This is a genomic window from Paraburkholderia sp. FT54 (assembly GCF_031585635.1).
Lineage (GTDB): Bacteria > Pseudomonadota > Gammaproteobacteria > Burkholderiales > Burkholderiaceae > Paraburkholderia.
In genome coordinates, this window is sequence record NZ_CP134196.1 from 1,137,891 (window position 1) to 1,195,561 (window position 57,671).

Consider the following 57,671-nt stretch of genomic DNA (forward strand, 5'->3'; position numbering starts at 1 on the left):
CAACGACGGCGTCAACACGACCATCAGCCTGCGCTGAGTCCACGCGGCTTCTGGAGACTGGAGACGACATCATGAAAATAGCCTTTATCGGGCTCGGCAACATGGGCGCGCCGATGGCGCACAACCTGCTCAAGGCGGGCCACGCGGTCAACGTGTTCGACCTCAATGCGCAAGCCGTGCAGGCGCTCGTCGATGCGGGCGCGAAGGCGGCAGGTTCGCCGAAAGCGGCGGTGACCGACGCGGAATGCGTGATCACCATGCTGCCCGCCGCGGCCCATGTGCGCAGCGTGCTGAGCGCGGACGACGGTATCTTCGCCGGCATCGCGAAGGGCGTGACGATCATCGATTCAAGCACGATCGATCCCGCGAGCGTCAAATCGTTCGCCGAACTCGCGCAGCGGCACGGCAACACCTTCGTCGATGCGCCCGTGTCCGGCGGCACCGGCGGCGCGGCGGCCGGCACGCTGACGTTCATGGTCGGCGGCAGCGCGAGCGCGTATGAGCAGGTCAAGCCAGTGCTCTCGGCGATGGGCAAGAACATCGTGCATTGCGGCGACACCGGCACCGGCCAGGTCGCGAAGATCTGCAACAACTTGGTACTCGGCATCACGATGGCGGGCGTGGCCGAGGCGATGTCGCTCGGCGAGGCGCTCGGTATCGACGCGAAAGTGCTGGGCGGCATCATCAATACATCGACGGGACGCTGCTGGAGTTCGGACACCTACAATCCGATGCCCGGCGTGATCGAAACAGCGCCGTCTACGCGCGGTTACACGGGCGGCTTCGGCACGGATCTGATGCTCAAGGATCTGGGCCTCGCCACCGACGCCGCTAAATTCGCGCGTCAACCGGTCTATCTCGGGGCATTGGCTCAACAGCTTTATCAAACGATGAGCACGAAGGGCGCGGGACGCCTGGACTTCTCGGCGGTGATCAAGCTCTATCGCAAAGAGGATAAGGACGGAGGCGCGGCATGATCGAACTCGACTACGCGCACGACGGCGCTGTCGCGCAACTCACGCTCAAGCGGCCGCCCGCCAACGCGTTTACGCCCGAAGGCTTGTTGCAATTGCAGCAGACCGTCGAGCGTTTGAACGGCGAGGCGCGCGTGCGCGCAATCGTGATTACCGGCGACGGACCCAGGTTCTTCAGCGCGGGCGCCGACCTGAACACCTTCGCCGACGGCAACCGCGAAGTCGCGCGCACGGCGGCGGCGCGCTTCGGCGCGGCCTTCGAGACCTTGCAGAACGCGCGGCCTGTGGTGATCGCGGCGATCAACGGTTATGCGATGGGTGGCGGGCTCGAATGCGCGCTCGCTTGCGATATTCGCATCGCGGAACAGCATGCGTTGCTGGCGTTGCCCGAGACCGCGGTCGGCTTGCTGCCCTGCGGTTGCGGCACGCAGACGCTGCCGTGGCTGGTCGGCGAAGGCTGGGCCAAGCGGATGATTCTGACGGGCGAGCGCGTAGACGCGGCGACGGCGCTGCGCATCGGCCTGGTCGAAGAAGTGGTGGAGAAGGGCGCGGCGCGCGAGGCCGCGCTGACCATGGCGGCGCGCGTCGCTACGTTGAGTCCGCAGGCAGTCGGCTTCAGCAAGACGCTGATTCATCAGGGGCGCAACGGCGTGCCGCGCGCGGCGGCGCTGGCGCTGGAACGCGAGCGCTTTGTCGATCTGTTCCACGGCGCCGATCAGCGCGAAGGCGTCAACGCGTTCCTTGAAAAGCGCACGCCGCGCTGGCAGGTGACGCAGGCCGCGCAGGCGGACGCCTCGCAGCAGGAGACGCATTGATGAGCGCCTTGCAAAGCGTCATACCCGGTACGAGCCTTGAAGCGGAACGCGAGATTCTGTTTCGCGTCGTCAACCGTGTGGCGATTATCACGCTGAACCGGCCGGCGGCGCTCAATGCGCTTTCGCACGCCATGGTGCGTGAACTCGCCGTGCTGGTCGAGCATTGCCGCACCGACGATGGCATCGTCGCGCTCGTGCTGAAAGGCGCGGGCGCCAAAGGCTTCTGCGCTGGCGGCGACGTGCGCGAAGTGCAACGCCTCGCGAAGAACGGCGACAGCCGTTGGCTCGCGTTCTTCGTCGACGAATACCGGCTCGACTATGCGCTGCACACGTTTCCGAAGCCGGTGGTCGCGTTGCTCGACGGCATTACGATGGGCGGCGGCATGGGGCTCGGCCAGGCAGCGCGGCTGCGCATCGTGACCGAGCGCAGCAAGATCGCCATGCCGGAGACGCGCATCGGCTTTCTGCCGGACGTCGGCGCGACGCGCTTTCTGAGCGTGATGCCGGCGGAACTCGAGCTATATGTCGGGCTGACCGGCGCGACCTTGTCCGGTGCCGACGCGTTGCGCCTGCAACTGGCGGATCTGTGCGTGCCGGCCGAATGGCTCGCCAGTTTCGAAGAGCGTTTGCAACGCATGCCCCGCGATGGCGATTTGATGGCCGCCTTGCGCGGCGTGTTCGAGCCGCCGTGCAACATCATTCCGCACGCGCCGCTGGCGGCGTTCACGCAACTGATCTTGCGGCATTTCGACCGGCGTTCGAGCGTCGAGCGAATGGTCGCGACGGTGCGGCACGACCTGGAGCGCGAGCCGCCGCGCGAGGTGAAGCAGTGGTTGCAGGCCACCTACGACGCGCTGACCAGTCATTCGCCCACCATGCTTTTCGTCACACGTGAGGCGCTTTTGCGTGGCCGGCAGATGACCTTGGCCGAGTGCTTCCGCATGGAACTTGGCATTGTGAAGCGCGTGATCGAGGAGGGGGACTTCTGCGAAGGCGTGCGAGCCCAGTTGATCGAGAAGGACCGCAAAGCCCGCTGGGCGCCTGCCACGCTCGCCGAGGTGCGGCCGGAGCGTGTCACGCATTTCCTCGCTTCGCCGTGGAAGAGCGAGGTTCATCCGCTGGCCGCGTTGGGCGCGCAGTTGGGGTGAAGTGGACCGGGCGCGGCACGCAGCGCCGTGCGAGAGAGGCGATCAACTTTCGCCGGCCGTTTCACCGTGCGCAGGCGCACGAGCGTGAATGGGACTGGACGTCGCCCATCCGAGCATGCAGATTTGCTGTCCACATTACGTCAGGCGTCTAACCGGAGGCAAACGATGACACGAGTTCGCGTTGAGGGCTTCACCATCTCGCTCGACGGATACGGCGCAGGTCCGAATCAGGACATCAACAATCCGCTCGGCGTTGGCGGGACGGATCTGCACCAGTGGCTTGTCCCCACACGCACGTTCCAGCGGACCTTGTTCGGTAAGGACAGCGGTACGAGCGGGGTTGACGATGATTTCGCCGCCCGTGGCTTTCAGAGTGTCGGGGCCTGGATTCTTGGGAGGAACATGTTCGGACCCATTCGTGGGGACTGGCCGGACACAAACTGGAAAGGATGGTGGGGAGACAATCCACCGTATCACGTTCCAGTCTTCATCTTGACCCATCATGCTCGTTCCCCCATCGAGATGGAAGGCGGCACGACGTTCCACTTCATAACAGGAGGCATTCGCGAGGCGCTCGACCGCGCACGCGAGGCCGCTGCCGGATTGGACGTGCGGATCGGCGGTGGGCCGGACACAATCCGGCAGTATCTTCGTGAGGGCCTTATCGATGAACTGCACATTGCTATCGCGCCGGTTCTGCTCGGGCGGGGAGAATCGCTGTTCGAAGGGCTTGACTTGCGGGCTCTGGGATACGAATGCGTCGAATCCGTAGCGTCGGAGAAGGCCACGCATGTCGTCCTACGGCGCCAGGGGCACGCGGACGCCTAGCCGCTCGCTGGAGGCCGACGTCCCTGGCGGGACGTCGGCCCTTTCACTATATAGCCCGTTTCAGTGAAGACGACTCGTGCGGACTATGTCCACGACGGAAAGCACCGCTCTCCCGAGCGCGCGAGACAACTCGGTCAGCCAGACGCGAGTGTTGCTCTGCTAAAGCCCCAAGTAGCGTACAGCGGGCATTTTCCTTTCCTCACTTCTCGCCCGTCTCTTCTCCGCCCACCTGTTCCCTGACGACTCTCGCCATCACGCGCGAGCGTTCGGTTTCCAGCACGGTGTTGGCATCGACACGTCCGAACAGGTCGAGGAGTGGCGCGACGAGACCCGTCCAGCCCGTCTGGTGACTGGCCCCGAGGCCCGCGCCATTGTCACCGTGGAAGTACTCGTAGAACAGGATCAGGTCGCGCCAGTGCGGATCGTTCTGAAACTTTTCCGTTCCTCCATAGACCGGCCGTTTGCCATCGGCGTCGCGCAGGAACGTACCGGTCAGGCGACGGACAATCTCCTGCGCCACTTCGAAGAGCGTCATGTGCCGCCCGGAGCCGGTCGGGCATTCGACCTTGAAATCATCGCCGAAAAAACTGTAAAGGTTCACCAGCGCGCGGATGATCAACAAGTTGACCGGCATCCACACCGGACCGCGCCAGTTGGAGTTACCGCCGAACATGCCGGTATTCGACTCGGCCGGCAGGTACTGCACCTTGTACTCCTGTCCGCCGATGTGGAGCACGAACGGATGTTCGAGGTGATAGCGGGAAAGCGAACGAATGCCGTGCGGCCCGAGGAACTCGTTCTCGTCGAGCATGTAACCGAGCACGCGCTCGAGCTTGCGCTTGTTGAGGATCGACAACAGTCTGCGCTCCTTGTGCCCGATGAAGCCGCCGTCAGTCGGCGCCACATGGGCAACCAGTTCGGGGTAGCGCTTGCGAAACTGTGTGATCAGCTCCAGCAGCCTTGGATAGTGAGTGACAGCACTCGCTTCGAACACCGACGACGCGCACAGCGGCAACAGCCCGACCATCGACCTTACCTTCAGACGCATCGTCTGGCCGTCGGGGAGTCGCAGCAGATCATAGAAAAAGCCGTCCTCCTCATCCCACATCTCGTCCTGATTCACGCCGATACGATCCATCGCATACGCAATCCACATGAAATGCTGGACGAACTTGAAAGCGACCTCCTCGTAGATCGGATCGTACTCGGTCAGAATCAGCGCCATCTCCAGCATGCACTGGCAATAGAATGCCATCCACGCCGTCCCGTCGGCCTGCTCCAGCGATCCGCCGGTCGGAAGCTGCGCGCTGCGGTCGAATACACCAATGTTGTCCAGACCCAGAAAGCCGCCGGCGAAGACGTTGTGCCCCGCGGGGTCCTTGCGATTGACCCACCAGTTGAAATTGAGCATCAACCCCTGAAACGAGCGTTCGAGGAAGCGCGGGTCAGCCCGGCCCAGTTCTTTCTCAAACTTGTAGAGCCAGAGCGTGGCTGCGGCATGCACGGGCGGATTCACGTCGCTGAAGTTCCACTCGTAGGCGGGGATCTGCCCGCTTGGATGGAAGTACAGGGTGCGCAGCATCAACAGCAGTTGCTCCTTGGCGAAATCGAAATCGACCAATGCCAGCGAGATCGTATGGAAGGCCAAATCCCACGCTGCGTACCACGGGTACTCCCACTTGTCCGGCATGGAAATCACGTCGGCATTCAACATGTGGAACCACTCCGTGTTGCGCACGTCGTGACGGGCAGCCTCGAGCAACGGATGGCTGCGATGCTCGCGCAGCCAGCGTTCGAGATCGAAGTAGTAGTACTGTTTGCCCCACAGCATTCCCGCCAACGCCTGACGGTGCACCCGCCGTTGATCCTCGGTCAGCGACCCGGGAGCAATCCGTTTGTAGAAGTCGTCAGCGTCGGCAATACGGTTGTCAAATATCTCCTCAAAGTCGCCGAAGACATTGTCCAGCCGGGTTGCTGTCAGGCGCAGCCGAATGGTCGTACTGCCGCCGCCAGCTACATCGCAGAGGTAATGGACGGCAGCCTTGGTTCCTGTTCTCGCGGGATTCACCGCGTCGCCCTGGCCCGCAACGACGTAGGCATGGAACGCATCCTTGACGTAGGGCGACGCGTTAGGTTGATTCCACAGATGCTGCGCATTGCTCTCATTTTCGGTGAAGAGCGTCTCTGGTGCGCCATCGTAATGCAGCCAGTACTCGCCTAGCTCATGGTGCGCAGCCAGAATGGCGCCAGGACCCGCATCGCGCAGCGAGGGCTTGCGATCGTCGTCACCCCACGACCATGTATTGCGGAACCATAGTGTCGGCAGGAGCCGTAGCCGTGCCGCTTCCGGTCCACGGTTGTGCACGCAAATCCGCACAAGAATGTCTTCCGGGCCTGCCTTGGCGTATTCCACGAACACGTCGAAATACCGGTCATCAGCAAACACGCCCGTGTCGAGCAGTTCGTACTCGAACTCCTCCCGTGATCGCGTCCGGTTGGTCTCCACCAGGTCGCGATACGGATATTCTCGCTGCGGATACTTGTAGAGGTACTTCATGTAGGAGTGAGTGGGTGTGCTGTCGAGGTAAAAGTAATACTCCTTGACATCCTCACCATGGTTGCCCTCGCTGTTGGTGAGGCCGAACAGGCGCTCCTTCAAAATTGGATCGCGCTCGTTCCACAGCGCTAGCGCAAAGCACAGCCGTTGCCTGTCGTCGCATAGTCCGCCGAGCCCGTCTTCGCCCCACTTGTAGGCGCGTGAGCGTGCCTGGTCATGGGTGAAGTAGTTCCATGCGTCGCCATTTTCGCTGTAGTCCTCCCGGACCGTCCCCCACTGACGCTCACTGAGATAGGGCCCCCACTTCTTCCAATGGACCTGAGCCTCGCGTGCGTCGTTCAGGCGCTTTTGTTCCGCTACTTCCACGATGACGGGGCTCATGCTTTTCCTCCGTTACGGCTGATGAACTCGACTCCGCGTAACGCGGACGGTCGCGTTACGCGCGGGAAGACGTACTTCAACTTCGACGTCCAAGGCAGATAAGGACACGCGGTTTGACTGCGTTCGCTTCGAGAAGGTACGCGCCGCGTGCGCTTTGCGTGAAAAGACTCCTGCGCGCGCCTTTGGCGAGTCGCCTGCAACTCAATGGCTCATGCCCTGGTCACCGTTACACAGTAGACTATCCGACGGAAGGCGAGGCGGTTCCGGGTTCCGCCTCTGCTTGCTGCGAAGGGTCTCCTGTTCGCGCACGTTACTCCTCGCACACTTGTGTGCGCTGCACAAAACGGATTTTTTCCGCGAGCAGTTGTTGTCCTGTATGTCGCGCTGGGTCGACGGGCCGCAATGGATCGCCCAGCGACGGTCGTGACAGACCGCTAGAGAATGTGAAGCCAGGCGAGCAGCGTGATGACTGAGAACAGTGTGGTCATCGAGATGACGCCGCTCACGACCGCTTTTTCGACATCGTATTCAACTGCGAGCACGTAAGCGCTCTTCGCGGTCGGCACGGCGGCGCACACCACAGCGGCGACGGTTGCCGTGCGATCGAGCTCCGCCGCGCGGCATAGCACGAACACGACGAGCGGCACGATCGCCAGCTTGAGCACGGTCAGTAGCGCATAGAGCCTCAGACGTTGGCGCAGTTCGCTCAGCGTCAGATCAAGCCCGATCGAGAAAAGCGCACAAGGAGTCAACGCTTCGCCCAGAATCTTGAGAAACGACGTGACCGGTCCCGGCAACGTCACGCCGACGATCGACCAGGTCACTCCGCAGATTGTCGCAAGGATAACCGGGTTGGTCGCGATCTGCCGGATCAGTGCCGCCCCGCGTAAGCTGCGCGAGGCGTCGGGTCGATCGATTTCGAGGAGCACGACCAACACCGGAAAGATGACTGCGCCGACGAATACCGTCGCGATGGCCGCCGCGAGCACCCCGGGCTGGCCGAGTAGAGTCTTCAGTATCGGCAGCGCGACGAAACCGGTGTTGGTCATCGAAACAGCGGCGGCAAGCATCGCGCTCTTTCGCACGCTGGCTCCGCGCGCGATGCGCTCGAATATCATCACGGCCGCAAAGCAGAACATCGAACCGCCGCCGAATGCGGCAACGAAGCGCCAGTCGAGCAGCGAGTGAAGCGTCTCGTCCGCGATCGTCAGAAACACTAGCGCTGGCATCGCGACGTAATAGGCGAAGCGCATCAGCGGCGCGGCCAATTCCCGCGGTATGTATCCGGAGACGCCGGCAAGCCACCCCGCCAGGATGATCGCGAAGATCGGAAGTATGGTGCCGGCGAGATGCATAAGGACCTCCCGTGACGATCGGACGGTCAGGCGCGCGGACGCCTGCCCGTGAATGAACGCCATTATCCGTGAAAGCCCCGCGCGACGCCGGTTGAGGTCGGTGGCGGTGGGCTCACGCAGTGGCCGGCCAGCTATGGACGTTCGACCGCCGTTGCGGCCGGCTGTGACCTGGTTCGTGCCTGGTTCAAATCACTTGCCTTCGAAACATGGACCAATTGGCGCTCTCGGCCACAACGCAGCGCATGTGGTCGCTTGCAAGAAAATTTATTTGTCGCGCAATGGAATAGTTGCGCGCTGGTTATGTTTACGTATGGCGACGCAGCCTGGTCGCGGCCGGCCAGCAGTCCGACCATGTGCTAGCTCATCAATCACGAGATCGCTTTGATTCACACAACGATTCAACCCGCCTGGGTCCGCATCACCCACTGGATTAACGCGCTCGCTGTCGTATTGATGGTGATGAGCGGCTGGCAGATCTATGACGCCTCGCCGCTCTTTCCAGCTTTACAGTTTCCTTCCGCCATCACATTGGGCGGCTGGCTCGGCGGGGCCTTGCAATGGCATTTCGCGATCATGTGGATGCTAGTCGCGAATTTCCTCATCTACGTCGGGCTGAATATCGCGTCGGGACGTCTGCGCCGGAAACTGCTGCCCATCAGCTTCAAGTCGCTTGCAACCGATCTCGTCGCCGCACTGCGTGGCAGGCTCGGGCACGAGGACCTCACACGCTACAACGCGGTACAGAAATTCGCCTATCTCGTGGTCATCGTCGATATCGCGCTCGTGATCATGTCGGGACTGGCGATATGGAAGTCGGTGCAGTTCCCGCTGCTGCGCACGCTGATGGGTGGATACGACAACGCGCGCGTCGTGCATTTCGTTGCAATGAGCGTGCTGGTGACGTTCTTCGTCGTGCACGTCGTCATGGTCGCGCTGGTGCCGCGCTCGCTGCTTCTGATGATTCGTGGACGGTAACCATGACTTTTCGAAAGCGGGCTGCGAAGCCTGACACGTTTCTTCGGTCTCACGCTGAATCCATCATCAAGGATGCGCGCAGCGAACTGAAAAATCCGGCCCGCCGGCTGCTTGGCAAGCGGGTTCTCACGCTCGGCGGCATTGCGATGCTGTCCGGCTGCGATTTGTCCAATGACAAGTCGGTGAACACCATGCTGCGCAGAATGTCGTTCTTCAACGACGAGGTGCAAGCCCTGCTGTTCAATCCGCACGAGATGGCCCCGACCTATCCGGAGTCGATGATCACACGGCCGTTTCCGTTCAACGCGTTCTACGATATCGACGATGTGCCCGAAGTCGACACCGCTGCCTACCGGCTCCAGGTGAGCGGCCTCGCGAATGGCAAACGTGTCTGGACGCTCGACGAGCTGCGCGCGTTGCCGCAGGAAAGCCAGATCACGCGCCATATCTGCATTGAAGGATGGAGTGCGATCGGCCGATGGGGTGGCGTACGCTTCTCCGATTTCCTGAAGCGCACGGGCGCGGACCTCACGGCGAAGTACGTGTCGCTGCACTGCGCGGACAACTACTGGACCAGTATCGACATGCCCACTGCACTGCACGCGCAGACGCTGCTTACGCTCACCTACGACGGTCAGGCGCTGCCACCTAAATACGGCTTCCCGATGAAGCTGCGTATGCCGACCAAGCTCGGCTACAAGAATCCGAAGCATATCGTCGCAATCAGTGTGACGAACGAATTTCCCGGTGGTTACTGGGAGAACCAGGGCTATAACTGGTTCGGCGGTTCCTGATGTGCACTAGTCCACTCGAAACTCAACAGTACTTATGGAGCATCCATGTCAATCCGCTTGAAACTTGGCGTCACCCTCGCAACGCTGACTTTTGCCAGTGTCGTGCTCGCTCAGACGCCTGCCGCCAAACCGTCGCGCATCCGCGGCGATATTGTCTCGCTCGACGGCGACGTCCTGAAGGTGCATCGTCGTAGCGGCGACACTGTGTCGATCGAGCTCAAACCGGCCGTTGCCGTGTCGGCGGTCAAGGCCATGCAGCTTTCGGACATCAAGCCCGGCTCCTTCGTCGGCACGGCCGCAACGACAGGCACTGACGGAAAGTTGACGGCCACCGAAGTGGTTGTCTTCCCCGAATCCGCACGCGGCTCGGGTGAAGGTCACTACGCATGGGACCTCGGGCCGAACAGCACCATGACGAATGCGAATGTCGACACGGTTGTTCAGGGCACCAGCGGCCGGAATCTGAAGTTGTCGTACAAAGGCGGGAACAATGAGGTAACCGTACCGCCTAACGTACCCATCGTGACTTTCACGCCGGCCGCACGCACCGACCTGACCCCGGGCAAGAAGGTGTTTGTGGTCGCGACGGCCGCGGCGCAGGGTGCATTTGTCGCGCAGCGCGTGGTGGTCGAAAAGGATGGAGTCGCTCCGCCGATGTAGTCGACGGCGATCGTAAGTTGACCTGCCCGCTGCGGTAGCACGAGATCCGCGGCCAGGTGGTGCCGCCGAAAAGCAACTGACGCGACCACTGAAGCGGCATCCTGAGATCAGGTTCCCGGCGAGCTCAGAGATGAGCCGCGAGCAGCATCACCACGGCAGCGCCGACGCCGGGCGGCAGCAGCGCCAGCAGCGCTGGCGTCTGCCGCGGCGCGTCGATGGACGAGGGCAACAGCTTGTAGCGCAAGAGCGCGTGCTGGACATAGACCCCGGGCGAAAGCGGCCATTCATTGGGGGTAGCGTTCAGTCCGAGGTGGATCTCTCTATCTGGCGCCTCACACCTTGCGTGCACGAAGATATCTGAAGAACTCCGCGCCTTCCTGCAGCCGCCGCTTCATCATCTCCCAACTCATCAGCATTTCGCGGACGATTTCCCAGATTTTCGACGGCCGGAAATAGAAGCGCTTATAGAACTCCTCGACGCCAAGGTAGATATCCTCGCGCGACAGGTGCGGATAGCCGATCGTGGAAGCCTGGGTGCCCGCGGAATTGACGAGGGTGATGACCTTGGTGTCATTGAGCCATCCATTTTCGACGGCCTGCTTGTGAAGGACCGTACCCGGATAAGGCGCGGCGAGCGACACCTGGATCGTATGGGGATTGATCTCTTTCGCGTACTCGATCGTCTTCTGTATCGTCTCGTGCGTCTCGCCGGGCAGGCCGAGGATGAATGTGCCGTGAATCTTGATACCGAGCTTGCGGCAATCCTCACTGAACTGGCGCGCCATATCGGTGCGTAGGCCCTTTTTGACGTTCACGAGAATCTGGTCGTCGCCGGATTCATAGCCGACGAGCAAAAGCCGCAACCCGTTCTCTTTCATCACCTTGAGGGTGGAGTAGGGCACGTTCGCCTTCGCATTGCACGACCACGTCACGCCTAACTTGCCAAGTCCGCGAGCGATCTCTTCGGCTCTCGGTCTCAGATCCGTGAAGGTGTCGTCGTCGAACATGATCTCTTTGATCTCGGGCATGTTGTCCCTGATCCATTTCACTTCTTCGAGGACGTTTTCGACCGAGCGCGTGCGATAGCGATGGCCGCCGACCGTATGCGGCCAGAGGCAGAAGGTGCACCTGGATTTGCAGCCGCGCCCCGTATAGAGCGACAGATAGGGATGCTTGAGGTAACCGCTGAAGTAATGCTCCGGCGTCAGGTCGCGCTTATAGATGGGCGAGACGAACGGCAACTGGTCCATGTCTTCGAGAATGGGCCGGGCGTCGTTGTGCACGATTCCGCCATCGGGCAGGCGGTAGCTCAGGCCGAGAATCGATTCGAACGGGAGTCCCTGCGCAATTTCGCGACATGTGAAATCGAATTCTTCACGGCATACAAAATCGAGTGTATCGCTTGCCGTAAGCGAGCCGTGAGGGTCGACGGCCACTTTCGCTCCGATCATCCCGACGAGGATCGAGGGTTTGTGCTGCTTCAAGTGCTCCGCGAATTGAATGTCGGTCTGGAACGACGGTGAACTCGTATGAATGATGACAAGTTCGTATTCCTGTGCAATGTCAAGCGTCGCTTCGAGCGACAGATCATCGGCGGGGGCATCCACGACTCGGCTTCCCTCGACCAGCGCAGCGGGTTGGACGAGCCAAGTTGGATACCAGAACGATTTGATCTCGCGCTTCGTCTGGAAGCGGGAACCTGCGCCGCCATCGAAGCCTTCATAGGAAGGCGCTTGCAGAAACAACGTTTTCATGAATTCCCTCGAAGAAAATCGTCCACGCGGGCCAGATGAGTTGTCCGCAGGGACTCGCCATGCATCGGCGATGTTCACGAATTATTTCGAAGCCTTCAAAAACATGACAATGCCGCGGGGGAGCGGTTTTCGATGCAGTCATCTCCCTGGATCTATCGGGACGCGTGGCGGGGGCCACATCATCATCCTCTTTGAGCCGCACGACAGACGACGCGAGGTGCCGAGGCGGTGGTTCTCACCGCGGAGCAGCGGCGGATTAAGAATACTACGACTTGCGGTCTCGGCACCGCGAAAAATATGGACTATTGGGCCGCCGCTCGTGACAGGGAAATGACTTCGAACGGTGGGGTTAGTATTAACCCGATGTCGAACGTGTCGCATTCTCTGGCAGGCGCGATTCTTTCTGTACTATATTTTCCTGAATGGCTTTCCACCGCAGCGCGGGTTTGGCCGAGCCATCTTCTTTACGCGGCGTGCAGCGTCGCGCGCGGCAACCCGGATTACGGGGAATCCCTTGCGGTAATGCCACGGCGCGTGGGTTCACGGCGCCCGGTGTCCCAAGGTGGGAGGCGAGATATGGCGCTGGATCACGGCAATGGGGATGGCGTGCCGGTTGGCAACGGCCGGTATATCAGCCCGACCGAGTTTCTGCTGATGGCGGGCTTTTTAACGTACCGGGCATCGCTCGCACCGATCGACGCCCGCGTGGCCGCCCGGCGTGTTGTGGACGCCGTGCTCGGCGCGGCCACGGCCCACGGATTCGCGTATGCGGACGCACTCGAATCGATGATGGCGAGCGCCGAAAAGTCAGCACGCGTGCGCAGGCTCGCAGAGCAGGCAACTGCTGCGGTCGGCGATACCGTCGCTTATCTGCAAGTGATTCGCGGTGCCGGCGTTACGCTGGAGGCGGACCCCTGAACGCGGGCGTCGGCGAATGTACGCGCATGAAGGCGGCGCGAGCCGATCATCCGGTTGGGAAGCGCGCCTTGAATCACCGAGGGCGTGAACGGCGGGAGTGGGTCCGACTGCGGACCACTACTCGTCCGCGCGTGACCCTTCGGGACATCGCGCGGTGGCGCTCACGCAGGTGTTTCACGAAAGCGTGAGCGTCAGGGTTCCACCTGCTCGGGCGCGGCTGTCAGGGTGTCGTCGCGCTCCGCGCATGGATTGGCGGCAGATGGATCCACCGCAATGACGTGCGTACGGGCGCAAACGTCGTCGGTGATCTCGCTATCAACCGCCAGCGTCAGACAGCCCAACACAAAGTTATGACCGGCCTCGAGTCAACGAGGGAGCAAAACCCTGGCTCGTTTTCAACGAGCATTGTTCTTCTCGCACGTATGTAGGAGCTGCGCGTCGACCTGCATGCGCTAACCGCGCCCGAAGTACTCGCCGGTTGAAATAACGTTCAGCACGCTCTTCTGTTTACAGTCCGCATGGGCTGCCGAATAGAAAATACGATAGTCACTCGCAGCAGAATAGGAATATACGTTGGGGTTATAACCTTCTCCACGATTCATCGTCACAAGGAGCGTCACGAATTTCCCCGGTTCGTCCGACTCGTAAGTCAGACATACATTGATCGACTCAGGCGGTGGTGCATCGATTGGTAGCTCGTTCCTGGCAAGCAGTGTTTCCCGCTGTCCGACAGATTTCTCGTCCGAAACAGCGTACGGCTTTTCGGAATTCAAAGCATCGTAGACGAGCACTTGCGCACGTCCAATCCTTCGCGTCGACACATTCAATATAGCCATGCCCATAACATGCGATGAGGGCTGGTTCGGCAGATAGATGGCGGAAATCTGCGGGCTAAATAGTAGACCGTTTTTCCCTTTGAACGGATTTGAAAATTTATTATAGGTCTGATAGACGGGAGCGTTGTAGACCGGTGCGTTGATGTCTCTGCCTGCAGCCACGCCGCCCGAGGAAGCAGACACGATGGCAGTCGTTTGCACGGTCTGTGCGGACGGATTCGATTCGCTACCTTTCAAAACGCCGACCAGCGCGGCGCCTATCGCGCCCGCTGCGGTAATACCGGCTGCCCAGAGCGCGATCCTGCTCGATTTGCTTTCCTGCTTCTCGGAGGCGGTCATGTTTTTCCCCGCTAAGGACACTGCCGTTCGTCGCCATTCAGAGTAGGCGAGTGAGCGCTGTTTACAAAGGGCGGCACTCAACAAAACAACGGATGGGTGGAAGCAGGCGGCTGTGGGTCGCAAAACTGCGGCACGTTTTAGCTGATGACAGTTACTTCCAACGCGACTTATGGGGAGTAGTAAGCGACCGGTGCCCGGCGAGCGACCGTCGCATTCCAAATGGCCACCGCGAGTATCGCTGATCCGGGGACGGCCTGCCGTCGCCGATTTCCCGAGGCAACGGCTTTAGGCACTCGCGCGCTCGGTCACAGAAGAGGCGGCGTGGAGTCTTTGGATCAGCCGGTAGGTCGGTGCCGTGTCGATGGTCCATCGGTTGTATTCAGCGTATCGACTTGTCGGCATGGCGCGCCTCCGCGTTCCGTTATAAACAGCATTGAAAGCGGAGTCGGCTGCCACTCTGAATGACTCTTGCCGAGAACCCACGTCATGGACGTGCCTTAGGAGCGCATGTGCATCAGCACCACGTCTGGCGTGCACTCGCGAGTGCCGTACTCCAGTTGAGCCGACGGCACGTAGAGTTGGTTCGCCTTCAGCTCGAGTCGGAACTTCCGGGTATGAGTATTCGGACGATAGCCTGAGGAGCACGTGACCGTCAGAAAATGTACGCCGGGTTCGAGCAGGACTTTCTGATTATCGTATTTGCCGCCAGGCACCGGCCTGCCGTCAACCTCTACGACATTAGACTTCCATGCGGTTTCAAGTTGGTTCTCACGCTTCTTCAGGAAGTCGAAGGTCAGCACTGAAGCGACCTGATTGGCGGCCTTCTCTGGGCCTTCGTACATCTTGACTGGCGTTGCCGATTGAGGACCGTAGAAAGTGCAGCCCGCAAGAAGCAACGTGGGAATGGCGAAGATACGTGGGAGTTTCAACTAAATGCTCCAGGTGGATGGTCAGCGGAATCGCCAACACTTAGAAATGATGTCCGGGCGGGGGGTATCGGTCGACCATTCGATGGTGCACCGGTGGGCTATCAAACTGCTGGCGCTCCTGATCTGCCAAGCGCATCCAGAACGCTACATTTGTATATATAACTTTGGATGGCGCCCTGCTATTCTGTTTGAATTGCACGCCGCCCTATCCGCGGACGGCGAATTTCCTGATCGAGCGTCGTCATGAGATCGTCAGGCCTCAGGGTGCGCAGATTCAGATCGGCGGCTCAGGAACGCGCGTTCCGGATGGACTACGCGCGGCGCTTCTTCGGGCAGCGGAGGCTCGCCATCGCAATCTTCACCGGATTGTGGGTCGTGTTTTCCATCCACGACGTCGGGCGGTTAGCCGTACTCGATCCATCCCATCTGCATCACAAAGAACTCCTTCTCCTGAGAATCGCCGGGACGATCGGCATGGCCGTGCCCGTGCTGTTGTGGAGCCCACGCGCGCTTGACGAGCGCTGGGCCGTCGGGTTGCTCAGCGTCTGGACGATCTGTTGCTGGTTCGCGGTCCTGAGAATGGTACAGATCTATCCGGGCGACCTGGCTTGGCGGGAAGCTTATCCGATCCTGACGTTTGCCCTTTTCATGATATTCATGGCCTTCCGGCTTCGGGTGATCACGGCCGCGTGGCTGATCGGACTATGCGTCGTCAGTTACCTGATCATGCTCTATCTCAAGCCCAGTGGCCAGAGCGTCGACATGCGCGTGGAGTCGGTGATTGCGCACGCCACGATGGTGCCGATGATGTATATCGTCGGCGTGTTGCTTAGCATCCCGCTGGAACGTGCCGCGAGGCGCGAATTCATTTACCGGCGCACCTTGCGCGCGGCCAAGGCTCGCGTCGAAGCGGCCTCGCGCGCGGTCAACGAGCAGAACAGACGCATGCAGGAACTCGTCAGGGAGAAAGAGCGATTCTTTTCATCGGCGTATCACGACATTCAGCAGCCTCTCGCCGCAATCAACCTTTTCATTCGAAGCGCCCGGACGAGGATCAGGGACGGATACGCGGTGGATCGCGAGCTCGACGTCATCGAGGAGACCGCTTCCGACATCCTCGACATGTTCAAGGATATTCAGGACTACAGCGAGCTGGGCTCATATGTTCCCCGTGTCGTACCGGTCGATACCCACGCGCTATTGACCGAGGTCTTCGAGCAATACCGTGAGACGGCCCGGTTGCGTGGCATCGATCTAAGAATCGCGGGGCGGCGAAGGTACCCGCCGTCCATCGAGACCGACCGATCACTCTTCAAGCGGTCCGTAACCAATCTCGTATCGAACGCGATCAAGAACACGTCGTCGGGCGGCGTTGTGCTTGGCTGGGTGCAACTGAACGAGCGGCTGCGCGTCGATGTATGGGATACCGGCATCGGTATTGCGCCCGCCCATCGGGACGCGATCTTCTCCGAGTACTATCAGATCAACAATCCGGGCCGCGACCGTTCCAAAGGGCTGGGACTGGGGCTGTCGATCGTGCATCGTGCGATCCATATTCTGCCGGGACACGGCATGAGTTTCGCCTCCGTGGAAGGGCGCGGATCGCGCTTTTCCCTTTACGCGACGGTTTCGGCATCAACCCCGACCGTCGGGGCAAATGCTCAGGATGGCGATGTGTACATGCCCGATCTCACTGGCACGTTCATGCTCCTGTGCGACGATGAACCTACCGTCCTCGAAGGCATGAGGCGTCTTCTCTCAAGCGCGGGCGCGCTCGTGCACGCCGCCGAGTCGATGGCTGGATTCGAAGCCATCCTTGCCGATGACAGCCGTATTCCCGATCTCATCGTCGCCGATATCCGTCTGCGCGATGGAGCCACTGGCAAGGAGGTTGCCAGTCGGATCAGGCGTCATTTCGCGTGGGCGGGCGTTATTCCCGTCGCGTTTATCACCGGCGAACTGCTGTCCGGTCACATCCTTCGCGACTTCCCCGAACCGTTCGTGCTATTGCGCAAGTCTTCCGCTCCCAAAGACCTGCTGGCGGAAATCAGCCGCTACGTGACCGCTCAGCGGAAGATGAATCTCCATCTCGCGAACGATCAGTGACTGAAAGCGTCCCGAGCGCAATGAGTATCCGGCAGGTCATCAGAATCGGGCGATCACAGTGCATACATCTTTCGCCGACGATTGCTGCCCGCCGCCTACGTATGTGCGTTGCGACGGCGTTTCGCCTGACCAAGAATGAATATGACAGCAACGCTGAGGGGGCATTCGTCGAATGTACCCCGGAGCGGTTGGTCGTCGTGATGAGCTGAACCGGCCTTGGCTCGTGCGAAGACTGCTGTACGTCGGCATGAAGTGAACAGACTGAGTGCTTTAACTCCAAACGAGCTCTCTCAAGAAACCTTATCAATGGATTACCACCTGGATTGCGGCTCGTGCGCGACACGCTCGATGCGCATGGCTTTCGAGCGCAGGACACGCGAATAACGAATCGCATGAATGGAAAACTCAACGTAGATAAAGGAACCAACATGAAATCACCACTGATAGTCGCATCCGCTGTCGTGTTGTTTGTCATGACCGGTGTTGCGCATTCGCAAGGCACACCGCAAGACTCTCAACCCGCCCCGCAAGAAAACGCCGCAACACAGGCCTCTGACCCGGGTGCGGGGATGGAAGCATACGGCGGTACGCCCGACACACGGGTACAAGGCGGTGCAAAACATGCCAGACCGTGCCGGATGGATCCGCAATGCAACGTTTTTTTCGGCGGCAGCTAACAAAGCTCGCGCGCTGTCAGATCTCGCGCCAATTAAGCCTTCGCGGGACCGCTCACTTAAACCGGCGTCTCGGCCGCGCGCTTGTGGGCATTTTTTTCCCCGGCCGCAAGTTCGGCGTCGCTAACGCAACCCGTTGATGACGAAAAGGTGAAGAAATGAAAGTGCAACCCTCAGCCGTAACCGTCGTGCTATTCCTGCTCACCGCGGCCGGCGCTGCCGACTCTCAGGAAATGCAACCGTCGGACGTCGCTAGCCACTCATCCAGTCAGCAGCCAATAAATTCATCGCAGCGGGCGATGCCGATGGACGGCGGCAGTACTTGGGACTATGGAGCCCAACCGGGCGGACGCAATGGTTTCGGCAAAACCCGAGACGGTCAACCGTGCGTAACGGGCCTGTCGTGCGACATCTATCAGGGTAGTTAACCTTGGTGTTGTGTCGCGATATGCCAACTCGCAAACCGAAACGACCGATACGATCGACAAAACAGATGCTCAATGGGGTCGAGAGTGCGAGGGCACTGTTCGTGGAAGCTGCCATCCGACTGCTCGACACCACCATAAGCAGCAATGCGCGACCCGGCTCACGTAGAACGGAGCCCGCTCCAACATCAACTATCGCCGATGAACGGGCGCCGGCTCCCGGATCAAGAGGATCACTTGCGGAATGGACCTTCGCTCTGAATGGCTACGCGACGCGTTGGACAACGGCGCCTTCAAGGTCGGGTCCCGAACTACGTGAGCGACAACGGCCTCATGTGGGTGAAACAGTCCGGGTGGACGTACCAACGACCCGCTCAATCGTCGAGCGTTTCGTGCACCGCTTCGGCACCCTGTTTCCAGTAGCTGGCCGCGCGAATGCGTGATTTGTCGACGCCGCGTTCCGTGCACAGGTGATAGCGCATCGCGCGCATCGTCGCGGATTCGCCGGCTGCCCATACGTAGCCTTCGCCATCTTTGGGGAGGTAAGTATCGCGAACCGCCTGCAGCAAAGCCTCGCCGCGCACGCCTACTTCGCTGCGATAGCACCAGACGAGATGCAATTCGGCCTGCGTCGTGAATTCGATCCGCGCCGACGGATCGGCCACTTCGACCACTGCCGCGACGCGCGTGCCGGCCGGCAGTTCTTCGAGACGCCGGGCGATGGCGGGCAACGCGGTATCGTCGCCGATCAGCAGATGCCAGTCGAAGCCTTTGGGTATCACGAGCGAACCGCGCGGGCCGCCAATACCGAGATACTGGCCCACCTTGGCTTGCGCCGCCCACGCCGCCGCGGGGCCTGCTTCGTGCATTGCAAACTCGATGTCGAGTTCGCGCGCCTCGGGATCGAAGCGGCGCGGCGTGAAATCGCGTGCGACCGGACGCGGCCGGCCGGCGGGAAACACCGGACCGTCGGGGCCCGCTTCAGGCAGCACTGGCTTGTCCGCGCCGGGTTCGGGGAAGAACACCTTGATGTGGTCGTCGAACGAAGCGGAGACGAAGTCGTGCAGATCTTCGCCCGTGAACGTGACGCGGATCAGATGCGGGGTCAGCGCGCGCACCTGCTTGACTTGCAGCAGGCGGAACTTGAGCGGATGTCGCACGCGGTGGACTGCCAGGTCGGCACGATCGGCGGCCTGGTTCGTGGCTTGATTGGCGGCGTTTTGGTCTTTCGTCAGCATAAGAGTGCTCCTATCGACCCGAGTCGGCGCTTTAGCTGTCGACCGGAGTTTGCGTGTCGACCCGAGTTGGCGCCTTGGCGCTTACTCGGTCCCATGACGCATTACTCGGGTCCCATGCAAAGTACTTACTCTGGTCGCGTGCAACATGGTTGCGGTTGTTCGATGGACGGGCATTTGCGCGCAAGAGGCGCTCCCGGTTTGCGTTGGCGCGCGGGGCGCGGGCGGCGTGACTCAAGGAGTCGTTTCGCCGCCGTTGCCGTTTTCGCTGCTGTCCGGTTTGACCTGGCTTTCGATTTCTTTGGCCGCGCGCATCAGAATCTCAGCGATGCGGCGCTGTTCCGCCGCCGGCGCGTTGTCACGGCGCAGCAGCGCGTGCTTTAGCGCGCGGCGCGCTTCGTTCAGTTCGGGCAGCCAGCCGCCTTCGCTGATGTCGGCCGGCTCTTCGCCGGCAAACGCGCGGCGCACCGAATCCATCTTGCGGGCGATATGGCTCAGCTTGGCCAGCATCAGTTCGACCCGCTCGCGGTTGGAGGCCAAATAGTCGCGGCCCGTTTCCGACAGTTCGTAGCGCTTGCGGTTGCCCTCGATCTGCACGCTCACGTAGCCGAGTTCTTCCAGATATGTCAGTGCGGGATAGACCATGCCCGGGCTCGGGCTGTAGAAGCCGTTCGAACGCGTTTCGAGCGCCTTGATCAGCTCGTAGCCGTGGCTCGGCTGCGTGCCGATCATCGACAGGAGCAGCAGTTGCAGATCGTCGGAGCTGAATTTGCGGCCGCGCGGAAAACCGTCGCCGTCGCCGCCGAAGCCGCCCGGGCCGCCGCCGAAGCGGCCGCCACGTCCACCGCCGCGATGCTCGTGATGACGGCCGATGGCGTGCCACAGCGCGTGCAGCGAGAAGCGGTCGAAGCCGTGATGGCCCTGGTCGCGCGCGTCGCTGCGGAATGCGTTGCGGTCGCTGTGGCCGGGTTCACCGCCATGGCGTTCGAAGCCGTCACCGCGCGCTGCGCCGTTGCGCTCGCCACGATAGTCGGGATAGACGTGATGGCGGGCGAAGGCATGCCAGAACGCATGCAACGCCCCGCGTTCGTGGCCGGTGTAGAAACTGTCGTCCGCCATGCGCGGACGGGAAAAACGGTGATGATGACGCATCTCGGGTACTCCCGTTTGTGTCTTAAGATGTGTCTTAAGATATATATCTTAAGATGGTTTGTCAAATTTGTTTTCTTTGATGGTTGTCCCGAGCGACGCTATTTCGTGCCAAATAGTCATTAATAAAATGACATTCATGCCTTAGTGGACCCGCGTTCACGCGCAGAGGGTGAGGTAGGTGCCAGTAGGGGTGTGATAAGAGCCCAGTTATGAACGAAGGAGCATCAGGCTCTCACGAATTTATGCCGGTCCGACTTTGTAATATTGGCGAAACTGAAAACGAAAGGTATGGGACGCATTTAGCCGAGTCCAATTGCCGATAAAAAAGTTTGCACTGTGATCCCGGTATTGGCGGCGAACTGTTACCCCGCTCAAATCAGCACATCTGCTACATTCGGCCAGGCTTATTAGCTGAGGGCGCATGAGCGGCACGCGCCTTTTTTTGTTGTTATCGCTATATAAAACAATATATAGCGACAACCGGTTATGCATCGAACTCCGAATGTTGAAAGAAAAAGTAATTAAACTGTCTTTTTCGGCGACTGTCTTATTTCTTTGGGCGGGAGCCAGTTATGCACAAAGCAGCGTGACGCTTTACGGCATCATCGATACTGCGGTCATTTATGGGAATAATGAGGGCACCGGGAAACCAGGCGTGGGCCACAGCGGTATTGAGATGAATAGCGGTGGTATCAGCGGGTCGCGATTTGGCTTTCGCGGAACGGAGGATCTTGGCGGTGGACTCGCCGCTATTTTCGATCTCGAGGACGGCTTTTCCAGTGCCAATGGCAAGCTCAGCAATACGGGCGACATCTTCGGGCGGCAGGCCTATGTCGGCTTGCGTTCGACACAGTATGGGACCGTCACCGTCGGGCGGCGCTACGCTTTCATGTCCGAATGGGTGTCGCCGTTGAGCGCCGAGGGGATCGGATGGGGCGGTAACCTTGCCGATCATCCGTTCGACAACGACGATATGATTCGGCATCAGAGCGTCAACAACTCGATAAGATTCGACAGCGTCAATTACAGTGGTTTGCAGGCGGGAGGCATGTACGGTTTCTCGAACGAAGCAGGCCAATTCTCCAACAATCGGGTCTATAGCTTTGGTACCAGGTACGCGAATGGCCCGGTGTCGTTGGCGGCTGCATACGAGCAGGTCGACCGGTCCGCCAGCCCTGCCGACCTGAACACGAACGGTGCCGAGAGCATCGACGATTCTGTTATTAACGGCGGTCGGGAACAAATCTGGGGCGTCGGGGGAGAATACAGTTTTGGGGCCTCGTCTTTGGGCTTCGTATGGACGCATTCGGCCTTTAATAACGTGACCAGCGCGTACGGCGAGGGTGCAGCTTTTCCCAGCGGCGACGGCAACAATCTTCGGTTCGACAACTTCGAAATCAATGGCCGCTACTTTGTGACCCATGCCTTGAGTCTTGCGGCGGCATACACGCTGACCGATGGACATTTCGATTCAGGCGCCGCGCATGTCAGTCCAAAATGGCACGAGGCTATCGCCCAGGCCGACTATTCCTTGGGCCAACACACCGATGTCTATCTGGAAGGCCTCTATCAGGTAGTCACAGGGGGTGATGGCATGGCGCTATTTAACGCGTCGATGTTCAACGTCCCGCCGTCTGCAAACAACCGGCAGTTGTTGTTCGTCATGGGGATGCGGCATCGATTCTGACGGCAAGACGGCGCTGCGGTCTCTGCTTGCGCCGGCTTCACTGCCCGGCTGAACTCGATCGTGGCAGCCGCGATTCTATCGGCAAGCCGGAGCGAATTGTTGCCGCCGTACATCGCGGTGCGTCGCGACCGGGTGCGCGCGGCGTTCGGCTAGCACCTCTGCCCGGCTATGCTAATCTTGCTGCCTTTCAGGCAACAACCGGGCAAAACGGACTCCATGATGGAGACTTTTGATCCAGACGGCGTCGAGCAACCGGTCTTCGTGATCGGTGAGCGATACGAGGCGCTTGACGAACCGTTGCGCGCCTACCGTCGCGCGCGGCTGATTCACGTGAGCGTCGGCGTGTTAATCGTGCGCACCGAGACCGAGCGCTGGGTCGTGCCGCCTGGTCACGCGGTCTGGATGCCCGCGGGTGCGCTGCACCGCCTGTCCGCCGCCAGTCCCGTCGAGTTTCTTTCGCTCTATGCCACCATGGACGCCGCGCCGCTCCCGCCGCACAGCGGCGCCGTCGTGCCCGACCCCCTGGTGGCAGCGTTGCTGATCACCGCGGCCGATCTGCCGCGCGACCAACCGTTCGACGAACCAGCCGCGCGTCTCGTGCAGGTGCTGCTGGACCGCCTGCCAGGTCTGCGCACTGCGCCGTTGGGGTTGAACTGGCCGCGCGACCCGCGTGCCGAACGGATTGCCGATGCGCTGAGCACCAACCCGGCGGACGCCGCGGTACTCGAAGACCTGGCCGCGGCCGCCGGCGTGACGGCGCGCACGGCGGCGCGCCTGTTCGTCAAGGAAACGGGGCAAACCTTCGGACAGTGGCGGCAGCAACTTCGCCTGCTGGTTGCGCTGGAACACCTCGGCGCCGGCGCGAGCGTCTCGCAGGTGGCGCTCGAGGTCGGCTATAGCGACGTGTCGTCGTTTATCGCGGTGTTTCGGGAAGCGTTCGGCGACACGCCCGCGCGTTATTTCCGCTGACGCGGCGTCGTCGCCATCGCTATTGTCATGCTGCTGGCGTTCGCGCAAACCCTCGCGCTCAATGCGCTCCCGCCGCATCCGGGCCACCGCCGCCCTTGGCCGGCCGCGTAATCCAGATCAGCGGAATGATCAGGATAAAAATGACCGCTGAGACAAAGAAAATATCGTTCAGGCCCATCATGGCCGCCTGCGTGTTGACGGTGAAATCGAACAGCGCATGGGCCGATTGCGGATTCAGATGCAGCAGCGACTGGGTCGAATCGATCTGCTGATTGAACAGCGGGTTGTTGACGGAGGCCTGCTCGGTGAGCCGCTCGTGATGCAGCACCGTGCGGTTGTTCCACTCGTTGCCGGCGATCGAGGTGCCCACCGCGCCGCAAAACACGCGGGCGAAATTCGACAGACCCGCCGCCGCCGGGATCTTGCTCGGCGGCTGGCCTGACAGGATGATCGAAGTCAGCGGCACGAAGAACAGCGCCATCGGAATGCCTTGCAGCAACGTCGGTATCACCAGATGCCACGTGTCGATCTCGATCACGTATTTCGAGCGCATATAGAACACGATTGCAAAGCCGATGAACGCCAGCGTGGCGATCACGCGCGCATCCGAGCGCGGCAGCACGCGGGCCATCACCGGCGCGAGCAGCACCGCGAACACGCCGAGCGGCGCGGTCACGAGGCCGGCATCGACGGAACGGTAGTTCAGATACTCCTGCATCCATTGCGGCAGCAGCACGAGATTGCCGAAGAACACGCCGTACGCGACCGAAATCGCAATCGTGCCGCCGAGAAAGTTGCGCTGCTGGAAGAGCCGCAAATCGACGATTGGATTTGCCTCGGTCAATTCCCACACGAGGAAGAACGCGAAGCTGATGAGCGCGGTAATGCCGAGAATCACGATCACCGGCGACGAAAACCAGTCGAGGTCCTTCCCCTTGTCGAGCATGATCTGCAGCGAGGCGACCCACGTGATCAGCAGACCGAGCCCGACCACGTCGATGGGCGGCTGGCGCGTGGGCGACTCGCGGGTGCGGTAGATCATCCACGTGACGCCGGCCGCGAAAATGCCAACCGGAATGTTGATGTAGAAGATCCAGGACCAGCTGTAACTATCCGTGATCCAGCCGCCGAGCGCCGGGCCCGCAATCGGGCCGACGGTCGCGGTCATCGCCCATAAGGCGAGCGCGGTCGACGATTTCTCCTTCGGATACGAGCCGAGCAGAATGGCTTGCGACAACGGAATCAGCGGGCCCGCCACGGCGCCCTGGAAGATCCGCGCGAGCAGCAGAATGGGCAGCGTCGGCGCAATGCCGCATAACCACGACGCCAGCACGAACATCAGGATCGCGCCGACGAACAGCTTCACCTGGCCGATGCGTTGCGTGAGCCAGCCAGTGAGCGGAATCGACACGGCATTGGCCGCGGCGAACACGGTGATGACCCACGTGCCTTCATCCACCGAGACGCCGAGGTTGCCCGATATGGTTGGAATCGCAACGTTCGCGATCGACGTGTCGAGCACGTTCATGAACGTGGCAAGCGCGACGGCAATCGTGGCCAGCACCAGTTGGCCGCCCTTCAGCGGCGGCGGTGGTGCGGGCGGCGCCGAGGCAGGCGCGGAAGTGGGCTGGCTCAAACGGTTCTCCGGATCGGTGTGCTGCGGACATGCTGCGTGGGGTTTGTATTTCGTGCCCGCGCGATGCGTCGGGCGGCAGGTCCGCTGAATGCTCGCAAAAGCATACCTGTATTCACGTCTGGACGTCATCGGCGCATGCAAAGGCGGCGGCGAAAACAAATCCGCCAGCGTATGCTCGCGGCTGAGGCTGCACGCAGCGGCACGGCGCCATGTGTCGCCATGCCGGGCATCGCGCGTGCGTCACGACTATTCACGAATCAACCGACAGAAGGAAAAGATATGGCCTGGGAGCAATTCGAACACGGCTGGCGGCGCGCGCCGGTCACCGCGCCGGCCAAAGGGCTGGTCGTGCTGATGCACGGCGTCGGCAGCAATGCGCGCGACCTGATGCCGCTTGCGGACATCTGGAGCGAGAGCCTGCCCGATGTGGCGTTCACCTCGCTAGACGGCACCGACGCCTTCGACGGCGGATTTGGCGGACGCCAGTGGTTCAGCCTGCGCGACGTCAACGAAGGCAATCGCGAGGCTCGTGTCGCCGCGGCCTATCCGGCGTTGCGGCGCATCCTCGACACCGAGCTTGCGCACTGGCAGCTGTCTTTCGGGCGTCTGGCGCTGGTCGGTTTCTCGCAAGGCTCGATCATGGCGATGCACCACGTGGCGAGCAGCGCGGAAGGCGCGGCCGGTGTGGTCGCGTATTCGGGGCGGCTGGCCTCGGTGATCGTCGCGCAGAACGGCACGCCGCTCACGCTGATTCACGGCGAGGACGACGAAGTGATTCCGGTGCAGGAACTCGAATACGCCGCCGACGCCTTCAATAACGCCGGCTACACCGTCGACGCCTATGCGCTGCCCGGCATTGGTCACACGATTAACGCCGACGGCGTCGCGCTCGGCCAGGAGGCGCTGGAACACGCGCTGGGCGCCTTGTCGCGCGACTGACACGGTCGTGCTGGAAAAGCGTCCCTAAAGATTCTGATCGGCTTGCCGTTATTAGCTCATAGCATGCAAATCACCCCCGCCGCGCGGACCGCGGAATGCCCAGCAGGGCGGCCCAAGCGGCTCGGGTGACCCGGGGGCGCATTTTCCAGACTGCCCGGTACGGGCGGATAACGACATAACAGAGCCTTTCTATGGCCAGACCGACGCCGCATTACCCGCTTTTCGATCGCCTGTTCCGTCATTCCGTGACGGTGGACCTCGGCACGGCCAACACCCTGATCTATACCGACGACGGCGGTATCGTGCTGAATCAGCCGTCCGTGGTGTGCTTCCAGAAAGAGGCCGCTGACAGGCCGAAACGTGTTGCCGCCGTCGGCACTCAGGCGCGTCAGCTTCTGGGCCGCGCGCCAGCAAACCTCGAAACCGTGCGGCCGATGCGCCACGGCGTGATCGCCAACTTCTCCGCCGCTGAGCACATGATCCGGCAATTCGTCGACATGGCGCACCTGCGGCCGCTGTTCAGCCGCCGTGCCGCGTTCACCGTGTGCGTGCCGGCCGGCGCGACCCAGGTCGAGCGTCGCGCGATCAAGGAAGCGGCCGTGGCGGCCGGCGCGTGGAAGGTGAGCCTGATCGGCGAATCGCTGGCATCCGCGGTCGGCGCGGGTTTGCCGGTGTCGGAAGCGAACGGGTCGATGGTGGTCGATATCGGCGGAGGCACCACGGAAGTCGGTGTGATCGCGCTCGGCGGTATGGCCTACAGCGGCTCCATTCGCGTCGGCGGCGACAGTTTCGACATGGCGATCGTGAACTACGTACGCAATCTGTACGGCGTGCTGCTCGGCGAACAGACCGCTGAGCACCTCAAGAAGAGCATTGGCACAGCCGTGCGCGACGTGCCGCACGAACATATGAACGCGACCGGCCGCAGCGCCGACGACGGCTTGCCGCGCACGGTTCAACTGAGCAACCACGATATCGCCGATGCGATCGAGGGGCCGCTGCGTCAGGTGATCAGCGCGGTGAAGCGCGGGCTCGAAGCGGCACCGGCCGAACTGGTGACCGACATCGCCGACAACGGCATCGTGCTGACGGGCGGCGGTGCGCTGCTCAGCAACCTGAGCCGCCGCCTGACGAGCGAAATCGGCCTCGACGTGCGCGTCGCCGACGAACCGCTGACGTGCGCGGTGCGCGGCGCAGGCACGGCGGCCGCCGCCGGTCTGCTGGACGAATTCGCTTACGAATGATTTCGCGCGCGGCTTGCCGCGCTGCCGGCGCGGTCGGAACGGTCGCGTCCATTCGCTGAAGCAGGCCGCCACGCTGACCGGCTGGCTATGTGACAATACGCTTCGCTTCCCAAATTCAGGGATGCACAGTCGCTCTCCATTCCATTTCTAGCCGGCTGCGCCGCACTCGGGCATTGCCGCGCTGCCCGTGAACCACTCGTGAATCAATCTGTTGCCGCTTCGTCTTCTGCGTCGTCTTTCATCGAACTGCGAAGCGGTTCGCGCATGCCTTACGTGCAAGCCGGCGAGGGCGAAGTGCTGCTGTTCGTGCATGGCTCGCTGTGCGACTACCGCTACTGGCAACCGCAACTCGCGGGCCTGGCGAAACACTATCGCTGTGTCGCAGTGAGTCTCACGCACTACTGGCCGGCGGTCGATACCGAACCCGGCCTGCCGTTCAGCTGGAGCGAGCATGCCAACGAAGTGGCTGAATTCATCGAGCGTTTCGGCGCGGGGCCGGCGCACGTGGTCGGACATTCGCGCGGTGGCTGCGTGGCGTTTCATTTCGGGCGACGCCATCCTGAGCTGGTGCGGACGTTGACGCTCGCCGATCCGGGCGGTCCGTTGCAGATTGCCGGACGTCCGCCCGCGCGTTTGCCGGAAACGGCCAATGCGTTGCGCGCGAAAGCGGCACAACTGATTGAAAGCGGGGCAGTGGAGGCCGGCTTGCAACTGTTCGTCGACTCGGTCAGCCGGCCCGGTTTCTGGGCGATGAGCACGCCGGGCTTTCGCCGTATGGCGACCGACAATGCGCACACCCTCGCGCGTCAATTCCGCGACCCGTTGCCTGCGTATGTTCCCGAGGAGGCCGCCGAGGTGCGTTGCCCGGTGCTGCTGATCGACGGTGAAAAAAGTCCCGACATGTTTCGCCGTACCGTGGCCGCGCTGCAAACGTGGATGCCGGATGCACGACGCGAAACGGTGCGTGGCGCGTCGCACGGAATGAACCTCGCGCATCCGTCGGCGTTCAATCGCTACGTCGACGAATTCATTCGTTCAATGAGCACGCAGTGAGCGCAATGCACACGTAATAAACGTGCAATGAATGCACGATGACGCCGTGCGGGGCGCTCGCGCTCGCGGCGATGATCCGCGGGCTGGCTCGACCCCCGTAACGCTTCAAACGCTCAACCTCAAGCCTTGCGGTGCGCGTCTTTATCGAGCGCGCGTTCCGCCGTTTCGCCGACGAGGCCGTGATAGTACAGATGCACGCCGATCGCGAGCGAGTCGTTGCGAATTTCGTGGAAGGCTTTCCACGCTTTCACGGGGTCTTTGAACAGCAGATAGTGCGCTTCCTGCGCGAGCAGATCGGCGACTTCATGCAGGCCGTGACCGTGCAACACGTTCACGAGCGTATCGAGGCTGCGGTGAGTGCGCGCGTCGGTGCGCGGGTAGAGCATATGCAATACCGCCACGTTCTGCGTCTTCAGCGCCGCCGACAACGCGACGACGATGTCCTGGTGATTCAACGCGCTGACGATGTTCTCGTCAGTGTGGACGTGATCCGGAAACAGCGTTTCGAGAGAGGCGTTCATGTGGTCCTTCCGGTTCTTCTGGCTGATCAAAAAAGGCCCGCCGTAGTACGGCGGGCCAAACACAGCGATGTGTTCGCAGGGGAAGCAAAACACGAATGCAGTATCGCAGATGCACCCTCGGCTTCGCAGCGTGGCTGCCGCAAAACATTGTTGCAGTAAGCGCTCAACTTTCAATTGGCTGGCAGTTCGCGCAGACGCGGCGCAGCCGGTTTGCCCGCGTCGAGCCGGTGCCTGTCTGGCGCCGACTTCGAGCCTTGTAAGAGGAAATGCCGGCAACGAATGTTGCTCCAACCGAGATGCATTGTTGCGGTCAATCGTCGCAATTCGAGGCCTGCTGGACCTTAGAATGCCAAGCGGAGCCTGAGCATGCCAAAGCGCCCTGTGACGATCGAGCATGCCGGCATGTGTGCGATGTGAAAGTAAAAGGAACGTGTAGATGAACTCGAAGACACACGCAACGCTGCGTTTTTCCGACAGCGACCAGACCATTGATCTGCCCATTTATCAGGGCACGCTCGGACCGGACGTGATCGACATCCGCAAGCTGTACGGCCAGACCGGCAAGTTCACGTACGACCCGGGCTTCATGTCCACGGCGGCATGTAACTCCGAAATCACTTATATCGACGGCGACAAAGGCGAGCTGCTGTACCGCGGTTATCCGATCGACAATCTGGCGCAGAACGCCGACTTCCTCGAAACCTGCTACCTGCTGCTGAAGGGCGAATTGCCGGATGCGAAGCAGAAGGAAGAGTTCGTCAGGAACGTCACGCAGCATACGATGGTGCACGACCAGATGCACTTCTTCTTCCGCGGTTTCCGTCGCGACGCGCACCCGATGGCGATTCTGGTCGCCGCGGTCGGCGCGTTGTCCGCGTTCTATCACGACTCGCTCGACATCAACGATCCGCAGCATCGTGAAATTTCCGCGATCCGCATGATCGCGAAGCTGCCCACGCTGGTGGCGATGGCGTACAAGTACACGGTCGGTCAGCCGTTCGTTTATCCGAAGAACGACCTGTCGTATAGCGCGAATTTCATGCGGATGATGTTCGCCAACCCGGCGGAAGAGTACAAGGTCAACGACGTGCTGGTGCGCGCGCTGGACCGTATCCTGATCCTGCACGCGGACCACGAGCAGAATGCATCGACGTCGACCGTGCGTCTCGCCGGTTCGTCGGGCGCGAATCCGTTCGCGTGTATCGCAGCGGGTATCGCGTGTCTGTGGGGCCCGGCGCACGGCGGCGCGAATGAAGCGGCGCTGAACATGCTGGAAGAAATCGGCTCGGTCGACAACATCCCCGAATTCATCGCGCAGGTGAAGGACAAGAATTCCGGCGTGAAGCTGATGGGCTTCGGTCACCGCGTCTACAAGAATTACGATCCGCGTGCGAAGCTGATGCGCGAAACCTGCCACGAAGTGCTGGAAGAATTGGGCCTGCACGACGACCCGTTGTTCAAGCTCGCCATGGCACTCGAAAAGATCGCGCTGGAAGATGAATACTTCGTGTCGCGCAAGCTGTATCCGAACGTCGACTTCTACTCGGGTATCGTGCAGCGCGCGCTGGGCATTCCGACCGCCATGTTCACCTGTATCTTCGCGATGGCGCGCACGGTCGGCTGGATTGCACAGTGGAACGAAATGATCGCCGATCCGGAACAGAAGATCGGCCGTCCGCGTCAGCTCTTCGTGGGTGCGACGCAACGCAAGGCCGAGCCGCTGGCGACGCGCTAAGCGCCAGGCGTCGAGGCGGCCACCCGCCCGACGTCCGCGCGGCGCTCTCGCGAGGCGCGCCGCGCAATTCCCTCTGCACGTCCTGTGCCACTGGAAAAAACGAAACTCCCATGTGATAAGTTCGTCTGATGCGGGCAGACCCTCTACAATCGGAAGCGACCGGGCAACACCCGCGCCAACCGAATGTGACACTGAACGCAGAAGCGAACCCATAGGAGTGACCCTGATGCAGCAGCCAGAAGCCCTCGGCGGCCTTTCGGGCGGAATCGACCACCGCGAACCCGAGCCGGACGGCGTATTCATCCCGACGGAAAACCTCAATGTCGCGAGCGCCACCCAGCACGTGCTGAAGTCGGGCGACACCTTCATCGTCAACGATCCGCTCGGCGATATCACCGGCCATGACGACGGCCTGTTCGTCAACGACACACGTGTTCTCTCGCAATTGCGCCTCACTTTCGGCGGACGTGCGCCGTCGCTGCTTTCGGGCAGCGTGAGCAGCGACAACACCTCGTTCACCGCGCATCTGACCAATCGTCCGCTGCCGCCGCTCGGCGGCGACAGCACGCCCGAAGGCGTGATCCACGTCGAGCGCGTGCGGGTGCTGTCAGGCACCGTGCTCAACGAAGCCATCGAACTCACCAACTACGGCACGAGCGATGCCGTGGTGCCGCTGTCCATCTCGTTTGCCAGCGACTTCCGCGACATGTTCGAAGTGCGCGGCCTGAAGCGCGACAAGCAGGGCCGTGTCGAACCGGCGCGCGTCGAGAATCGGGAAGTGCTGCTCGGTTATGTGGGCCTCGATGACGTGGCGCGCAATGTGCAGATTGCCTTCTCGCCGGAACCGGACAAACTTTTCGCCGACCGCGCCGACTACACCGTCAAGCTGCCGGCGCAGGCGTGCGTGTCGATTTATCTGTCGGTGTCGGTGCGGGTCGTGGCGGAGTCAGACAAGCCCAGCGCCGGCGTCTCGCAGCCCACGCATGCGTTGAGTGAAGCCCACCTGTCGCAGATCGACGCGGAGCGCCCGCGTGTCGGCCGCGCGGCCGTGCGCGCCGCGCTCGTCGACGCCCACCTCGTAATGCGTGAGCGCCGCCGCGCCACCGCGCGCGTGCGTTCGAGCAACCCGCTTTTCAACGCATGGATCGACCGCTCGCTCGCCGACCTCGGACTGCTGACCACGGACCTCGTGACCGGTCCCTATCCGTACGCCGGCATTCCGTGGTTCTCCACGCCGTTCGGCCGCGACGCCGTCATCACGTCGCTGCAGACGCTGTGGCTGCAACCGCAGCTGGCCGCGGGCGTGTTGCGCTTTCTCGCCGAGCATCAGGCGCGTGAGAACGCGCCGTTTCGTGATGCCGCGCCCGGCAAGATCATGCACGAGATGCGCAAGGGCGAGATGGCCGCAACCGGCGAAGTGCCGTTCGCGCTGTACTACGGCGGCGTCGATACCACGCCGTTGTTCATCGTGCTGGCCGGCGCCTATGCGGCACGCACGGGCGACCTCGCGTTGATCGACGAATTGTGGCCGGCGCTCGAGCGCGCGGCGCAGTGGGTCGCGGGTGTATGCGACAAGAACCGCTACGGCCTGTTGGACTATCAGCGCGAATCGGACGGCGGTCTGGCGAATCAGGGCTGGAAGGACAGTCACGATTCCGTTTTCCACGCCGACGGCCGCTTCCCCGATGGCCCGATCGCGCTCGTCGAAGTGCAGGCGTATGCGAGCGCCGCCTTCGACACCATGGCCCACTTCGCGAAGCTGCGCGGCCTGCAAGATTCGGCGGCGCAATACAGCGAGCGCGCGAAAAAAATCCGCCAGTGCGTCGAAGAAAAGTACTGGATGAAAGAGTCCGGCTTCTACGGCATCGCGCTCGACGGCCATGGCGAACTGTGCCGTGTGATGGCCTCGAACGCCGGTCACTTGCTGGCCTTTGGTCTGCCTTCGCGCGAGCGCGGCGAATCGGTGGTGCGCGCGCTCGACTCCACGTTGTTCCACACCGGCTGGGGCGTGCGCACGCTGGCCGCGAGCCAGTCGCGTTTCAACCCCATGGCGTATCACAACGGCTCGGTCTGGCCGCACGACAATGCGCTGTGCGCGCGCGGCCTGGCGCGCTACGGCGGCAAGGCGGCGGCCGTGCGTTTGCTGCAGGCGCTGTTCCAGGCAGCGGTCAATTTCGACATGCGCTTGCCGGAACTCTTCTGCGGCTTCCCACGGCGGCGCGGCGAGCCGCCCACTGCCTATCCGGTCGCCTGTTTGCCGCAGGCATGGGCAGCGGGTTCGCCGTTCATGATGCTCGAAGCGTGTCTGGGCATCACGATCGACGCCGAGCGGCGCGAGGTGCTGATCGAACAGCCGATGCTGCCCGAAGGCATCGACTGGCTCGAGATCGGCGATCTGCGCGTCGGCGACGCGTCGGTGTCGATCACGTTCCGCCGCATCGGCGACAAGGTCGTGGCGTCGGCGGAGCAGGGCGACGTGCGGGTGATCGCGCTGCTCTGAGGCGACGGCTCAACTTTCAACCTTCGACGGAGCCAGGCGATGGCGCAAAACGTCTACGTCCTTTTCAAGGGTGCGCTGAAGCTCGGCGTGCCCTTTCTCGACGGCTACAAAGGCGATCCGCATTATGTGATCGTGGCGGACGATCAGAGCGGCGGCGAGTTCGAAATCGTCACCAATGTGAAGTCCGACAGTACGCTTGCCGGGGCCGCCGGCTACAACGTGCTTTATTCGTGGAACCAGTATTTCGATCATCCGATGGTGGCGGACCTCGCGAAGCTGCCGGCGGGACTCGCGCAGTCCGGCTTTCCGAAGCTGGACTACGTGCACGATCCGCGCCTCGTCGATCTCACTACGATGCGGCCCATCACGCTCGATACCGCGGCCGAGCACAACGACATCAACGCGCTCGTCAACGATATGCTGCAACTGGATATGTCGGCGGCGCCCGTTGAATTCGTGTACACGGGCAAGAGCGGTCAGGACAAACGGCGCGGCTGGCAGCCCTCGAAGCCTGTCACGGTGTATGGCTTCGGCTTCCTGTTCGAGCCGGAACACGACGGCTTGCACGAGACGCACATGAATCAGGGTAATCCAAAGCCGCAGCCGGGCAGCCACGCGCGCGACCACTCGTCGGAGAACGGCACGTTTCAGGACGGCGCCGTGATGGTCGAAGTGGATGGGCGCTTTCAGGCGCTGTTCGTAGCGTTCCAGACGCAGCTCGTGCCGACCGATAATCGCGGCTGGCCGATTCCCGGCACGTCTCATCCGATTCTGCGCTGACGTGGTGCGGCGTTTGTGAACGCTCGATGTATTTTCGGGGTCGCGTCAACGACTCCGGCGTGTTTCATCAGATGTGCGCCGGCAAGGCCGCCGAATCTGCAAGCGAGGGTTGCTGCGTCATCTGAATGCATATCGACGCTTGACTACTAGGTCGCGCGCAAATTGGCGTAGACTTTTGGCTTATGCACGCCAGAACGGGTGCGACGAGGCGCCCAGTTCGGCCGCCTCGTTTGCTTTACGCGCAGATTGTTCCCAGTGCAAAAGCACACACGCATCGAAGACAGGACAAACAGAATCTGAGGTCCACAACCCATGCTCAAACCCGAATTCAATGACGTCGACAGCGCGCGTCCAGAACTGCTTTGCTACCTCGTGGCGATTGCGGTGGCATCGTACGCGCTGACACAGGAATGGCGCGTCGACCATGTCGTCGAGTGCTGCCGTCGTTGGCTTACGAAAAAAGATGCGAAGATGTACTGGCTCGACCGCGTCAGGATCGGGCAACTCGCGCTGAAGATCGCGAGTCGGGATCTGCTGGATGCCGGTATCGTGGTGCGTCTATCCAGCGTCAATGCCCTTTTCACGAACGAGATGGAACTGAACGAAGCAAGCACCATGGTGCAAAGAATGATGTCGTTGTGCCAGGAGGCGCTTTAGGCACGCGGCGTGTGAGCGTCTCATGGAAGTCTCGCTCGTATCTCACCTGCGGTGTCGGGATGGAGGGCTGCCCCGGCGGTAACTGGGTTACACGAAAGGCCGCGGTCTCCGGTCACGAGGTCACGATAGTTCCCGCGCAGTTCGTCAGGCGGTTTGTCGAGTCCAACAAGTCAGACATGGACGACGTGGAGGCGTTTGCCGGCACGATTTTCCGTCCCGCGACGCGTCGCGCAACTGAAGACAGAAGCCAGAAGGCAGTCGATTTACAAGCGCTACATTGTGTACGCCAACGACTGTGCAACATGATCGGCACGGCCCATACCCACCCAAATCAGATCTCACCAATATCAAATTGTATGACCTCGTATCCTCGAGGATTTGCTGTCATAGGCATGTGCGCGCTTTGGCGTGTACGTTCCCAACAGCGAAACGAGGTAAGCATATGTCCATCTCTGTCAGCAGTGCGGGCTCCGATACATGGCCCAGCGAGAAATCGCAGGATAGTCAGCAAGCCCAAGGAAATCAGCAAGCGCAGGGGAATCAGCAAGCGCAGAATGGTCAGCAATCCCAGCCGTCTCCAACGGAAGCACGTCAGCTGATCGACCGGTATGAGAACGGCAAAGGCTATCCGGACGACGCCACGAATGTGAAGAGTATGCAGGACCTGCAGACCGATAACATGCGTGGTATGCCGGAGGATGCGATCAAGTTCGAAAACGAGCAGATTTCCACCCGACAAAAGATTGCAGCGTTACCACAAAAGGACCAGGGCCGATATAACGGCATGCAGGCACAGGGCGTCAACTCGTACGAATCTGCGACCTCGCAATCGGACCGCGAGAAGATTGCTCGGGCCGAAAACGACACCGTGGATAAACCATTGGATGCCGCGTACCAGAAAGTCATGAGCGATCCGGTGCAGCGTGAGCAACAGGAATTTACTGCACCATTCGGTTCACAGTACCTGGGTTCAGCGGGCAAATATCGGGAAGCCTTGCTCGCGCAATATGGCAAGCAGTTCAACGAGGCGAAGACGCCACAGCAGCGCGAGGCCGCCTTCAGTGAGGCAGCCGGAGTACGCCACACCATGCAGCGGCAGATTGCCAGCCAGACCCAGCAGTCCCGGATCGAAGCTGACCGAAAATGGAAGGACGCGGACGATAAGTTATCCCAGGCGCTGGATGCGGCAAAAAGCGTGAATATTGCGACGCCGTTCGGCAACCACGACAATACGGGTTCGTTCACGCGACTGCAGATGTTTTCCCAGAAAGCCTTCACGTCGCCGACCAACGCGCAGGAATTCCAGTATCTGATGCAGAAGGACCCCGGCCGTTTCAAGGACATCAAGAACTGGCAGGACGACGCATCCACCAGAACCGAGTGGGCGCGCACGGCAATCCAGAGCGATCCATTCCGGCGGACGCCCAATCTGCCGCCCCCGCTTCCGGACATCACGAAGACGGATACCGGGGATCTGCACATAGGCAACTACGGGGCCGAACTGCAGGATCGCTACCAGCAGGCGAACCAAGGCGTTGGCGCGGACGAGCAGATGTATCACGCCGCCAGCCAGCACGGGCCGATCAAGCAGGAGTATCTCGATGCGCACACGCCGCCAAAGCCCCTGTGGCAACAGCGGACCGAAGATGTGCTGGGACGGTTCACGGTCGGCTTGATTCCCGGTGTGAACATGTTCACCGACCTGATCGTTCCGGCGAACTCGCTTTCCTCCGACGAGAAAGCGGGCGTTGACATCATGTCGGGTGTGCTGGGCGGACTGTTCGGAGAAGCGAAAATTCCAGGTGGGCCGCTCGGGAGAGGCAATGGTATGGATGAGGGTATGGGCGGCGAGCGTGGCCGGGCCAGTGGCGAAGGCAAGCTGGCCGGAAAAGGCGAGGGTACGAATGGAGGTGCAGGCGCTGAGCGTGGCGGGGCCAGTGGCGAAGGCGGGCTGGCCGGAAAAGGCCGCGGTACGGGTGAAGGTGCCGGCGGCGAGCATGGCGTGCCCAGTGGCGAAGGCAAGGTGGCGCAGGGCATTCCGGGTGTACCCGATACCTACACGGGCAAACCGGGTGGCGCGCTCACGGCCGATCCAAAGTTCCCTGGCATTTACCGCGACGGCGAGGGGCAGGCCTATATCCAGCAGCACGACAAAGCCTATGCAGTGCGTTACGACAAGGATAACGGAACGTGGCGTGTGACCTCACCTGAAGGCGGGACCAAGCCAACGTATGCCGTGCGGCTGGACAAGCACGGAAACTGGGAGCCGAATCCGGATTCCGGCTTGAAGGGCGGCGCACCGCCGCGGATTCCGGACGCATATGTCTACAAACCGCAGGGCACCGTATCGAAAACGCCGACCGACGGCATGTTCGTCGACGAGAGCGGACAGCGCTTTGTGGACATCGAAGGCAACAAATATCCGGTCCGCTACGACGAAGCACGGGACCAATGGCATGTGCACAAGCAGAACGATACCGACCAGCAGCAATATCCGGTACGCCCGAGCCCGGTAAGCGGAAAATGGGAAGTCCACGATACATGGCATCCCGAAGCATCTGGCGCGCAAGCGGGCACGTCGTCGAAGGAAACACTGGGACAGACGATGGATCGCTGGACCAAGGACCGCGACAAGCTCACAGGAATTCCGGAGTCGAGCGTCACCGACCACTTCGATCCCGCCACTCTCAATCTCCACGGTTACGAACGCAAGGTCGTCGAGGTCGACAGCACGACGTTTAAAAATCTGAAAACGAGCCAGGACATTCTCGCAGCTGTCAAGAAGGCGCTCCCTCACGGCTCCGGCAATCAGGACTGGGATATCGTGCGAACCGACGGCGAGAGCTTCGCGCGCGTCGAAACGCTGCGAGGCCAGAGCGGCTTCGCTGCCCCCGAGCCCGAGCAGATCACGAAATACGGCGCGGGAAATTGCGATGAAAACTGCGAGCTCGCATTTCGCGAGGCAGGCGCGAAAATCAAGGACCATCCAGTCCTGATGGTCCACGCAAGCGGCGGCGAGGACCACACCTACGTGCTGATAGGCGACCCGCGCGATCCAAGGTATGGCAAGGGCGCTGTGATCCTGGACCCATGGCCGAGCGTCAACACCGCCCATACGATCGGACAGGACAAGTACGGGAATCCGGTCGTGGATCAGAAAAGCAGGCACGAGCCGTTTGACATCAAGGCGATGCCGCCGGCAATGTCATCGCAGGAAGTGGCCCAGGTCTACGGGAAACCGGTCAGCGGAAACGACATCCTGGTTGAAATTCGCGACGAGGACAATGAAGAGAAGTTCGTCTGGGTCACGCCAACGGGCACCGATCCAAGCACTGTCTACAAGGTGCGGAACGGTCCGCAGCAAACCTTCGGCGTTCTGCCGCACGACATCGTGCAGCGTTACGCAACGCACTGGAAAAACTAGGCGACCAGGTGCGTCGCGTAGCATTCGATGAGCGACTTTACTAGACGCCTTGATCCAGTCATAAGGAGCACATCAAGAACGGGAAACCCCTCCAGGCTGTTTCAGGCGGCTCTGGTGCAAATAGCGCGGGGGCGAATCGGTCAAGGTGTCGGTATGAACGAATTGAGAGCCGCCGATGAGCAAGCTGAAGAGTCTGGAGGAACTGTTCGCGGGCCGTCATTTTGACCGGGATGTGATTGTTGGCATCACCAATGTTCACGCCGGCGACAGCATTCCGTGAAGCCGCTTTGCAACAATCTCTTCGGCCTGGTGCATGATTCGTTCGACCAGCTCGCCGACCGTGGGGATGTCATGAATGAGTCCGGCGACCATGCCGCACGACCAGGCACCGGCGTCCAGGTCGCCGTCCTTCATGACACGCGGATAGATGCCACCTACCTCGTCCGCGATGTCCGAGAAGGCGATGTCGGCGCCGAGCCGCCTTTCCTTTTCCAGCAGGCGCTCGACCCCAGCGTTGTTCAGCACGCGCTCGGTATTGCGCAGCGGGCGCATGACGAGCCGCGTATCCAGTTCGGTTGCCGCGACGATGGCCTGCTTGACCTTCCGGTGGACCGGCGCTTCGTGGGTCGCCACGAAGCGCGTGCCCATGTTGATACCGCCCGCGCCCATGGCAAGTGCCGCCACCAGCGAGCGACCATCGGTCATGCCGCCCGAGGCGACGAACGGTACCCTGAGCTCGTCCGCGGCACGGGGCAGCAGGATGAAGTTGGGGACATCGTCCTCGCCGGGATGGCCCCCGCATTCAAAGCCGTCCACGCTGACCGCATCGCAGCCGATGCTCTCGGCCTTCAGTGCATGCCGCACCGATGTGCATTTGTGAATCACCTTGATGCCGGCTTCTTGCAGCATGGGCAGCCACTTCTGCGGATTGTTCCCAGCGGTCTCGACGATTTTCACGCCGCCATCGATGATCGCGCGCACATAGCCGGGGTAATCCGGCGGATTGCGTGCCGGAAGGAAAGTCAGGTTGACGCCGAATGGCTTGTCGGTCATGTCCCGGCAGCGCCGGATCTCTCCCGCCAGCGCCTCCGGGCTGGGCTGTGTCAGCGCCGTAATGATGCCCAGGCCGCCCGCATTGGACACCGCGGCAGCCAGTTCCGCGAATCCTACGTAGTGCATGCCGCCTTGGATGATGGGATGCTCGATGCCGAACAATTCCGTGATCTGCGTCTTCATTGCGAATCTCTCTTGAATGGATGGATAGTTATACGCTGGGATACCCGTCAGAACCGGGCCGGCGATGCCATCAAGCCGCGCCCGCTTTTATGCGCTGCCGCAGGATCGAAACCAGTGGCAATTCCCGTGTGAACCACCAGGATCACCGCCCCGTGAAGCGGGCCTCGCGACGCTCGACAAAGGACTGGACCCCTTCCCTGAAGTCCTCCGACGCGAAGACCTCCTCTCGAATCTGCGGGATGACGGCAATCGCTGCCTGCTCGCCGTGCTCGATATAGGTCAGAGCCGCAGCCTTGGTCGCACGCAGGCCGATCGGCGCGACCTTGCTGATCGCCCGGGCGATCTCCATCGCACGCTCGCGGTGCCGCCCGTATGGATGCACTTCCTGGACGAAACCGCAGCGGTATGCCTCCTCAGCGGAGAATTCGTCACACAGGAACAGGTGGTACATCGCATTGCCCCAGCCCGTGCGGGTAAGGTAACGATAGTGCGCGCCACCCAGCGGCGCGATGCCGCGTTTCGATTCCATCTGGCAGAAGCGAGCGGTGTCGGCTGCAATCACGATGTCCGACGCCAGCATCTGCTCGAGGCCGATCGTATAGGTAATGCCATGGACGACCGAGATCACCGGCTTGCGGCAGCGTTTGCCCAGACCGAAGGGATCGACCTGGTCGTCGGGGATCGGCTTTGCCGTGGCGGTCGGGCCGAAGAACTTAGGCATGTCGAGGCCGGCAGTGGTGTGTTCGCCGGCGGGGTCGAGAACTGCCACCCACAGGTTGTCGTCGTCGTCGAACTCGGTCAGCCGCTGCGAGAGCTGCTGCATCATCTCCGGGGTGAAGGCGTTCTTCCTGGCTGTGTTGTCGACCGAGATGATCGCGATACGGTCCTCGATCGTCATGCGGACTTCGGGCGTCGTTGCTGCGTTGCTCATGAACGTCTCCTTCGCTTGGGTGGATTGTTACTTCGGATGGATTGGATATAGCCGGATGAAATCAGACGGCAGTCACGCCGCCGTCCACGGCAAGAATCTGGCCGGTAATGTGCTTGCCTGCGTCACTGGCGAATAGCAGGGCTGCGCCCTTGAGATCGTCGTCATCACCGATGCGCTGCAGGGGCGCGCGTTCCGACAGTTTCTCGATGCCGACCTTCTCGATCGTTCCCCTGGTCGTCTTCGACGGGAACATGCCCGGCGCGAGCGCATTGACGGTGATGCCGTACGGCCCCCATTCGCCGGCGAGCCCACGGGTAAAATTAATCACCGCACCCTTGCTCGTGTTGTAAGCGATGGTCGGCTGGCTCGTGGGACCGTTACCCCTGAGGCCGGCAATTGAGGCGAGGTTGATGATGCGGCCATAGCGATTGGGGATCATCGACAGCTTCCCGATCTGCTGAGTGAGCAGGAAGATCGCCCGTACGTTCAAGTTCATGACCTTGTCCCAGGCGGAAAGCGGATGGTTAGCCGTAGTTGCGCCCCACGTGGCGCCGGCATTGTTGACGAGGATGTCGACCTTGCCCAGGCGTTCCATCGTTTCGTTGGCAAGGCGCTCGACTTCTTCCTCGCTGCCATTGTCTGCCGCGATCCAGCTTGCGTCCACACCCAGGCCGGCCAGATGCGCCTGTGCGGACTGAAGCGTGTCCGCCTTGCGCGCCGAGATCACCACGCGGGCACCTTGCGTGCCAAGCGCCTCGGCAATCTGCAGGCCCAGGCCGCTGGACCCGCCGGTGACGAGGGCCGTTCGGCCCTTCAGGTTGAAAAGATCCGCCACAGCAGTCATTGCAGTTTCCTTGTTGATGGATGGAACGAACATCCTGCGGGATGTAGATGCCGGAGAAGAGCACCTCGTAGTCTCCCAAATCAATGCCAGGTTCGTCCGGTTCGGGCATTACAGCCGTCGCTTCGCGCACGGGAAGTCGGGGTACGGCTCATGTTATATTTCGCACGCGAATTATTGATCTATAGACGCTCCGACGACTGGAACGTAGAACGAGGTTTCGGAAATGGATCATCGGCTTGTCTATCTACTGGATGTGGGTCAGCGGCGCCTACATCGGTGGTCGCAGGCGAGGACAGCCGCCGGTGGAGTGACAGCAGCGCAGGCTGGTCTGCTCTTTGTTCTGGCAAAGAACGACGGTGCCCTCACGATTGAAGCGGCGGCAGCCCTTGACCTCAAGGCGCCGGGAATGAGTGGGTTGGTTGATCGAGCCGAACGGGCTGGTCTGATCGAACGCCATGCGGATGAGTTCGATCGACGCGCGTCGCGGCTTTGGCTGACGGAAGACGGGCGCGTTGCACTCAAGCGTTCGAAGGCAGTTCTCGCTCGATTGAATGCGCGGCTGACCGAAGGGTTTACAGCGTCCGAGATCGACATCGTAGTGCGATGGCTGACAAGTTTGCAGGAGAAGTCCCTGGCCATTGACGAGGATCCGCACCAGGGGACACCGACGGTGCCCCTGGTGCGTAACGGTCCTATTGCCGAACGATTCTCGTGAAATCCGGCTGGCGCTTTTGGGCAAACGCCGCGAAGGCTTCTTTCGCTTCAGCGCTGGCTAGTCGCTCCACGAAGATGGCGCTTTCGCAATCCATCTGAGCGACCAGCTTCTCAGCGTCTCGCATCAGTCGCTTCATCGCGGTCAGCGATCCAATGGGCTTGGCAGCAATATTCTCGGCAACACGGCGTGCCTCTGCACGGAGTTCCGCGTTGGAGACAGCCTTATTTGCAATACCCCATGCAACTGCAACGTTTGCAGGAACGGCTTGCCCGAGGGCGAACATTTCGAATGCCTTGACATGCCCGATTCGCAAGGGAAGCAGGCAGCTTGAGGCAGCTTCGGGAACGAGTGCCAGATTCACGAAGGGGGTGATCAATTGCGCCTCTTCGGAGAGGAGCACATAGTCACAATGGAGCAACATGGTCGTTCCAACTCCGACGGCCTTGCCCTGGACTGCGGCAATGATCGGTTTCGTGGCGTTCGCCAGGCCTCGCAGAAAGCGGGTGACGTTGCGTTCTTTCGGGCCGTTGCCCGTCGACTGCGCTGCGAATTCCGAGACGTCGTTGCCGGCTGTGAATGTGTCTCCATCGGCCTGAATCAACAACACACGAATCTCGTCGTTATCATTGGCGCTCGCGATGGCATCTGCAAGAGCGCCATACATATCGTTAGTGAGCGCGTTTTTCTTATCCGGTCGCGCAATCGTGACGGCCAGTACACCACTTCCTGATAGCTCAACTTTGATTTCTGCGGTCATTAGCTTGTCTCCTGAAATTGGCGGCGTCGAGAGGTATTTCCTCTGGAACGCCATCGCGTTTAAAGTTCGCATGCGAAGTATAAATCCGTTCGCGTGCGAGACGCATCCGCGAAAAGTTGACGAGCTGTCAACTGAAACTTGACATCAACGCGGCGGCGACATCTTGCCAGGTTGCACGAGCTGTGGTATTTCGGGCACTCGCGCGGCAACTGTCGTGTCCAGCATTGCGGCACAGCGGCCAGGAACATGGTTCAACGCCGACGGCCAGCGCGCAGCGGCAGCGCCACCGGTCGTGACGACGTCCTCGACAACGTCACGCTCTATTGGCTGACCAATACGGGCGTTTCATCGGCTCGCCTGTATTGGGAGAACAAGTTGCAGTTCTTCGCGCCTAAGCACGTCACCACCCCCGTCGCCGTCAGCGTCTTTCCTGACGAGTTCGCATCGCGTGCGATGACCATTTCGCGCGCCGCACTGCAGTCGCCGGCTCACGAAACATGACGACGATGCGCCGTTCCTTCAGGGCGATTGATGTGCGGTGGTTGAGGAAATCGGCATTCGACACTCGACTCGTCGAGTCGGCGCGGCTTGCGTCGATCTCGCGCCGCAACTCGCGTGTGCGCGTCTTCTTGAAGCACTTCGCTACATCCCATCACGCGTGGCTCCACGCGAGTACGGAAGCAATTGACCGATTGATCATCAATACATTGCCAATTCGATTAGAGTTGGCAGTGACACAATGCCCGAATCCATATCAATGGCTCCCGCAATTTCGCCGCGTCGCGCAGACAGGTCTCTGACTGGACGGCTCACGGCATTGAGGCGCTGCACGCACGTGTCGCATTCCCCCAAAACTTGAACAGCCCGGACACGGACCATGGACCTTAACCTCATCGGCCTGTTCGTCGAGATCGTCGAATCGAACAGCCTCAGCGCCGCAGCGCGCAAGCTGGGCATGACGCGTGCGAACATCAGTCAGCGGCTAAAGTTGCTGGAACGTGAAACGGGCGCCCAACTACTGCGTCGCTCGACACGAAGCTTCGAACTCACGCAAGCCGGTCACACGCTGTACGACTGCGGACAGCGCATGCTGGAAGACCTGAGCACGGCTCGGGCATCGATCGACAGCCTCGGGCAGACCTTGACCGGCCGTGTTCGCATCAGCGTGCCGACTGGCTTCGGCAGGATGTTCATCGGAGCGAAACTCCTCGAATTCGCGCACATGCATCCGGGTATCACGCTCAATGTCACGTTCAATAACCGGATCGAAGATCTCATCGAGGCGGAAGTCGACGTCGCGCTGAGAATCACTCGCACGCCTCCGCTGGATTGTGTGGCACGCAATATCTGCGCAATCGACTGGCAACTGTATGCGTCCGCCGGCTACGTGGAAAAACACGGCCCGATCGATTGCCCGGCGGACCTCGAAAGACAATCGCTGGTGGCATCGCCGCATCCTGACCGGCGCATCACGATGACGCTCACGCATCGACACGACGAGGCCGAGGTCCACGCCATCACGTTGCAACCCGCGCTGCAGTCTTCGGACTATCCGTTTCTTACCGAGGCGGTATGTGACGGCATAGGAATTGGGCTTCTTCCTGCTTATGTGGCATATGCGCCCACGAGCCCTCGACTGCTGCGCATCCTGCCGCAATATCGTGTCGCGGGACCACAGAACGTGTTGTATATCGTGACACTGCCCAATCGCTATCCGTCGCCGGCGACGCAAGCGCTCATCGACTATCTGCGCGCTGAGATTGTCTCGCTTGCGCAAACCTGGGCATGAAGAGGCCGTTGCATAGCCGATTGATCGTCAACTTATAGTTAACGGGCCGTCAAGCGCCACCTGGATTGTCAGCGCGATCGCGGCCTTCCACAATCGCCCCATACCAGACAGATGGAGACAAGGGCGATGCCCCCGGAAGCTTCCCGCGACGTCAATCGTGGCGGACCACAATCGGCGTCGCGAAGGTGCTCGAGGACATCCGCCAGTTCGCACAGGACGATCCTGTCTTCTCACGTCCGTTGCCGCTCGTCGTCGATGTCGTCGAATCGGGCGTGACACTCCAAAGCCTCAACCTGGCCGCCTAAACCGTTCGATTCTTCCATCCCCCGTTTTAGCTTGAGGACCCAGATCATGCGAGAAGCCGTCATCGTTTCCACCGCGCGCACGCCGATGACCAAAGCGCATCGCGGCGAATTCAACATCACACCCGGTCCCACGCTCGCGTCGTTCGCCGTGCGCGCCGCCGTCGAACGCTCGGGCATCAACCCGCAACTGATCGAGGACGCGATCCTCGGTTGCGGCTATCCGGAAGGCACTACCGGGCGCAACGTCGCGCGCCAGACCGTGATCCGTGCGGGCTTGCCGCTGTCGATCACGGGTACCACAGTCAACCGTTTCTGCGCTTCGGGCCTTCAGGCCATCGCGATGGCTGCGGGTCGCATCGTTGTCGACGGTGCGCCTGCGATGATCGCCGGAGGCGTCGAAAGCATCTCGGGCATCCGCACGCGCGAAGACGGCGTGAGCGGGCTCGACCCGTGGATCGTCGAGCACAAGCCGGCGCTCTACATGACGATGATCGACACCGCCGACATCGTCGCCAGGCGCTACGGCATCAGCCGCGAGGCGCAGGACAGTTTCTCGGTGGAAAGCCAGCGGCGGACCGCGGACGCGCAGCGCGCCGGCCGCTACATCGACGAGATCGTGCCGGTCACGACGACGATGGCAGTCACCGACAAGGAAACGGGCGTCGCGACATACCGCGAGGTAACGGTCGCTGCCGACACCTGCAATCGTCCCGGCACGACGTACGAAGCACTCGCGAAACTTGTTCCAGTGAAGGGACCCGATCAGTTCATCACGGCGGGCAACTCATCGCAGAACTCAGATGGCGCGTCCGCCTGCGTGATGATGGACGCGAGAGCCGCCGAGCGGGCCAGCGTTTCTCCCCTTGGTGCGTTTCGCGGCCTCGCGGTCGCGGGCTGCGAGCCCGATGAAATGGGCATTGGTCCGGTGCTGGCCGTGCCCAAGCTGCTCGCGCGTCATGGACTCACGATCGACGACATTGGCCTGTGGGAACTCAACGAGGCGTTCGCATCGCAGGCGGTCTATTGCCAGCGGCGTCTGGAGATTCCGACTGAACGGCTCAACGTGAACGGTGGCGCCATTTCTATCGGGCATCCATTCGGCATGACAGGCTCAAGGCTCGCGGGACATGTCCTGATCGAAGGACGGCGGCGAGGCGTGAAGTACGCCGTCGTCACGATGTGCATGGCCGGCGGCATGGGCGCCGCCGGGCTCTTCGAAATCTATTGAGAAATGCAGTCATGGATCTGAAATTCACTTCTGAGGAAGAAGCCTTTCGCGCGTGCGTCGTGCGCTTCCTGAAAGAGAAGCTTCCCGAGAGGCTTTCCCGCAAGGTCGGCAGCGGCTTGCGCCTCACACGCGCCGACATGGCCGAATGGCATGCCATCCTGAACGAACAGGGCTGGCTCGCGAATCACTGGCCCGAACAATATGGCGGCCCAGGATGGAATGCCGTGCAGAAGTTCATCTTCGAAAATGAATGTGCGCTTGCGGACGCACCGCGCATCGTGCCGTTTGGCGTGAACATGCTTGGGCCTGTGCTCATCAAGTACGGCAGCGAAGCGCAGAAGCGCTACTGGCTGCCGCGCATTCTCGATGGCTCCGATTGGTGGTGCCAGGGCTATTCGGAGCCGGGTTCGGGTTCCGACCTCGCGTCCGTGAAGACAACCGCAGTGCGCGGCATCGACGGAGAAGGGGAGCACTATATCGTCAACGGCCAGAAGACCTGGACCACGCTGGGCCAGCACGCGAACATGATCTTCTGCCTCGTACGCACCGCAACCGACGTGCGCAAGCAGGAGGGCATCAGCTTCCTGCTCGTGGACATGAACAGCCCGGGCGTCGAAGTGCGTCCGATCATCACGCTCGAAGGCGAGCACGAGATCAACGAAGTTTTCTTCACCGATGTCCGAGTGCCGGCGGCCAATCTCGTGGGTGAGGAGAACAAGGGCTGGACGGTCGCGAAATATCTGCTCACGTATGAGCGCACGAACATCGCGGGCGTCGGATTTTCGGTCGCGACGCTGGCGCGTTTGCGCCGGGCGGCGACAAAGGTCACGCGCAACGGCCGTCCGCTTGCCGACGATCCGCTTTTTTCGGCGCGCCTCGCCCGCGTCGAAATCGACCTGGAAAACATGAAGACGACGAACTTGCGCGTGATCGCCGCGGTGGCGGGCGGCGGCGTGCCGGGTGCGGAAAGGTCGATGCTCAAGATTCGCGGCACCGAGATTCGCCAGGAGCTCTCGTCGCTGATGCGCCGCGCGATGGGACCGCACGCGCAGCCGTTCATCGAGGAAGCGCTGCACGAGGGCTATGACGAGGCGAGCGTCGGCCCCAAGGAAGCCGCGAGCGCCGCCGCGCTCTACTTCAACAACCGCAAGCTGTCGATCTTCGGCGGCTCCAACGAAATCCAGAAGAACATCATCTCGAAGATGATCCTGGGGCGCTGAGCGAGGGCCGAGTTGCACGTGAACGCGCGCTATCAGCGGCAAAGTACACGATCGGGCGCATCGGCGCGCGCGTTGCTGAGGAATGCATCCAGATGCACGGCGGCATCGGCATGACGTGAGAGCTGCCGCTTGCCCACTACGCGAAGCGCCTCGTGATGATCGATCATCAACTCGGCGACGAAGATCACCATCTCGAACGCTATATCACTCTGGGCAGGAGCTAACGGCATGAATGGACCCATCCTTGCGCACCGCGACGGCGCGGTTCAGGTGCTGTCCTTCAACAACCCGGCCGCGCGCAATGCGCTTACGCCCGAGGTGTATAAGGCTCTTCCGGCCGCGCTCGACGAGGCGCAGCGCGATGCCGGCGTTGCCGCGATCGTGCTGACGGGCGTGGGCGGACCCTTCTGCGCAGGCGGCGATCTGAACCGGCTCGCGCAACGGCGCGCCATGACACCGCCCGAGCGGCGCGCGGGCATCGAAGGTCTGCATGACATGATTCGCGCGATCCGCGACTGCAGCAAGCCCGTGATCGCGGCAGTCGAAGGAGCGGCGGCAGGCGCGGGCTTGTCGATCGCACTGGCGTGCGACATGCTGCTCACCGCTCCCAATGCGTCATTCTCTGTGGCGTACGTAAAGGTCGGCCTTTCGCCCGATGGTGGCGTTACCGCGTTGCTGTCCGGGTTTGTTTCCCGGCAGTTGTTGACCGAATTCTGTCTGACGGGCAGACCGGTCACGGGCGAACGCATGCACGCGCTCGGCGTCGTAAATCGCCTCGTCGAGCGAGGCAACGTACTCTCGGAAGCAATCGCCATGGCACAGTCGCTCGCGAGCGGGCCAGAGCGCGCGATCGCCCGGATCAAGATCTTATGCCGTCACGCCGGTGAGAACACCCTCGAAGCCCAACTGGACCTTGAAGCCCGGTACATGACTGAGTCGCTCGGTGACGACGAGGCGGCGGAAGGCATTAGCGCCTTCTTCGAGAAACGCCCCCCCGATTTCTCCACCTTGCGTCGCACGCCGACCGTGCATTCGCAGTAGACGTGCCGCGCTCGTCACCACCCTTGTCATTGTGGATTTGCCATGTCGAACCTGAATTCCTCTTTGCCGCTCGCCGGCGTTCGTGTTCTCGATCTATCACGCGTGCTTGCCGGACCTTGGTGCGGCATGGTGCTCGGCGATCTCGGCGCGGAAGTCATCAAGGTCGAGCACCCAAAGCGCGGTGACGACACACGCGATTGGGGTTTGCGCGTCGGCGCCACCGAAACGACCTATTTCAACAGTGTGAACCGCAACAAGCGTTCGGTGTGCCTCGACCTGCAAACCGCCGAGGGGCAACAAATTGCACGCGAGCTGGCGCAGCAGAGCGATGTCGTGATTCAGAACTTCAAGTTCGGCGGCGCGGAAAAGCTCGGCCTCGGCTATGAGCGGCTCAAGGAAGGGCGCGAGGATCTCATCTACTGTTCGATCTCCGGCTACGACCGCCGCGGACCGGAAGCGGCACGTCCCGGCTACGATGTCGTGCTGCAGGGCGAGGCGGGGCTGATGGCGCTCAACGGCGAACGCGATCAGCCGCCGCTCAAATTCGGCGTGGCTGCCGTCGACCTGTTCACTGGGATGTACTCCGCGCAGGCAGTGCTCGCTGCACTCTTCGAACGTCGGAAGACCGGCAAGGGACGCCACATCGAGATGGCGCTCTTCGATTGCGGCTTGATGATCACCTCGTACTACGGGCTGGAGTCGATGATCATGGGCGAGGACCCGCCGCGCTACGGCAATGCGCATCCTTCGATCGTGCCCTACGGCGTTTTCGACGCCGCGGACGGACCGCTCGTCATCGCGGTCGGCACCAACCGCCAGTACGAGCGCTTCTGTCGCGAAGTGATCGAACGCCCCGATCTGGTCGACGAGGACCGGTTCCGCACGAACATCGTGCGGGCCGCCAACCGCGAGGTACTCGTGCCCGAACTCAAGCGCGAGATTGCCAAAAGAAAACGCGAGGTCCTGCTGGAGCGTCTGACCCGGGCCGGCATTCCCTGTGGAGAGGCGCTAGGCCTTCATGAGGCGCTCACTTCGCAGCGCGCGGCAGAGGCCGGGCTCGTGACGACTTACGCGCATCCCGAGGCCGGCAGCACGCACGTGCTCGCTCCGCCTTACCGCTTCGACGGCGCACGCTTGCCTGTACGCAGCACCCCGCCACAACTCGGGGAAGCCACGAACGAGGTTCTCCACTCACTGCTCGGGTTGTCCCACGAACGACTTTCACAACTGAAGGCCGAAGGCGTCGTCTGACGGTGCATTGCGCCTCACGATTAGAGGATCGTTTCATCAGCCAGCGTGCTTTTTCCAATGCTGTCACCTAGCTCTTCGGCACGCCCGCCGGCGACAATCGGCAGGCCTGACCGCGTGCGAGCAATACCCAGATCGTTCTGGCTATCTTGTTCGCGAATGCTACGACGGCGACGTTTGTCCCGCGTCGCGCCTGAACCTCGTGTATCCATCGGGAACGTTTGTCTGTATGCTTTACGGCTTGCTGAACAACCGACCTCGCGCCGTGTACCAGCAGCATTCGCAGATACCCGTTACCGCGGTTCGTAATGCCGAACAGGCGTTCTTTTCCGCCTGAGGAGTGTTGACGTGGCGTCAGGCCCAGCCACGCCGCAAACTGCCGCCCATTTGAAAACCAGGAGGTGCTTCCGGCCGCAGCGATGACGGCGGTTGCGATCATCGGTCCGACACCCCGGATGTTCTCCAAACGCAGGCTTGCGGGCAATGCCCTGTGCACTTGCTGGATCAGCTCGTCATACCGCGCGATCTGCCTGTCGAGCAGTGCAAGTCGCTCGTACATGTCGCGCATCATTGTTCGGGTCAGTCCTGTCATCTCATTGTGCTCGTCATCGATAATCGCGGCGAGCTGTGTCCGCACTTTCAGGGGCGTTTGCGCAATGACCACACCGTATTCAGTCAGCAGTCCTTGAATCTGATTGATCTGCGCGATGCGGTCCTGCATCAGCAGACTGCGAATGCGGTGCAAGGACTGGATGTCTTGCTGCTAAACGCTGTTGACTGCGACGTAGCGCGTTGTCGGCCGGGATGCGGCTTCAACAATCGCCTCCGCATCGTTTCGATCGTTCTTCTGGGATTTGACGAACGGCTTGACGAATCGCGGCGCGATAGCCTGGGATCTGATGCCATCACGATGCGGCAGTACGGTAGGCAAACGACCGAATATTCCTGATTCTGTCCCAGCGAACCCGGTACGCCGCCGAGGCTGTAAAGGCCCTCAAAGCTTAGCCCCGCGTTAGTTGGGCTCCGGTACTTGACTGCATTGTTTGTGCGCCTACTGTTGTTGAAGTTGTCGAGATCTGCCGGGTGAGCAGAGTGCGCGGTGCCAAGATTTGAATCGCCGAACTCAAGTTTGCCAACGTAATCGACCACGCTATCGTATTGCCGGCCTAATGTGATGGTGCCAAGGCGGTCAGTCTCAAAACCGACGAACGCTTGCCGTCCAAACTCCGCGCCGCCCTGAGCAAGGCGGCCGTTATTCAATTCGAAGCCGTTCTTGAGGACGAACACCGTTCTGACGCCACCACCGAGATCCTCCGTTCCGCGCAGCCCCATCGGGAGCTGTTCAGACCAAATGTCCCATCGAGACGAGACTGGGTAGCAACCGGCCGTGGAGGTTCATTGAGGAACTGCGAGTACGCGCGCGGACCGGTGGCCGCGGGGCTGCACTGCACAACGGGAATTAAAAAAGCCGTCGTTTTGCCAGATGAAGGGCCGGTTCTTTGGGCGCGCGTCGATGACGCCGAAACAAACCGGCGCCAATAAGCATCGTCTGACCGTCCAGATGATTTTTTGGCTTTCCGAGAGCGCCGCGCACGACCTGTCGGCGCAAAAATTTGCGCTTGCCCGATAAATGGGTGGTCGCTGGACATCGGCCACGTTACCCAGCAGGGGTGAGATGTGTCCCAACACACTGGCCGGCATTAACACTGCTGGCAGAATAAAGGCTTCGATCGTATTGTCCGATAAACCAGCTGGCACACGCACCGCAAGGTGCCATCATCCTTTGCTGCCGCCGCGTCCATCCTCGCAGAGCAATCACGCGGTGGCAGACGCGATTATAGCGACTGCACCTGAACTGGAGCCGCCGGCTTGCCCGACACTTGTGGCGCGACCACGAGGTAGCGGCGCTTGTCACCGGCAGTGCTCGCTCCTGGCGTGACCAGTTCGCGAATCTGGCCGAGCGCATTGACGATCGCCGAGCCGGCCGGATTTGACATGAAGGTCGCAAGCACTTGTACGTTACCGGTGCCATCAGGATTATCGGCCAGGCCCAGCACATAGGCCTGCTTCGGTTGCAGGCCGGTGACAGCGGCCTGGAGAACCTGCACGAGCCCCTGGTCGAACAACGCGACAGTTGTAGGTGCATTTGCGGCGTCCCCCGGCTTGCCCAATCCCACCGGCACCAGTGCAATGTGGGCACTCTGACCCGCCAGGCCGAGCGGCTGCAGGTTCTGCGTACCATCACCTTTCGGCACCGCATTCGGCACATAGGTAACAGCCTGCGGCGCCTGGCCAATGGGGACAGTTGCGATGACCGTGTTGGTCAGTGTGTCGATAGCAATCATCGCATCGGCGTTCTCGAGACCGACATAGATGCGGCTACCGTCACCTGATGGCCAGAGCCCATGCGGTAAGTTGCCGACAGGAATCGTCGCGATCTGCGAAAAATCGTCGGTTCGAAACACCTTGACAACGTTCAGGCCTCCGACCGTAACGTACGCGAACGTGCCCTTGGCGTTATGAACGATGTTCACGTGATTCGTGATCGGGCCCGTGTCGAGCGTCCTGAGCAGCGCGAATGGCGGCGTTGCATCGAACACCTGGACCTTGCCGACGTCCTTGAGTGTGAACCAGACCTGCTTGCCGTCTGGCGTCGCGACGAGGTCCGGACAGAAGGGGCTGGCCTGCCTGACCGCGTCGACGATCTTGTGGTCGGCCACGGAAACCACCTCAGTCTCCGGGTTGAAGGACGAGCAGACATAACCATATTTTCCGTCCGGCGAGAAGATCTGCATGCCGGGGCCAGCCGGAACGGTAATGCGTGTTTTCTCCTCATACGTCCCCCCGTCGAGTACCGCGACGTAGTTTTCACCTCGTACGGTCACCCAGACTTCTTTTCCATCGGGAGTGAAGAAAGCCTCGTGAGGCGAGCGGCCAACATAGGTGACGTGCTTGACGGCGTTCGTCTGCGTGTCGATGAATGAAACTGAGTTCGATCCGATGGAGACAACCGCAATCGTGCGATGGTCCGGTGAGTAACCCATGCCGTGCACAAGCAATTGGCCTTTGTACAACGGACTGAAATTGCCCGGCGACGGGTCGCCGAGGCGAATCAGGCCGAGCAGCCTGTTGTCGGCCGGATCGATCACCGACACCGTATTCGAAAACTGTTCTGCCGCGTAAACGCGGTCGTGGTGGCTTACCGGAATATCCGGATCGGACAACGATCCGGGGGCCTGCCCGGCCCCGGCGAGCTGCGCTGCGGCCAACCCGGCGGCGGACAACACAACGGTGAAAATTTGGCGTTTCATCATTGCTCCTTGGGCATATGGTTCCGCATGTTCACTGGCATACCGTCGTGGGCGTCGGGTGGGCGTGTGCGGTCGGGATAGAAGCGGGCTTTTGCTGGTCCGGAGCGGGCGCCGACGGCGGCAATAGTTGCCCGAGCGCGACGCGCATGGCAGTAATTTCTTGCTGTTGCTCGACGACGATCTCTTGTGCGATGCGGCGTAATTGTTCGTTGTGTCCATGGCGCAGTTCAGCCTGTGCCATGTCGATGGCGCCTTGATGGTGAGGCACCATCATTGCGACGAAATCGCGATCGACGTCGCCAGTCGGCTTTACGGACATGCCGTCCATCATCCTTGTCATAGCGGTATCGTTCTCCGCCAGGAAGGGCGCTTCGTCGGAAGCAGCGGTTTTCAAACCTGCAGCAAAGGCAGGCGAGTCGCAAAGCGCCGAGATCGTAAGGGCAAAGATGACGCTCAGGACGGTGCGCGTGGTACGCGGAACTGGAGTTCGCACGATGATTCTCCCATTGTGAGTCACACGTCTCTCATTGGAGTGCCCTCCCCGAATGAGTCTATTCTGAATGCCCCGCACATTTCAAGGTACGGAGCCGGACTCCCTACGATGTGGCGCACATCCTATGCACCGAAGCGATGCCTACCAGGCTTCGATCGCACTCATGCTGGTGGAACCAGGCTGTGAACACATTCATAAAGGTATGCAAATTGACCGAGGCGGAATAGATAGTATCGTTGCCGTGTTTGCCCATACCCAGCCGACTTGATCGATGCTTCACATGGTAATTACAGACCCGCCTGATAGATCAAGGATCACGGAGGCGGATGCATCAAGCACGAGAAGCCTCGACGGGCATACCCGGTGATAACATTTGTTGTCAATCCCATCGCCCGGTACACCGTATGCCCGACAACTTCGACCAGCTCGCCGCCCTGATTCGCGGACGCTTTCCGGAACTCAGTCCGCAATTCCAGATGGGCGCGGCGTTTCTGCTCGATCATCCCGATGAGGTGGCCGTTTCGTCGATGCGCAAGGTTGCCGAGCGCGCGCAGGTGCAACCCGCGTCGCTCGTGCGGCTGTCGCAGCAGTTGGGCTTCCCGGGCTGGAACGAATTGCGCGATCTATTCGTCGCGCGCGTGCGCACGCGTCCCGAGCCTTTGACCAGCCGCGCCCGCTCGCTCGTCAAAGGCCACGCGAAAGATGCGCTCGCGCACGATCTGCTCGTTGCGCATCAGCACAATCTCGAGGTGACGGCCGCGCACAACGCGCGTGTCACCGTCGAAGCGGCCCGGCTGCTGCGGCGCGCACCGCACGTGCATGTCGCGGGCTTCCGCTCGTGCTATCCCGTCGCGTTCGGGTTCGTCTATGGCTGCCGGCTGTTTCGCTCGACCGTCTCGCTGCTGACGGGCGAAGCGGGCACGCTTGAAATGCAGTTGCGCGGCATCGAGCGCGACAGTGCAACCATCGTCGTGAGTTTCGCGCCTTATTCCGTCGAGGCGGCGCGCGTCGCCGAAGCGGCGCTCGAAAAGGGCAGCAAGTTGATCGCCATCACCGACAGCGCCGTGTCGCCCATCGCGCTGAACGCCGACAAGGTGCTGATCTTTTCACACGAAAGCCCGTCGTTCTTCCCGTCGCTGGTGGCGGCGACGGCCATTGCCGAATCGCTCGTCGCGCATCTGCTCGCGCTCGAAGGCACGGACGCCATTCGGCAACTCGAACTTGCCGAACAGTCGTTGCACGCGAAGGGCGCCTACGTGCCCTGACGAAACGGCCACCGCGCTGACGACAACAGACTGGCAACGTGCATTCTCATTGACAACATATGTTGTCGTGAACTATAAATGCGCATCGCGTGTTGATTGATGGTCGAGGTGTCGTGTGTCGAAGCGGGGTTGGGCGTTGCATCGGATAGCCGGCGAGCCGTATGAAATCGGCAGTCAGCTCGGCGTGCTGGCACGGCCAGTATTCGATGCGTATATGCGACAGAGCGCGGCCTGGCGCGACGTGCAGAAGTGGCGCGGCCATGCCTTCGTACAGCATCTGCGCGAGGCGGCGCGCGCGCACTTGCCCGACCAGCTGGCCGAGCTCGACGGCATGGCCGCGGGTCTGGGCTGGCTCGCGGACGACATTTTCCTTTGGAACTGCCGCGGCGAACTGATTCACAATGCGCCAGACGGTTGCACGACCTTCGCGGCGTCCCGCAGCGGTGAGACCCTGATCGCGCACAACGAAGACGGCGATCCTTTCCTGCCCGGCAAGGTTTCGATCGTCGACGTACAGCCGAAGGGCAAGCCGGGCTTCATCAGTTTCTATTACCCCGGTTCGCTGCCCGGTCATACGTTCGCGGCGAACCGCGCGGGCCTCGTGCAGACCATCAACAATCTGCGCATCCGTCAGCCCGTGGCAGGCGTGCCGCGCATGATTCTGGCGCGCGCGGTGCTTGACGCACGGACGCTCGACGCAGCCGCGCACATGCTGCGCGACACGCCGCGGGCGAGCGGCTTTCACCACACACTCGGCGCAGCCGGCGACAGCCGTGTGCTGAGCATCGAGGCCACGGCGATGCGCTGTTCGATCGCTCAGATCGCACGCGCGTCGGGGCACGCGAATCACATGGTTCATCCTGGTTGCAACGGCGAAGCGCAGATCGTCACGGATTCGTCGCGCGATCGTCAGGCACGTGTCGCGACATTGCTGGAGCAGCGCGGCACGGATATCGACGGCGACGCGCTCGTCGACATGCTGCGCGACAAGGCGCCGACTGGCTTGCCCATCTATCGCGAAGACCCGAACGATCCCGATGGCGAAAACACGCTCGCGACAGCGCTGTTCCGCATTCGCGCCGAAGGTGTCGCCTTGCGGGTGCACGCGCAACGCGCCGTCGTATTCGAAACCTTTATCGCACGCACGGCGGCCTGACAGCCACCGGCTGCCTCATCGAAGGAAAGCGCATGACTACCGTATTTCACCGCATGCCGAAGCAGACGTTGCCCGTCGCCGTCAAAGGCGAGGGCATCGAGATCATCGATTCGACGGGCAAGCGTTACATCGACGCATCAGGCGGCGCGGCCGTTTCGTGCCTCGGCCACAGCAACCAGCGCGTGATCGAGGTGATCAAGCGTCAGGCGCAGGAGCTGCCGTACGCGCATACGTCGTTCTTCACGACACAGCCCGCCGAGGAACTCGCCAGCTACCTCGTCGATCATGCGCCGCAAGGTCTGGAGCACGTGTATTTCGTGTCGGGTGGGTCCGAAGCAGTCGAGGCCGCGCTGAAACTCGCGCGTCAATACTTCGTCGAAGTGGGGCAGCCGCAGCGGCGCCATATCGTCGCGCGCCGTCAGAGCTATCACGGCAATACGCTGGGTGCGCTTGCGATCGGCGGCAATGCATGGCGCCGCGAGCCGTTTCTGCCGCTTCTCATCGGCGCGCATCACGTGAGACCGTGCTACGCGTATCGCGAGCAACGCGAGGACGAAACGCAAGAGCAGTTCGCCCAGCGACTCGCCGACGAACTCGAGCAGAAGCTTCTGGAACTCGGGCCGGACACGGTGGCGGCGTTCGTCGCGGAGACGGTGGTCGGCGCGACGGCGGGCGCGGTGCCGCCAGTGCGCGAGTATTTCCGCAAGATCCGCACTGTCTGCGATCGCTATGGCGTGCTGCTGATTCTCGATGAAATCATGTCGGGCATGGGCCGCACGGGCTACCTGTTCGCGTGCGAAGAGGACGGCGTCGCGCCCGACCTGCTGACCATCGCGAAGGGCCTCGGCGCGGGTTATCAGCCCATCGGCGCGACGCTCGTGAGCGATCGCATCTATCAGGCGATCACGGGCGGCTCAGGCTTCTTCCAGCATGGTCACACGTATATCGGTCACGCGACGGCCTGCGCGGCGGCGCTCGAAGTGCAACGCGTGATCGCCGACGAGCATCTGCTCGACAATGTGCAAGCGCGCGGCGAACAACTGCGCTCGCTGCTGCGCGAGTACTACGCGCGGCATCCGCATATCGGCGATGTGCGTGGCCGCGGTCTCTTCGTCGGCGTGGAACTCGTGCAGGATCGCGCGACGAAAACGCCGTTCGATGCGAAACTGAAGCTACACGCCGCGATCAAGCGCGAGGCGTTCCAGCGTGGGCTGATGGTGTACCCGATGGGCGGCACTGTCGACGGCAAGATCGGCGATCATGTGCTGCTCGCGCCGCCGTTCATCTGCACGCCGCGCGATATCGAACAGATCGTCAGCCGCCTGACGGACGCGATCCAAGGCGCGCTCGCTGCCTGATCGAACCTGAACCCGAGATTCATTCCCGACGAGCTTCCCATGCCCAACCGTCTGCCACCCTTTGACGCCAGCAACGCGACGCCCGACCAGAAAGCCGTGCTCGACGAAATCCTGTCGGGACCGCGCGGCAATCTGAACGGACCGTTTCTTGGCTGGATCCATAGCCCCGAACTCGCGCAGCACGCGCAGCGCCTCGGCGCATTTTGCCGCTACAAGACGGGTTTGCCGCTGCGCCTGTCGGAACTGGCGATTCTGGTGACCGCGGCACGCTGGCGGGCGCAGGCGGAGTGGTACATCCACTATCCGATCGCGCTGCAAGCCGGCGTGTCCGAAGCGGACGCCGAGACGATTCGTCAGGGCAAACGCCCGGATTTCGCGGATGCCGACGACGCATTGATTCACGACTTCGCGAGCGAGCTGTACGACACAAAGCGCGTTTCGGACGCGATCCATGCGAAGGCGGTCGAGCGCTTCGGGCATCAGGTGGTGATCAACCTCGTGGGCCTGCTTGGCTACTACGCCCTGGTGGCGATGACGCTGAACGTGTTCGACATGCGCGCGGTGGGGCAGGAGAGTTTGCCGTTCGCTGAGTAGCGGGCAGTGTGGCCGCGCCGTTGCGCAATTGCGCGGGCGCGCCGGTAGCGAACTTCGACACGGCCGGCCAGAACTGCATCGTCAGCCGCGCGGCTTGCGGCTTACTGGCCGCGATACGTCGAGAACAGACGTTGCTGCACCGACTCCCGCGCGCCGGCATCCGACGAACCCGCCTTCATT

General features: G+C 61.4%; 48 protein-coding genes and 4 pseudogenes (2 of these 52 cut by a window edge). 34 read left to right on the plus strand and 18 right to left on the minus strand.

Translation table 11 applies throughout. The features are described from left to right. The 5 genes from RI103_RS24665 to RI103_RS24685 all read left to right on the plus strand — a co-directional run. Positions 1–37, plus strand: partial view of a CoA-acylating methylmalonate-semialdehyde dehydrogenase gene (locus RI103_RS24665; protein ID WP_310818244.1) — the 3' portion only. Its footprint begins 1,475 nt before the window's first position; only the last 37 of its 1,512 coding nucleotides appear in the window; its start codon lies beyond the left edge, outside the window; it ends in the stop codon at positions 35–37. A gap of 34 nt (positions 38–71) precedes the next feature. Next, positions 72–977, plus strand: a complete 906-nt coding sequence (gene mmsB, locus RI103_RS24670) for a 3-hydroxyisobutyrate dehydrogenase (RefSeq protein WP_310818245.1) — start codon at positions 72–74, stop codon at positions 975–977. Then, entirely contained in the window at positions 974–1,789 is an 816-nt protein-coding gene (locus tag RI103_RS24675; protein WP_310818246.1) for an enoyl-CoA hydratase, read from the plus strand. The genes mmsB and RI103_RS24675 overlap by 4 nt, the downstream gene beginning before the upstream one ends. Further along, positions 1,789–2,937 (plus strand): enoyl-CoA hydratase/isomerase family protein, encoded by a 1,149-nt coding sequence (locus RI103_RS24680; RefSeq protein WP_310818247.1) that lies wholly within the window; start codon positions 1,789–1,791, stop codon positions 2,935–2,937. Before RI103_RS24675 ends, RI103_RS24680 begins: the two co-directional genes overlap by 1 nt. Before the next feature lie 165 nt (positions 2,938–3,102). Continuing rightward, positions 3,103–3,765, plus strand: coding sequence for a dihydrofolate reductase family protein (locus RI103_RS24685; protein WP_310818249.1), 663 nt, complete (start codon positions 3,103–3,105; stop codon positions 3,763–3,765). A gap of 199 nt (positions 3,766–3,964) precedes the next feature. On the opposite strand, the gene RI103_RS24690 is transcribed toward RI103_RS24685, so the two are convergent. Together RI103_RS24690 and RI103_RS24695 are read right to left on the minus strand one after the other, a co-directional pair. Next, entirely contained in the window at positions 3,965–6,703 is a 2,739-nt protein-coding gene (locus tag RI103_RS24690) for an MGH1-like glycoside hydrolase domain-containing protein (protein ID WP_310818251.1), read from the minus strand. Positions 6,704–7,137: 434 nt separating this feature from the next. Further along, complete coding sequence (locus RI103_RS24695) at positions 7,138–8,058, minus strand: AEC family transporter (RefSeq protein WP_310818253.1); 921 nt, start codon at positions 8,056–8,058, stop codon at positions 7,138–7,140. 381 nt (positions 8,059–8,439) lie between these two features. Here RI103_RS24695 and RI103_RS24700 point away from each other — a divergent pair, with 381 nt between their 5' ends. The 3 genes from RI103_RS24700 to RI103_RS24710 are packed head-to-tail and all read left to right on the plus strand — an operon-like array spanning position 8,440 to position 10,487. After that, positions 8,440–9,033 (plus strand): cytochrome b/b6 domain-containing protein, encoded by a 594-nt coding sequence (locus RI103_RS24700; RefSeq protein ID WP_310818255.1) that lies wholly within the window; start codon positions 8,440–8,442, stop codon positions 9,031–9,033. 2 nt (positions 9,034–9,035) lie between these two features. Beyond that, a complete protein-coding gene (locus RI103_RS24705; protein WP_310818257.1) occupies positions 9,036–9,827 on the plus strand; it encodes a molybdopterin-dependent oxidoreductase in 792 nt (263 codons plus the stop codon). Positions 9,828–9,872: 45 nt separating this feature from the next. Continuing rightward, positions 9,873–10,487, plus strand: coding sequence for a hypothetical protein (locus RI103_RS24710; RefSeq protein WP_310818259.1), 615 nt, complete (start codon positions 9,873–9,875; stop codon positions 10,485–10,487). A 332-nt stretch (positions 10,488–10,819) separates the two neighbouring features. Here RI103_RS24710 and hpnJ read toward each other — a convergent pair whose 3' ends face one another. Beyond that, entirely contained in the window at positions 10,820–12,241 is a 1,422-nt protein-coding gene (hpnJ, locus tag RI103_RS24715; RefSeq protein WP_310818261.1) for a hopanoid biosynthesis associated radical SAM protein HpnJ, read from the minus strand. Positions 12,242–12,538: 297 nt separating this feature from the next. On the opposite strand from hpnJ, the gene RI103_RS24720 reads away from it, so the two are divergent. Continuing rightward, positions 12,539–13,159 (plus strand): hypothetical protein, encoded by a 621-nt coding sequence (locus tag RI103_RS24720; RefSeq protein ID WP_310818263.1) that lies wholly within the window; start codon positions 12,539–12,541, stop codon positions 13,157–13,159. Between the two features lie 452 nt (positions 13,160–13,611). Here RI103_RS24720 and RI103_RS24725 read toward each other — a convergent pair whose 3' ends face one another. Next, positions 13,612–14,334 (minus strand): hypothetical protein, encoded by a 723-nt coding sequence (locus RI103_RS24725; protein WP_310818265.1) that lies wholly within the window; start codon positions 14,332–14,334, stop codon positions 13,612–13,614. 497 nt (positions 14,335–14,831) lie between these two features. Further along, positions 14,832–15,263: a hypothetical protein gene (locus tag RI103_RS24730; RefSeq protein WP_310818266.1), complete on the minus strand. Its 432-nt coding sequence runs from the start codon at positions 15,261–15,263 to the stop codon at positions 14,832–14,834. Positions 15,264–15,297: 34 nt separating this feature from the next. Between RI103_RS24730 and RI103_RS24735 the strand changes: the two are divergent. The 3 genes and pseudogenes from RI103_RS24735 to RI103_RS24745 all read left to right on the plus strand — a co-directional run. Then, positions 15,298–15,384: pseudogene (locus RI103_RS24735) on the plus strand (IS6 family transposase); the annotation flags it as partial. 185 nt (positions 15,385–15,569) lie between these two features. Continuing rightward, positions 15,570–17,369 carry a hybrid sensor histidine kinase/response regulator gene (locus tag RI103_RS24740; protein ID WP_310818267.1) on the plus strand — a complete coding sequence of 600 codons (1,800 nt, stop codon included), beginning with the start codon at positions 15,570–15,572 and terminating at the stop codon, positions 17,367–17,369. A gap of 392 nt (positions 17,370–17,761) precedes the next feature. Continuing rightward, positions 17,762–18,046, plus strand: a complete 285-nt coding sequence (locus RI103_RS24745) for a hypothetical protein (RefSeq protein ID WP_310818268.1) — start codon at positions 17,762–17,764, stop codon at positions 18,044–18,046. Between the two features lie 796 nt (positions 18,047–18,842). Here the strand turns inward: RI103_RS24745 and RI103_RS24750 are convergent. Together RI103_RS24750 and RI103_RS24755 are read right to left on the minus strand one after the other, a co-directional pair. After that, a complete protein-coding gene (locus RI103_RS24750) occupies positions 18,843–19,706 on the minus strand; it encodes a siderophore-interacting protein (RefSeq protein WP_310818269.1) in 864 nt (287 codons plus the stop codon). Between the two features lie 231 nt (positions 19,707–19,937). Then, entirely contained in the window at positions 19,938–20,855 is a 918-nt protein-coding gene (locus RI103_RS24755) for a PadR family transcriptional regulator (protein WP_310818270.1), read from the minus strand. A 502-nt stretch (positions 20,856–21,357) separates the two neighbouring features. On the opposite strand from RI103_RS24755, the gene RI103_RS24760 reads away from it, so the two are divergent. Together RI103_RS24760 and RI103_RS24765 are read left to right on the plus strand one after the other, a co-directional pair. Then, complete coding sequence (locus RI103_RS24760) at positions 21,358–22,542, plus strand: porin (protein WP_310818271.1); 1,185 nt, start codon at positions 21,358–21,360, stop codon at positions 22,540–22,542. 216 nt (positions 22,543–22,758) lie between these two features. Further along, on the plus strand, positions 22,759–23,511 hold the full coding sequence (locus tag RI103_RS24765; RefSeq protein WP_310818272.1) for an AraC family transcriptional regulator: 753 nt from the start codon (positions 22,759–22,761) through the stop codon (positions 23,509–23,511). Positions 23,512–23,569: 58 nt separating this feature from the next. Here RI103_RS24765 and RI103_RS24770 read toward each other — a convergent pair whose 3' ends face one another. After that, positions 23,570–25,147 (minus strand): DHA2 family efflux MFS transporter permease subunit, encoded by a 1,578-nt coding sequence (locus RI103_RS24770; RefSeq protein WP_310818273.1) that lies wholly within the window; start codon positions 25,145–25,147, stop codon positions 23,570–23,572. A gap of 279 nt (positions 25,148–25,426) precedes the next feature. On the opposite strand from RI103_RS24770, the gene RI103_RS24775 reads away from it, so the two are divergent. From RI103_RS24775 to RI103_RS24785, 3 genes are all read left to right on the plus strand, one after another. Beyond that, on the plus strand, positions 25,427–26,086 hold the full coding sequence (locus RI103_RS24775; protein ID WP_310818274.1) for a dienelactone hydrolase family protein: 660 nt from the start codon (positions 25,427–25,429) through the stop codon (positions 26,084–26,086). Between the two features lie 191 nt (positions 26,087–26,277). Next, a complete protein-coding gene (locus tag RI103_RS24780; RefSeq protein ID WP_310818275.1) occupies positions 26,278–27,330 on the plus strand; it encodes a rod shape-determining protein in 1,053 nt (350 codons plus the stop codon). A 264-nt stretch (positions 27,331–27,594) separates the two neighbouring features. Continuing rightward, positions 27,595–28,383: an alpha/beta hydrolase gene (locus RI103_RS24785; RefSeq protein WP_310818559.1), complete on the plus strand. Its 789-nt coding sequence runs from the start codon at positions 27,595–27,597 to the stop codon at positions 28,381–28,383. Positions 28,384–28,502: 119 nt separating this feature from the next. On the opposite strand, the gene RI103_RS24790 is transcribed toward RI103_RS24785, so the two are convergent. Next, positions 28,503–28,904: a hypothetical protein gene (locus RI103_RS24790; protein ID WP_310818276.1), complete on the minus strand. Its 402-nt coding sequence runs from the start codon at positions 28,902–28,904 to the stop codon at positions 28,503–28,505. A gap of 436 nt (positions 28,905–29,340) precedes the next feature. Here RI103_RS24790 and gltA point away from each other — a divergent pair, with 436 nt between their 5' ends. The 5 genes from gltA (at position 29,341) to RI103_RS24815 (ending at position 38,000) form a co-directional block, all read left to right on the plus strand. Further along, positions 29,341–30,639 (plus strand): citrate synthase, encoded by a 1,299-nt coding sequence (gene gltA, locus RI103_RS24795; protein WP_310818277.1) that lies wholly within the window; start codon positions 29,341–29,343, stop codon positions 30,637–30,639. Positions 30,640–30,865: 226 nt separating this feature from the next. Beyond that, positions 30,866–33,139: an amylo-alpha-1,6-glucosidase gene (locus RI103_RS24800; protein WP_310818278.1), complete on the plus strand. Its 2,274-nt coding sequence runs from the start codon at positions 30,866–30,868 to the stop codon at positions 33,137–33,139. Between the two features lie 39 nt (positions 33,140–33,178). After that, positions 33,179–33,919 (plus strand): DUF2278 family protein, encoded by a 741-nt coding sequence (locus RI103_RS24805; RefSeq protein ID WP_310818279.1) that lies wholly within the window; start codon positions 33,179–33,181, stop codon positions 33,917–33,919. 312 nt (positions 33,920–34,231) lie between these two features. Next, complete coding sequence (locus RI103_RS24810) at positions 34,232–34,576, plus strand: hypothetical protein (RefSeq protein WP_310818280.1); 345 nt, start codon at positions 34,232–34,234, stop codon at positions 34,574–34,576. Positions 34,577–35,018: 442 nt separating this feature from the next. Continuing rightward, on the plus strand, positions 35,019–38,000 hold the full coding sequence (locus RI103_RS24815) for a hypothetical protein (RefSeq protein ID WP_310818281.1): 2,982 nt from the start codon (positions 35,019–35,021) through the stop codon (positions 37,998–38,000). Between the two features lie 255 nt (positions 38,001–38,255). Here the strand turns inward: RI103_RS24815 and RI103_RS24820 are convergent, their stop codons facing one another. The 3 genes from RI103_RS24820 to RI103_RS24830 all read right to left on the minus strand — a co-directional run bounded on the left by RI103_RS24820 (position 38,256) and on the right by RI103_RS24830 (position 41,011). Continuing rightward, on the minus strand, positions 38,256–39,236 hold the full coding sequence (locus RI103_RS24820; protein WP_310818282.1) for a nitronate monooxygenase family protein: 981 nt from the start codon (positions 39,234–39,236) through the stop codon (positions 38,256–38,258). Positions 39,237–39,378: 142 nt separating this feature from the next. Further along, entirely contained in the window at positions 39,379–40,167 is a 789-nt protein-coding gene (locus RI103_RS24825) for a crotonase/enoyl-CoA hydratase family protein (RefSeq protein WP_310818283.1), read from the minus strand. 61 nt (positions 40,168–40,228) lie between these two features. Beyond that, positions 40,229–41,011: an SDR family oxidoreductase gene (locus RI103_RS24830; protein ID WP_310818284.1), complete on the minus strand. Its 783-nt coding sequence runs from the start codon at positions 41,009–41,011 to the stop codon at positions 40,229–40,231. Positions 41,012–41,234: 223 nt separating this feature from the next. Between RI103_RS24830 and RI103_RS24835 the strand changes: the two genes are divergently transcribed. After that, complete coding sequence (locus RI103_RS24835; protein WP_310818285.1) at positions 41,235–41,726, plus strand: MarR family winged helix-turn-helix transcriptional regulator; 492 nt, start codon at positions 41,235–41,237, stop codon at positions 41,724–41,726. Here RI103_RS24835 and RI103_RS24840 read toward each other — a convergent pair. Beyond that, positions 41,704–42,483, minus strand: a complete 780-nt coding sequence (locus RI103_RS24840) for an enoyl-CoA hydratase-related protein (protein ID WP_310818286.1) — start codon at positions 42,481–42,483, stop codon at positions 41,704–41,706. The two genes, RI103_RS24835 and RI103_RS24840, sit on opposite strands and share 23 nt — an antisense overlap. Before the next feature lie 291 nt (positions 42,484–42,774). On the opposite strand from RI103_RS24840, the pseudogene RI103_RS24845 reads away from it, so the two are divergent. The 7 genes and pseudogenes from RI103_RS24845 to RI103_RS24875 form a co-directional block, all read left to right on the plus strand. Beyond that, positions 42,775–42,921 (plus strand): annotated as a pseudogene (locus RI103_RS24845) (epoxide hydrolase); the annotation flags it as partial. Positions 42,922–43,360: 439 nt separating this feature from the next. Then, the gene (locus RI103_RS24850; protein WP_310818287.1) at positions 43,361–44,272 is read left to right on the plus strand and encodes a LysR family transcriptional regulator; all 912 of its coding nucleotides are present in this window, start codon (positions 43,361–43,363) and stop codon (positions 44,270–44,272) included. Positions 44,273–44,623: 351 nt separating this feature from the next. Beyond that, on the plus strand, positions 44,624–45,805 hold the full coding sequence (locus tag RI103_RS24855) for an acetyl-CoA C-acyltransferase (protein WP_310818288.1): 1,182 nt from the start codon (positions 44,624–44,626) through the stop codon (positions 45,803–45,805). Between the two features lie 11 nt (positions 45,806–45,816). Then, positions 45,817–47,025: an acyl-CoA dehydrogenase family protein gene (locus RI103_RS24860; protein ID WP_310818289.1), complete on the plus strand. Its 1,209-nt coding sequence runs from the start codon at positions 45,817–45,819 to the stop codon at positions 47,023–47,025. A gap of 8 nt (positions 47,026–47,033) precedes the next feature. Next, positions 47,034–47,249: pseudogene (locus RI103_RS24865) on the plus strand (acyl-CoA dehydrogenase family protein); the annotation flags it as partial. A gap of 4 nt (positions 47,250–47,253) precedes the next feature. After that, positions 47,254–48,066, plus strand: a complete 813-nt coding sequence (locus RI103_RS24870) for an oxepin-CoA hydrolase, alternative type (protein ID WP_310818290.1) — start codon at positions 47,254–47,256, stop codon at positions 48,064–48,066. A gap of 42 nt (positions 48,067–48,108) precedes the next feature. Beyond that, positions 48,109–49,317, plus strand: coding sequence for a CaiB/BaiF CoA-transferase family protein (locus tag RI103_RS24875; RefSeq protein WP_310818291.1), 1,209 nt, complete (start codon positions 48,109–48,111; stop codon positions 49,315–49,317). Between the two features lie 67 nt (positions 49,318–49,384). Here the strand turns inward: RI103_RS24875 and RI103_RS24880 are convergent, their stop codons facing one another. The 4 genes and pseudogenes from RI103_RS24880 to RI103_RS24895 form a co-directional block, all read right to left on the minus strand. Continuing rightward, positions 49,385–50,035: an IS110 family transposase gene (locus RI103_RS24880; protein WP_310818292.1), complete on the minus strand. Its 651-nt coding sequence runs from the start codon at positions 50,033–50,035 to the stop codon at positions 49,385–49,387. A 212-nt stretch (positions 50,036–50,247) separates the two neighbouring features. Next, a pseudogene (locus RI103_RS24885) lies at positions 50,248–50,643 on the minus strand (porin); the annotation flags it as partial. A gap of 506 nt (positions 50,644–51,149) precedes the next feature. After that, positions 51,150–52,625, minus strand: a complete 1,476-nt coding sequence (locus tag RI103_RS24890) for a YncE family protein (protein ID WP_310818560.1) — start codon at positions 52,623–52,625, stop codon at positions 51,150–51,152. A gap of 31 nt (positions 52,626–52,656) precedes the next feature. Beyond that, positions 52,657–53,118, minus strand: coding sequence for a DUF305 domain-containing protein (locus RI103_RS24895; protein ID WP_310818293.1), 462 nt, complete (start codon positions 53,116–53,118; stop codon positions 52,657–52,659). Positions 53,119–53,522: 404 nt separating this feature from the next. Here RI103_RS24895 and RI103_RS24900 point away from each other — a divergent pair, with 404 nt between their 5' ends. The 4 genes from RI103_RS24900 to RI103_RS24915 all read left to right on the plus strand — a co-directional run bounded on the left by RI103_RS24900 (position 53,523) and on the right by RI103_RS24915 (position 57,491). Further along, positions 53,523–54,383 (plus strand): MurR/RpiR family transcriptional regulator, encoded by an 861-nt coding sequence (locus RI103_RS24900; protein ID WP_310818294.1) that lies wholly within the window; start codon positions 53,523–53,525, stop codon positions 54,381–54,383. A gap of 115 nt (positions 54,384–54,498) precedes the next feature. Then, complete coding sequence (locus tag RI103_RS24905) at positions 54,499–55,539, plus strand: C45 family peptidase (protein ID WP_310818295.1); 1,041 nt, start codon at positions 54,499–54,501, stop codon at positions 55,537–55,539. A 32-nt stretch (positions 55,540–55,571) separates the two neighbouring features. Continuing rightward, the gene (locus RI103_RS24910; RefSeq protein WP_310818296.1) at positions 55,572–56,897 is read left to right on the plus strand and encodes an aspartate aminotransferase family protein; all 1,326 of its coding nucleotides are present in this window, start codon (positions 55,572–55,574) and stop codon (positions 56,895–56,897) included. Positions 56,898–56,936: 39 nt separating this feature from the next. Beyond that, complete coding sequence (locus tag RI103_RS24915) at positions 56,937–57,491, plus strand: carboxymuconolactone decarboxylase family protein (RefSeq protein WP_310818297.1); 555 nt, start codon at positions 56,937–56,939, stop codon at positions 57,489–57,491. 101 nt (positions 57,492–57,592) lie between these two features. Here RI103_RS24915 and RI103_RS24920 read toward each other — a convergent pair whose 3' ends face one another. Beyond that, positions 57,593–57,671 carry the final stretch of a DUF4148 domain-containing protein gene (locus RI103_RS24920; protein ID WP_310818298.1) on the minus strand. It continues 230 nt past the right edge of the window, so 79 of the gene's 309 nt are visible here — the last part of the coding sequence; its start codon lies off the right edge, out of view; the stop codon is at positions 57,593–57,595.

Excerpts from the sequence above, each read along its gene's own strand:
- mmsB (WP_310818245.1), top strand. The coding sequence starts at position 72 with ATGAAAATAGCCTTTATCGGGCTCGGCAACATGGGCGCGCCGATGGCG.
- RI103_RS24675 (WP_310818246.1), top strand. The coding sequence starts at position 974 with ATGATCGAACTCGACTACGCGCACGACGGCGCTGTCGCGCAACTCACG.
- RI103_RS24680 (WP_310818247.1), top strand. The coding sequence starts at position 1,789 with ATGAGCGCCTTGCAAAGCGTCATACCCGGTACGAGCCTTGAAGCGGAA.
- RI103_RS24685 (WP_310818249.1), top strand. The coding sequence starts at position 3,103 with ATGACACGAGTTCGCGTTGAGGGCTTCACCATCTCGCTCGACGGATAC.
- RI103_RS24690 (WP_310818251.1), bottom strand. The coding sequence starts at position 6,703 with ATGAGCCCCGTCATCGTGGAAGTAGCGGAACAAAAGCGCCTGAACGAC.
- RI103_RS24695 (WP_310818253.1), bottom strand. The coding sequence starts at position 8,058 with ATGCATCTCGCCGGCACCATACTTCCGATCTTCGCGATCATCCTGGCG.
- RI103_RS24705 (WP_310818257.1), top strand. The coding sequence starts at position 9,036 with ATGACTTTTCGAAAGCGGGCTGCGAAGCCTGACACGTTTCTTCGGTCT.
- RI103_RS24710 (WP_310818259.1), top strand. The coding sequence starts at position 9,873 with ATGTCAATCCGCTTGAAACTTGGCGTCACCCTCGCAACGCTGACTTTT.
- hpnJ (WP_310818261.1), bottom strand. The coding sequence starts at position 12,241 with ATGAAAACGTTGTTTCTGCAAGCGCCTTCCTATGAAGGCTTCGATGGC.
- RI103_RS24720 (WP_310818263.1), top strand. The coding sequence starts at position 12,539 with ATGGACTATTGGGCCGCCGCTCGTGACAGGGAAATGACTTCGAACGGT.
- RI103_RS24725 (WP_310818265.1), bottom strand. The coding sequence starts at position 14,334 with ATGACCGCCTCCGAGAAGCAGGAAAGCAAATCGAGCAGGATCGCGCTC.
- RI103_RS24740 (WP_310818267.1), top strand. The coding sequence starts at position 15,570 with ATGGACTACGCGCGGCGCTTCTTCGGGCAGCGGAGGCTCGCCATCGCA.
- RI103_RS24745 (WP_310818268.1), top strand. The coding sequence starts at position 17,762 with ATGAATGGAAAACTCAACGTAGATAAAGGAACCAACATGAAATCACCA.
- RI103_RS24750 (WP_310818269.1), bottom strand. The coding sequence starts at position 19,706 with ATGCTGACGAAAGACCAAAACGCCGCCAATCAAGCCACGAACCAGGCC.
- RI103_RS24755 (WP_310818270.1), bottom strand. The coding sequence starts at position 20,855 with ATGCGTCATCATCACCGTTTTTCCCGTCCGCGCATGGCGGACGACAGT.
- RI103_RS24760 (WP_310818271.1), top strand. The coding sequence starts at position 21,358 with ATGTTGAAAGAAAAAGTAATTAAACTGTCTTTTTCGGCGACTGTCTTA.
- RI103_RS24765 (WP_310818272.1), top strand. The coding sequence starts at position 22,759 with ATGATGGAGACTTTTGATCCAGACGGCGTCGAGCAACCGGTCTTCGTG.
- RI103_RS24775 (WP_310818274.1), top strand. The coding sequence starts at position 25,427 with ATGGCCTGGGAGCAATTCGAACACGGCTGGCGGCGCGCGCCGGTCACC.
- RI103_RS24780 (WP_310818275.1), top strand. The coding sequence starts at position 26,278 with ATGGCCAGACCGACGCCGCATTACCCGCTTTTCGATCGCCTGTTCCGT.
- RI103_RS24785 (WP_310818559.1), top strand. The coding sequence starts at position 27,595 with ATGCCTTACGTGCAAGCCGGCGAGGGCGAAGTGCTGCTGTTCGTGCAT.
- RI103_RS24790 (WP_310818276.1), bottom strand. The coding sequence starts at position 28,904 with ATGAACGCCTCTCTCGAAACGCTGTTTCCGGATCACGTCCACACTGAC.
- gltA (WP_310818277.1), top strand. The coding sequence starts at position 29,341 with ATGAACTCGAAGACACACGCAACGCTGCGTTTTTCCGACAGCGACCAG.
- RI103_RS24800 (WP_310818278.1), top strand. The coding sequence starts at position 30,866 with ATGCAGCAGCCAGAAGCCCTCGGCGGCCTTTCGGGCGGAATCGACCAC.
- RI103_RS24805 (WP_310818279.1), top strand. The coding sequence starts at position 33,179 with ATGGCGCAAAACGTCTACGTCCTTTTCAAGGGTGCGCTGAAGCTCGGC.
- RI103_RS24810 (WP_310818280.1), top strand. The coding sequence starts at position 34,232 with ATGCTCAAACCCGAATTCAATGACGTCGACAGCGCGCGTCCAGAACTG.
- RI103_RS24815 (WP_310818281.1), top strand. The coding sequence starts at position 35,019 with ATGTCCATCTCTGTCAGCAGTGCGGGCTCCGATACATGGCCCAGCGAG.
- RI103_RS24820 (WP_310818282.1), bottom strand. The coding sequence starts at position 39,236 with ATGAAGACGCAGATCACGGAATTGTTCGGCATCGAGCATCCCATCATC.
- RI103_RS24825 (WP_310818283.1), bottom strand. The coding sequence starts at position 40,167 with ATGAGCAACGCAGCAACGACGCCCGAAGTCCGCATGACGATCGAGGAC.
- RI103_RS24830 (WP_310818284.1), bottom strand. The coding sequence starts at position 41,011 with ATGACTGCTGTGGCGGATCTTTTCAACCTGAAGGGCCGAACGGCCCTC.
- RI103_RS24835 (WP_310818285.1), top strand. The coding sequence starts at position 41,235 with ATGGATCATCGGCTTGTCTATCTACTGGATGTGGGTCAGCGGCGCCTA.
- RI103_RS24840 (WP_310818286.1), bottom strand. The coding sequence starts at position 42,483 with ATGACCGCAGAAATCAAAGTTGAGCTATCAGGAAGTGGTGTACTGGCC.
- RI103_RS24850 (WP_310818287.1), top strand. The coding sequence starts at position 43,361 with ATGGACCTTAACCTCATCGGCCTGTTCGTCGAGATCGTCGAATCGAAC.
- RI103_RS24855 (WP_310818288.1), top strand. The coding sequence starts at position 44,624 with ATGCGAGAAGCCGTCATCGTTTCCACCGCGCGCACGCCGATGACCAAA.
- RI103_RS24860 (WP_310818289.1), top strand. The coding sequence starts at position 45,817 with ATGGATCTGAAATTCACTTCTGAGGAAGAAGCCTTTCGCGCGTGCGTC.
- RI103_RS24870 (WP_310818290.1), top strand. The coding sequence starts at position 47,254 with ATGAATGGACCCATCCTTGCGCACCGCGACGGCGCGGTTCAGGTGCTG.
- RI103_RS24875 (WP_310818291.1), top strand. The coding sequence starts at position 48,109 with ATGTCGAACCTGAATTCCTCTTTGCCGCTCGCCGGCGTTCGTGTTCTC.
- RI103_RS24880 (WP_310818292.1), bottom strand. The coding sequence starts at position 50,035 with ATGCAGGACCGCATCGCGCAGATCAATCAGATTCAAGGACTGCTGACT.
- RI103_RS24890 (WP_310818560.1), bottom strand. The coding sequence starts at position 52,625 with ATGAAACGCCAAATTTTCACCGTTGTGTTGTCCGCCGCCGGGTTGGCC.
- RI103_RS24900 (WP_310818294.1), top strand. The coding sequence starts at position 53,523 with ATGCCCGACAACTTCGACCAGCTCGCCGCCCTGATTCGCGGACGCTTT.
- RI103_RS24910 (WP_310818296.1), top strand. The coding sequence starts at position 55,572 with ATGACTACCGTATTTCACCGCATGCCGAAGCAGACGTTGCCCGTCGCC.
- RI103_RS24915 (WP_310818297.1), top strand. The coding sequence starts at position 56,937 with ATGCCCAACCGTCTGCCACCCTTTGACGCCAGCAACGCGACGCCCGAC.